We start from the raw sequence: 56,234 nt of genomic DNA, 5'->3' as shown, positions 1-56,234 counted from the left end.
CGGTGGGAAAAGGGGGCCAGCACCGCCCCTTGCTTGTGCGGGGGATCAAAGGCGGGAATGAACACCACCTGGGAAAAGCCAAAGGTTTCAGCAGCCCCCACGGTGGGGACCAAATGGCCCAAGTGCACCGGATCGAAGGTGCCGCCAAAAACCGCGACCCGCCTCACGCTTGCCCCACCCGGCTGAAGACCTCCCGCAAAAGCTCCTCCAGCCCGCTGCCGGTAACAGCGGAAATCACCACATAGCTTAAAGCCAGTTTCTCGGCAAGCAAAGCCAGCTCCTCCCTTCGCTCCGGGGAGGTCATGGCGTCCGCCTTGGTGCCCACCAGAATCGTGGTGCGGGAAGGCAAAGAGGGGTCAAAAAGCGAAAGCTCTTGGCGGATCACCTCCACCTGTTCCCGAAGCGGCGTGGGCGAGGCGAGATCCACCAGGTGCAGCAGCATACGGCAGCGCTCAATGTGCTTCAAAAAACGGTGGCCCAACCCTGCGCCCATGGAAGCACCGGCGATGAGCCCAGGGATGTCGGCAAAAACCAGCGAGCGCTCCCCCCAGGTGACCACCCCCAAATGGGGCTCAAGGGTGGTAAAGGGGTAGTCGGCAATCTTCGGCCGGGCCGCGGAAACCCGGGAAAGGAGCGTGGATTTGCCCACGTTCGGCAGGCCCACCAACCCCACATCGGCAATGAGCTTGAGCTCCAGCTGCAGGTGCCGCTCTTCCCCCTTTTCCCCTTCTTCGGCGTAGCGGGGGGCCTGGTTTGTGGGGGTGGCAAAGTGCTGGTTGCCCCGCCCTCCCCGTCCCCCGCGAGCAACGATCACCTGCTGCCCAGGGGTCACGAGGTCGGCCAGGACCTCGCCGGTTTGCAAATCCCGAACCAGCGTGCCGCAGGGCACAAGCACCACCACGTCTTCCCCGGCGGCCCCGCTTTGGTTAGAACCTCGCCCGTGCTCCCCGCGCCTGGCCTTCACCACGTGCTTGTGGTAAAGGTGAGCAAGGGTGTTGTACTCGGGGGTGGCGCGCAAGATCACGTGCCCACCCCTTCCTCCGTCCCCGCCGTCGGGTCCGCCGCGAGGCACGAACTTCTCCCGGCGAAAGGACACGCAGCCCCGTCCGCCGTCCCCGGCCTTCACCAGAAGCCTTACTTCATCGAGAAACATGGGAATGCGTGACCAGCTTGACAAAAGGCCAAGACACAAAGCGCCTTTGGAGCGTTGGCTCCTGAGGCGCTAGGTTGATTGCAAGCTTGAGGCAAGACCTCGTGTTACGCGGCAGGTTCGATGGAAACGAACTTCCCCAGCCGACCCCGGTCGCGGAAGCGCACCCGCCCGGTAATGGCAGCATAAAGCGTGTCGTCGCCACCGCGGCGCACGCCTGCCCCCGGCTTCCAACGGGTTCCCCGTTGGCGAACGATAATGGTGCCGGGCAGCACCAGCTCACCGTCCCCCCGTTTGATACCCAACCTTTGGGCGTGGGAGTCACGACCGTTGCGGCTGGAACCCTGACCTTTCTTGTGCGCCATATCCCCTCCTCACGCCTCAATGGCGTCAATCCGCACCTCAAAGAGGTTCTGGCGGTGACCCTTGGTGCGACGGTACTGCTTCCGACGCTTTTTCTTGAAGACAATGACCTTTTCGCCCCGCAGCGGGCGGAGCACCGTAGCTTTCACCGTGGCACCAGCCACCGTAGGGTTGCCCAAGCGCACAGCCTGATCGGTGCGCACCAGCAAAACGCGGTCGAAGGTCACCTGGGTGCCGGCTTCCGCCTCGGGCCAAATCCGCTCCACAAGCACCCGCTGGCCCACCTCCACCTTATGCTGCTTGCCTCCTGCTTCCACAATAGCGTACATACGCTCCTCACCAAGCCCCTTAACGCAGGGGGAGGTTTTTTACCACACCGCCGCTTTTATGTCAAACGCCTGGGGCGGCGCTTTCCGTTTTACCCGCGGCTTAAGAGTCGTTTGGTGCCCGTCGAAGATCAAAAGCGTAAATGGCCACCGGGCCCGCCGTGAGCACGGGCGGCTCCAAGGCTTGGATCAGCTTGATGAAATTAGCGCGACCCGCGGGGCTCCGCCAAGGGGCGCAGGGGTATCCGGGAACAAGGCGGTGAAGCTCGCCCCAGTTAACCAGCAAATGGCTGAAACCCGAATTCCGAAACGAAAGCACCGCCTCCTCCGGTGTCTTGGCTGTCTCCATGAGTGCGGCCAACGGATGCTCATCAAATACCGAAGGAGCAACAAATCGTCGCGGAAACAAGAAACCGCGAGGCTCCCCCACGAACAGCACCCGCGCATTGTCCGGAAGAGCCCCCGCTTTCCTGAAGGCCGGAAACGGGTTGTTGACCACCAGGCGTTCCTCGATGGAAACCGCAGGCCCCATCAACGAGAACCCTCCCCACCGCCAGAGCTCCTGTCCACTCACAATGAAGCCAAGAAGGGCAGTCAGGCCCAACGCCAAACCCGAGGCAAGCTTGCTCCAGGCGGTTCGAGCGGCCGTAGGGAGAGCCAACAGGAATGGAGCAGCCCCGGCTAGGTACCGGGAAACCAAACCTACAAAGGGTGAGCCCAACAAACCAAGAGCACCTAAAAAGGCTACCATTAGCACCCGAGGGCTGCACACCAAACACACCGCCCCCACTCCGCTCAGGAAAAGCGGCAGCAAATAGGAAGCGTGGGGTAAAAAAGCCCGCACAAACGCCTTAAGAATTTCCGTTAACGGCAAGCCCTGGGCCACAACCCGCATCGCCTCACGATCTACAAAGGAAGCCCCGATTCCACGCCAGCCCAACGGGAGGAAAGGGTGTCCCAGGAGGATTAGGTTCTTGCTCCACCACAGCGACGTGCCCAGGACAAAACCCAAGGCTAGAAGTGCCCGATCCCGCCAGCGCCTTTGCACCACCAACCCCAACGCTGTAACCCCGGCCGCTACCGGAAATACCTGCAGCCGCGCTGCCACAGCAAAACCAGCAAAAAGGCCAGCCAAAGGGGAAGTGTGCGCTCGAAACAAGAGAACTGCACCGGTGGTCACGCCTAAAACGCCCCAACCTTCCGCAGCCGGCAGTGCCGGAACTAGAACGTAAAGCGGAAGAACAGGCAAGCAAAATCCAGCTAAGAACGCCAGCCGGCGCCCTCCCAAAAGGCGACAAAGAGTGTAAAGAGCCGCTCCGGCTAAAGTAAAAGCTAGAAGGTGAAGAAAAGCATAAGCGCGGGGCAAATTCACCACTAAAAACGGCAGGGCCGTAAGTTGCGCAAGAGGGGGACCCGCCGCGTAAATGCTTTCCGGATGGGCATGCCACCCACCTTCAAGCAGCGCTTGCCAGGGAAGCGCCAGGTGGTACACCAGCGCGTCGTAAAAAAAGGGCTGCGCCAGAGCCAGCGGGACCAACAGGAGGCTCGAAATCGCTGCCGGAAAAAGATTCCCCCATTGCCAACCGTTTTTACGCCAACTTCCAAAAGCCAGCAAAAGGAGACCCAAAAGCGCAAAAACCCATGGACGATAGAGATCACACAAGCCCAAAAGCAGGAGAAGAAAACCAACCGCTCCCGCGCCAAGCATGAAATCGAAAGGAAGCTTAAGGCCGGGAAATAGCGGCATCCGCATGGTGCGCCGCAGTCTGGCGCCAATTGCCGCCAGCAACCAGGCAAAAGCTACAGCTGCTAATGCGGACGGGCCAACTTCAAACCAAATTGCCACAAAGGGAGTTTAGCCCGTTTAGATCGGCTCGTATAACGTGCGGCGGCGCTTGGGGGTGAAGCCGGCGTCGCGGATTAAAAACTCCATGGTTTGCTGATCCAGGCGGTTGTAAACCCCCGCCGCGGCCACCACGTTTTCCTCCAGCATGATGGAACCCAGGTCATCGGCACCAAAGAAAAGCGAAAGCTGGCCAATCTTGGTGCCCTGGGTGAGCCACGAGCCTTGCACGTGCTGGAAGTTGTCCAACGCCAGCCGGCTGATGGCCAGGGTGCGCAAGTAGTCGTAGCCGCCGGAGGTGTCCACCTGCCCCTCCAGGGCGGTGTTTTCCTCTTGAAACGTCCACGGGATAAAGGCGGTGAAGCCCCCAGTTTGGTCCTGCAGCTCCCGCACCCGCAGGAGGTGTTCCACCCGCGCCTGGTAGTCCTCCCCCACGCCAAACATCATGGTGGCGGTGGTGCGCAAGCCCAAAGCGTGGGCTTCCCGGTGGACCTCCAGCCATTCGGCCGTAGAGGCTTTGGCGTGGGACCAAATGCGCTTGCGGGTTTCGTCTTCCAGGATCTCGGCGCCACCTCCTGGAATGGAGGCTAGCCCCGCGTCTTTGAGCCGGGCGATGACCTCGCGCACCGGCAGCTTGTGAACCCGGGATAAGAAGGCCACTTCGGGAGCGGAAAAGGCGTGAAGGTGGACCTGCGGGAAACGGTCCCGCAAGAAGCGCAGCATCCCTTCGTAAAAGTCCAAGCGCAAGGAGGGGTGAACCCCACCCTGGAGGAGGATGCCGGTGCCACCCGCCGCGACGGTTTCCTCCACCTTTTTGGCCAGCTCGGAAAACGGCAGGACGTAAGCATCGGGATCCGCAGGCTTGCGGTAAAAAGCGCAGAACTTGCAACGGTACACGCAAACGTTGGTGTAGTTGATGTTGCGGTCAATGATGTAGGTGACCACCGGCTCGGGGTTGTGCCGGAAGCGCACCGCCGAGGCTGCCTGCCCCAAATCGTGGAGCGGGGCCTCGTGAAAGAGGACCAGAAGCTCCTCGCCGCTTAACCGCGCCCCGCTTTCGGCCCGCTCCAGGATGGAAGCCACCCTACCCATGCCAAATACCCCCTTCTCGCTGGGGAACGAGGCCGCTTTCGGCCGCCAGCTTTAGGAACTCCTCCACCGCTTGCCGCTCCTCCTCCCCAAGCTGAAAATGCAAACGCCGCTCCAAATAGTCCCGGGTACGGGCGAGGCTGGCCCCGTGGGCGGCAGCCCACTGGGGCAGGAGCTCTTCCCAGTGCTGGCGCGCAAAGCGGTAGGAGGCCTCCAACAGCGGGAGCACCGCGTCACCCGCCGGGGGCCTTAAACCCCACACCGCAAAGACAAAGGGCTTCCCCCGCCACGCCATCCATTCCGCCGCCAAATCGCAGCGGTATAGCCCCGCGGCTCCGTCCACCGCCATGGCCGGGTCGCCAATTACCACCGCGGCTTCCGCTCGAGCCAGCATGGCCTCCACCGGTGGGTTGGCAGGAACCACCTGCGGTGCCACGCCGTATTTGGCTTTGAGCAACAGGCGAGCTAAAACCACCGAGGTGCGGGAAGCGGTATGCGCCGCCAGCACCCGCACCTTGGCAAGCGGCACCCGGGAAACCAGGAGCACTGAGGTGGTTTCGCAACGAGCGGCAATGCCCAGGTTGGGGTAGGCCACGATCCCCGGTAGCTGGGGGAGGGCCCCCACCGGCACCAACCCCACCTGGGCCTGCCCTTCCCGCAGCAGGTCGGCGCAGCGGGCTGGCTCAGCCACCGAAAAGGTGTAGGGAACGGGGGCAGGTAGCCCAGCCTCCAGCCCCGCCAACAGCGGTCGGGCGTTTAAGAACTTGACGCCAACGATGGCTACCGGCGGCAAAGGGCTTAGCCCCCCTGGGACATGGACTCCAAAAACTCACGGTTGGTGCGGGTGCGCTCCAACCGCTCCAGGAGCAGCTCCATGGCCTCCACAGTGGACAGGGGGGTGAGAACCTTGCGCAGGACCCACACGCGCTTCAGCTCCCAAGGATCCAAAAGCAGCTCTTCCTTGCGGGTTCCCGATTTGTTGATATCAATGGCGGGGAAGATGCGCTTTTCCACCAGCTTGCGGTCGAGGTGCACCTCCATGTTGCCGGTGCCCTTGAACTCCTCGAAGATCACGTCATCCATGCGCGAGCCGGTGTCAATAAGGGCGGTGCCGATGATGGTGAGGGAGCCGCCCTCTTCGATATTGCGGGCCGCACCGAAAAAGCGCTTGGGCTTTTGCAGGGCGTTGGAGTCCACACCACCGGAAAGCACCTTGCCCGAAGGGGGAACCACGGTGTTGTAGGCCCGGGCGAGGCGGGTGATGGAGTCCAGGAGGATCACCACGTCCCGCTTGTGCTCCACCAGCCTCTTGGCTTTCTCCAGCACCATTTCCGCCACCTGCACATGACGGTAAGCAGGTTCGTCAAAGGTGGAGGAGATGACCTCACCCTTCACCGAGCGCTGCATGTCCGTCACCTCTTCCGGGCGCTCGTCAATCAACAGCACGATAAGCACGATTTCCGGGTGGTTGGTGGTGATGGCGTTGGCAATGGCCTGGAGCATCATGGTCTTACCGGTGCGGGGTGGGGCCACGATGAGGCCGCGCTGGCCCTTGCCGATGGGGGTAAGGAGGTTCATGACCCGGCAGGTCATGTTCCCCTCCAGCTCCAGGTTGATGCGCTCCATGGGGTAGAGGGGCGTGAGGTTGTCAAAGAGGATCTTCTCCTGCGCCACCTCCGGCGGCTCAAAGTTCACCGCCTCCACCTTGATGAGCGCAAAGTACCGCTCCCCTTCCCGCGGGGGCCTAATTTGCCCCGAGACCGTATCGCCGGTACGCAGGTTGAACCGGCGGATTTGCGAAGGGGACACGTAAATGTCGTCGGGACCGGGGAGGTAGTTGTAGTCGGGGGCGCGGAGGAAACCGTAGCCATCGGGCAGGATTTCCAAAACGCCTTCCCCAAAGATCAGCCCCTCCCGCTCGGTCTGCGCTTGCAGGATTTTGAAGATGAGCTCCTGCTTGCGCATCCCCGCCGGGTTTTCCACCCCCAGCTCGCGGGCAATGTCGGTGAGCTGGCCGATGGACATGTCCTGCAAGGTGCGGATGTTGAGCCTTTCCCCGCCCTCGGAGGCAGCCTCGGCCTCTAAGGCCTCGTCCTCCACCACCACCGGAAGCCCTTCAGGGTTGGACTCTTCCCGCCGACGGCGGCCCCGCCGGGAGGTGTTGACTTTGTCGTCTTGAGCCATGTTCGTTACTCCTTTTTGCGTGTTTTATCCAAAAAGCGGCGTTGGAAGCCGCTCAGCAATGGCTTTGAGAAGCTCTCGCTTGCCTTCCCCGCTTTTCGCCGAGAACACCAACGGCAAATCTTCCAACTGGAGATCCCTCTGCACCCTCAGCCTTTCGGCCGCCAGGGCCCCCCGGCTTAAGGCATCGGCCTTGGTCAGCACCACCAGCACCGGCCTGGCGGCCTCCCGGCACAGGGCCAACAGAGCTTGATCTAAAGGCGAGGTGGGCACCCGGGGATCCACCAGGGCTACCACCAGCTTCAAGCGCTCTTCGTGCACGATGTAGTCGGTCACGTTGCGACCCCAGCTTTCCCGTTCGCTTTTGGCCACCGCGGCAAAGCCGTAACCCGGGAGGTCAACGAAAAAGCAGCGGTTGTTGACCAGGTAGTAGTTGAGGGTGCGGGTTTTGCCTGGGGTCTTGCTGACCTGCGCCAGCTTCTGCCCGAAAAGCGCGTTGAGGAGGCTAGACTTTCCCACATTGGAGCGCCCCGCAAACGCCACCTGCGGCCAGGGCTCGCGAGGTCCCTGGCGAAAATCCGCAACGCAGGCGCGAAGGCTCGCAAGCACAAGGCATCCCCCTAATGCGCGGGTACCGCCGAAGCATCACCCCTGGCTTGCTCGCTGGTCCCACCGGTAGCGGCAGGGAGCGGACCGTCCAACACCAGGGGCAAGAGATCGTCCATATGCGACACCAGGTGAAACTGCATCACCGACTTCACCTCCTCCGGGATTTCCTCCAGGTCCTTTTCGTTTTCCTGGGGGAGGATCACCTCGGTAATGCCAGCCCGGTAGGCGGCCAGCACCTTGTCCTTAATGCCACCCACCGGCAAAACCTTGCCCCGCAGGGTGATTTCCCCGGTCATGGCGATGTCCTGCCGCACCTTAACGCCGGCCACAGCCGAAAGAAGAGCTGTAGCCATGGTGATCCCCGCGGAGGGTCCGTCCTTTGGGATGGCCCCTTCAGGCACGTGAATGTGAATGTCGTGCTGCTCGAAGAAATCGGCAGGAATGGGCAAAGCCACCGCCCGCGAGCGCACGTAGGAAAGCGCCGCCCGGGCCGACTCCTGCATGACGTCGCCCAACTGGCCGGTGAGGGTAAGGTTGCCCTTCCCCTTCATGAGCGTTACCTCGGTGGCCAGGATTTCACCGCCCACTTCCGTCCACGCCAGGCCGGTGGCTACACCAATTTGGCTTTGCTTTTCCGCCCGGCTTACCCGGAAGCGCGGTTTGCCCAAAAGCTCGCCCACGCGCTCCTCGGTAACCACCAGCTCCGTGCCCGCTGGCAGCTTCTTGGCCAGCACCTCCCGGGCCAGCTTGCGGCAAATGGAGCCAATTTCCCGCTCCAGGTTGCGCACCCCGGCCTCCCGGGTGTAGCGCTCGATGAGCAGCTTGATGGCCTCGTCGGTGAAGCGCACCTTGTACTTGGACAAACCCTGCGCTTCGATTTGCTTTTTGATCAGAAACTCTTGGGCAATGTGGAGCTTTTCCTGATGGGTGTAGCCGGAAAGGTGGATCACCTCCATGCGGTCCAGAAGTGCCGGCGGGATGGTGTGGGTGACGTTGGCCGTGCAGATGAAAAACACCTTGGACAAATCGTACTCCACGTCCAGGTAGTGATCCAAAAACGCATGGTTTTGCTCGGGGTCCAAGGCTTCCAGAAGGGCAGCGGCCGGGTCCCCGCGGAAATCCGAAGCCAGCTTGTCCACCTCGTCCAGGAGGAACACCGGGTTGACGGTGCCGGCTTTCTTCATCATTTGGATGATTTGGCCGGGGAAGGCACCAATGTAGGTACGCCGGTGCCCCCGGATTTCCGCCTCATCCCGCACGCCACCCAGGGAAAGCCGCACGAACTTACGCCCCGTGGCCCGGGCAATGGATTTAGCCAGGGAGGTCTTGCCCACCCCCGGCGGGCCCACAAAGCACAGGATCGTGCCCTTGGGCTTCTTCACCAGCTGGCGCACCGCCAAAAACTCCAGGATGCGCTCTTTGACCTTTTCCAGACCGTAGTGGTCCTCGTTGAGGACCTGCTCCGCCCGCTTGATGTCGCGGATTTCCTTGCTGGCCTTCTTCCACGGCACCGCCAAAAGCCAGTCAATGTAGGTGCGGGACACGGTGGCTTCCGCCGACATGGGGGCCATGCCCTCCAGGCGCTTGAGCTCGGCCATGGCCTTTTCCTTGACCTCCGGCGGCATGCCCGCTTGCTCAATCTTCTTGGCCAGCTCCTCCAGCTCCTCTTTGGTGTCAGTGCGCCCCAGCTCCTCGTTGATGGCCTTGATCTTTTCCGAGAGGTAGTACTCCCGCTGGGCCTTTTCCATTTGCTTTTTGACCTTGGCGTTGAGCCGGCGGTCAATGTTGAGCTTTTCGATTTCCAAATCCAGGATGTCGTTGAGCTTTTCCAGGCGCTCCAGGGGGTTGATGGTGGCCAAAAGGTCCTGCTTTTCCTGAGTGGAAATGGCCAACACCGAGGCCATGGCGTCAGCAAAGCGCTCGGGGTCTTCGGTTTGCAGATCGGCCAGCACCCCTTCCGTGCCAATTTGCTGGGAAAGCCGGGCGTAGTTTTGGAAAAGCCCGGTGAGCTGGGCCATGTAGCGGGAAACCCGGGGGTCCTGCACGCGCTTGGGGGGGATGGGGATTACCTCGGCCTCAAAGCCCACGCCCTCCCGCTCCCGCAGCTCCTGCCACTTGCCGCGCATGAGCCCTTCCACGCCCACCTTGATGGTGCCGTTGGGGAACGTCACGTGCTGGAGGATGGTGGCGATGACCCCTACCTCGAAAACGTCGTTGGGACCAGGCTCATCTTGCTGGGGATCCTTTTGCGTGACCAAAAACAGCCGCTTGTCCTTTTCCTCGATGGCGCGCTTGAGGGCGGCTACCGACCCCGGGCGCCCCACCACAAACGCCGCCTTCATCCCGGGGAACACCACCATGTCCCTCAACGGGACTACAGGAAGCCACTCTCTTTTGATGTCCTGCATAACGTCTCCTTGTTAGATCAGAGAGCCGAAGCCGGCTAACCGGCTTTGCGGATGGAAGCCAGCGGGGCTACCCGCCGCTCCACGACCTCGCGCGTGATCACCAACTCCGTGATATCGGTGCGCGAGGGCACCTGATACATCACATCTAACATCAGCTCTTCCAGGATTATTTTCAAGCCCCGGGCCCCCACGTTGCGGGCCAAAGCTTCGGCCGCAATGGCCTCCAGGGCATCCTGGGTAAAGCGCAAGCTCACGCCCTCCAAACCCAGCATGGTCTCGTACTGCTTCACCAGGGAGTTCTTGGGCTCGGTGAGGATGCGGACCAAAGCCTTGTGGTCCAGCTCGTGGAGGGCGGCCACCACCGGAACCCGGCCCACGAACTCGGGGATCATCCCAAACTTGATGAGGTCGTCGGGGTGGACCTGCTGCAACAGCTCGGAAGCCGACTTTTCTTCGCGGGTGAGGATCTTGGCCTCAAAGCCCATGGATTTCTGGTTCAACCGCTTGGCCACGATGTCTTCCAGCCCCACGAAGGCTCCACCGCAAATGAACAGGATGTTGGTGGTGTCAATTTGGATGAACTCCTGGTGGGGGTGCTTCCGGCCACCTTGCGGTGGCACGTTGGCCACCGTGCCCTCCAGGATCTTCAAAAGCGCTTGCTGCACCCCCTCGCCGGAGACATCGCGGGTAATGGAGGGGGAATCCTGCTTGCGGGCGATCTTGTCAATTTCGTCAATGTAAACGATGCCCCGCTCGCAGCGCTCACGGTCCCCATCGGCCGCCTGGTACAAGCGCAGCAAGATGTTCTCCACGTCCTCACCCACGTAGCCCGCTTCGGTGAGGGTGGTGGCGTCCACAATGGTGAACGGCACGTCCAAAAGCCGGGCCAGGGTTTGCGCCAGCAGGGTCTTGCCGGTGCCCGTGGGCCCAATGAGCAAGATGTTGGACTTGGAAAGCTCCACCTCCGGCCGGGGCGTGGAGCTGAAGTAATCAATGCGCCGGTAGTGGTTGTAAACCGCAACCGCCAGCTTCTTCTTGGCCTGCTCCTGGCCAATCACGTACTGATCCAAAAAGGCCTTGATTTCCTCCGGCTTAGGAAGCCCCCGCTGGGACTCCCGGGCTTCCCTCGCCCGGTCCTCGGCAATGATGTCCAGGCAAACATCCACGCACTCGTCGCAAATGTAGACGTTGGGGCCAGCAATGAGCTTGCGCACCTCCCGTTGCGACTTGTTGCAGAAGCTGCAACGCAGCAAGTGTTCCCGACCTTCTCGAGTTACCATTGGGGCATCTCCAAGCCCATTCTACACCTTTTTCCCAGAAGCCGGCGCGGGCACCTCCCGGTGCGTGATCACCCGATCAATGATGCCGTACTCTAAAGCGTCCTTGGCTTCCAAGATGAAGTCCCGCTCGGTGTCGGCGTTGATCTTTTCCAGCGGTTGCCCGGTGTGTGCCGCCAGGATCTCGTTCAGGCGCTGGCGCAACCGCAGGATGTCCTTGGCGTGGATGTCAATGTCCGTGGCCTGCCCGCCCAGGCCAAAGGCCAGCGGCTGATGAAGCAAGACCCGGGAGTGGGGCAGCGCCATGCGCTTGCCCTTGGCACCCCCCGCCAACAGCACCGCCGCCATGGAAGAGGCCTGGCCCACGCAAATGGTGGCCACATCCGGCTTCACGTACTGCATGGTGTCGTAAATCGCCAAACCCGCGGAAATGGAGCCGCCGGGGGAGTTGATGTAAAGGGAAATGTCGCGGTTGGGGTTTTCCGCCTCTAAAAAGAGCATCTGCGCAATCACCAACGAAGCCACGTGATCGTCAATGGGCTCCCCCAAAAAGATCACGTGGTCCTTCAAAAGGCGGGAAAAGATGTCGTAAGCCCTTTCCCCGCGGGGTGTTTGCTCTACAACGATGGGTACCAGCATCGTTAGCCTTCCCCGAGCAGGGGCTCCAGCACCTGGGCCACCGCCCGCTCCCTACGAAGGATACCGCGAATCCGCTCCAACCCCCCGCTCTTGGCCAGGTTGCCCTTGAGCTCGGCAAAGGGGACGCCGCTTTCCTGGGCTTCCCGCCGCACCACGGCATCCACCTCCTCTTCGCCAACGTTCACGCCCAGCTCGTTGGCCAGCTGGTCCAAAAGCAGCTCCTCCCGCAACCGCTCCACCACCGAGGCTTGCAGTTTGGGGGCCAGTTCCTGCCAGTTCAGCTCCTCCACGTTGATCCCCTGCCGGTGCAACGACTCGGCGTAGCGAATGGCGGCCTTGCGGGTTTCCTCCTCCACCAGGCGGTCAGGCAGGGGCAGCGGTTGCTCGCCCCCCAAGTATTTGACCAAAGCCTCCCGGAAAACCTTGAAGCGCTCGCGCTTTTTGGCCTGCCGGAGGACCTCCCGCGCCTTTTCCCGGAGGCCGTCCAGCCCACCTTCTACCCCCATTTGGGTGGCCAGGGCGTCGTCCACCGGCGGCACCACCTTCCGCCGCAGCCCCTTGATTTTGAGCTTGTACTGCACGGGAACGGTGCCTTCCTCCCCTTCTCGAGCGACCTCCCGACGTGCCACCGTTTCCCCGCCAATCCCCAAGCCGCGCACCGCTTCCTCGATTTCCGGGTAAACCTCGCCGCTGCCCAGCCGGAAAACCGCCAGCTCTTCGCGGAAGGGATCCCCTCCCCCCTGGGGAAACTCGCCCTCCACTTCCGCTTCCACCAGCATCCCGTCCTCGGCTTGCCCCTCCTCAACGCCCTGCCAGCTGGCCTGACGCTCGGCCAAACCGTTGAGGAAGGCTTCCACCTCTTCTTCACTGGGTTCCACGGCAAACTCGGGGGGTTGAAACCCAGAAACCGGCGGCAGGGTCACCTCCGGGTAAACCTCAAACTCGCCGGTGAAGGCAAAACCACCGCCGTCTTCCCAGCGGGCCTCCACCACCCCCAGGGGCCCGGCCACCCGCAGCCTCTCGGTGGTGACAGCTTCATCCCACACCCGGCGCAGGAGGCGTTCTTCGGTTTCCTGGCGAATTTCCTGGGCAAAGCGCTTTACCACCAGGGCCAGCGGAGCCTTGCCCCGGCGAAAGCCAGGCAGCGCGGCGCTTGCGGCAAACTCCCGGGTTACCTGGGTGCGCACGCTTTCCGCTTCAGCCGCAGGAACGCTGGCCTTAAGCCTTACCAGGCAGGGGGACGGTCGTTCGATGTCGTAGGTCATGGGGATCCTCATGGTGCGAAAGGGGGGACTCGAACCCCCACGGGTGGCTCCCACGAGATCCTAAGTCTCGCGCGTCTACCAGTTCCGCCACTTTCGCGGGCGCATAGTTGGTGAGCCGCGTAGGAGTCGAACCTACAACCTAGGGATTAAGAGTCCCTTGCTCTGCCAGTTGAGCTAGCGGCCCACCGCCACTGGTAATAGTACTCACCAAACGGGCATCCTGCAAGTCCCCCGTAAGCAAAGCGTCGCAAGCCCGAAGTACCAACCCCGGGGGCAGCCGCTCCCAGCCGCAGCGGGCAAAGTCGGGAGCCTGGAGCACCAACCCCTGGGATGGGGCCGTGCGGGCGGGGGAGGTGGGGCCAAAAAGAGCAACCGTGGCGCAACCCAACGCCGCGGCCAAGTGGGTAAGCCCCGAATCGTTGCCAATGACCAGCCTGGCCCTGGCCAAAACCTGCGCCACCTCCCAGAGCCCCGCTTCGGGAGGGAACAACCGGGCCTTGGTTTCCCGGGCCAGCCAATGCCCCAGGGGGGCATCGCTGGGTCCTACCACCACCAGCACCTCAAAGCCCGCCGCCCGGAGCTGCCGGCCCACTTCCCGGTAGCCCGAGGGCGGGTAGCGCTTGGCTTCCGGCCCCAGGGAGCCGGGAAGCAATACCACCAGGTGCTGGGCTTTTTCCGCTACAGGTGGAAAAGGCAAGCGCACCGGCTGCCCGTCCACCGGCGCCAGCCCCAGAGCCACCAGGGCGTGATCAAAATCGTGCCGCTGGTGGCGAGCTCGGTCCACGGGAAAGGTGCGCAAGCCCAAAAAACCGGCCCCCCTCCCGGCGCTGGCCCAGCCCTCGGCCTTCGGCACCGCAGCCAAAAGCAGCTTGGCCCGGGTGGAGTGGCGGAAGGTTAAGGCCACATCGAAGCCGCCGAGACTTCGCCCAAAGCCGGAGCTGGCCTTGGGTGGACGGATCAGCGTCTTAGCCGGGAAAAGCCGGGCCAGCGGGGCGTGCCCGGCCGGAAGCAAGAAAGTTGTTTCACCCTCGCGGTTGGCAGCAAGCAGGATTTCTATGGCCGGCAGGGCGTGAACCCAATCCCCCAGCCAGTTGGGGAGGTCCAAAAGCAGCCTGCAGGGAAACCGGCTCACACCTTACTTTACGAACCTGCCGGAAGACCCGTCCATACCCGAAGCCACCGCCGCCCATTTCAGGAAGGTTCCGTAAGCGGCAAGGACTGCAAGCATAAGCCCCACCCTTCCATCCAGGAACCCCAAACGCAAAAGGTACGAGCGCACAAACCGCCACTCCGCTCGCGCCACGGCCGTCACCAAGCCACAGCGCTTGCCATCCGCCAGCGCCTGCCGGGCCCCGCGCAGGGCGTAATCCACCACCTTGGGCAGGTACTGGGGGAAGGAGCGAAAGGTGAGGTGCTCCAAATGGCCGGGGAGTTTGCCCACCCGCCTCACTTCCGGAACTCCGTGCACGGCCCTTTCCGCAAACCTTGCCTCCCTGCGCACCACCCGCACCACCCAGTCCCACCCCCAATCCCCAAAGCGCACCGGCTTACCCAGGGCCCAGTTCACCCGGCGAACGGCGTAAGCTTCGGCTCGCGGCTGCGCCAGCTCCCGGGAAAGGGCCGCCGCCAGCTGCGGGCTTACCCGTTCGTCGGCGTCCAGCACCAAAACCCAAGGCTTACAGCAGAGCTCAAGGCCAACGTTGATTTGCTGGGCCGAGGACACAAACCCGTGGCGAAAAACCCGGGCCCCCGCCTGTCGGGCCAGCTCTTCGGTGCGATCGCTCGAGGCCGCATCCACGACCACCACCACCTCTCCAGCCCAGCCGGCCACCGAAGCCAAAGCGCCGGGGAGCATTTCCTCTTCGTTTTTGGCGGTAACAAGCACCGAAAGCTCAGGCATAGCCCTCCTTCCCTTGCCTTAGCTCTCCTTTTCCCGGCGGAACACCCGGGCAATGCTTTCCGCGTGACCGGTCTCAGGGTTGACCTCCACCAACACCCCCGACAGCGCTCCCCCCTGGGTGGCCGGCTCCAAAGCCCGCGGGGTAGCGTAAAGGAAGCGTTCCAGCACTTCCTTGGGCTTGAAACCAATGATGCTTTCGTAGGGGCCGGTCATGCCCACATCGGTAAGGAAGGCGGTCTTTTGCGGCAAGATCCGCTCATCGGCGGTGGGTACGTGGGTATGGGTGCCCACCACCAGGCTCACCCGGCCGTCCAGGTACCAACCCATGGCCTGCTTTTCGGACGTGGCCTCGGCGTGCATGTCCACGATGATGACCTTCACCTCGGGCCCCAGGGTCGCCAGCAGCCGGTCGGCGGTGCGGAAGGGTGACTCCATGGGGGTCATAAAGGTGAGGCCCTGGAGGTTGAGCACCGCCACAGGCACGCCGTTTTTTCTGGAGGACAGCACACAAAGGCCGCGTCCGGGGTTGCCCTCGGGGTAGTTGGCGGGGCGCAACAGCCGCGGCTCATGATCCAAAAGGCTGGCGGTTTCCTTCTTATCCCAAATGTGGTTGCCGGAAGTAAACACATCCACCGGCAGCGAGGCCAGCTCCTGCCAAACCTCGGCGGTTAAGCCAAAGCCGCCGGCGGCGTTTTCCACGTTGACTACCACGAAGTCAGGGCCCAGCTCGGATATGACCCTGGGCAAAAGCTGCTTCAGCACCCGACGTCCAACCTTTCCTACCACGTCCCCAACAAACAGGATCTTCATGACACCTCCACCCGTAGGGTACCCCACCGGCGGCCCTAAGGTGCTCCGGTCACTACTTGACAAACCCAGCACATTCTCAAAAAATCCCGGAGGTTGTCGCGTAGGGGGGAGACATGGACGAGGGTCGCAAAATCTCTCGCAAGGGCTTTATTAACTGGCTTTTGGGAACCTCCCTGGGGGCCACGGTGTTGGCTGCCCTCTACCCGGTATTCCGCTACGTGTTGCCGCCGGAAGTGGCCGAAGCGCCCACCAACCGCGTGCTGGCCGGCAAGCTGTCGGAGCTGCCGCCCAACAGCGGCAAGATCTTCCGCTTTGGAGCCAAGCCGGGGATCCTGGTGCGAACCCCGGGGGGTGAGGTAAGGGCTTTTTCCGGGATTTGCACCCATTTGAACTGCACCGTTCAGTACCGGGCCGATTTTCAGCACATCTGGTGCGCCTGTCACAACGGCCATTACGATTTACAAGGCAAGAACATTCAGGGCCCGCCTCCAAGGCCCTTAGAAGCCTTCAAGGTGGACATCGTCGGCGACGATATTTACGTCACCCGTGGAGCCTAAGGCCATGAAACTCACTGAAAAGCTGTGGCAAGCTCTGGACGAGCGTTACGACCTAAAGCCGCTGTTGGACTTCGCCAGGGAAAAAGCGGTCCCCCGGCATCGGCACGACTGGATGTACTACTTTGGCGGGCTCACGCTGTTTTTCTTCTGCGTGCAGGTCGCTACCGGCATCCTCCTGCTGCTGTACTACCGCCCCACCGCCGAAGCCGCCTTTGAAAGCGTGCAGTTCATCATGACCCGGGTGCCCTTTGGTTGGCTCATCCGCTCCATTCACTCCTGGTCGGCCAACCTCATGATTGCTTCCGCGTTCATCCACATGTTCACCGTGTACTTCGCCGGGGCTTACGTGAAACCCCGGGAGCTCACCTGGTGGACCGGCGCGGCGCTCTTGCTTCTGGCGTTAGGTTTCGGCTTTTCCGGCTACCTCTTGCCGTGGAACGAGCTGGCGTTCTTTGCCACCCGTGTGGGTACCGACATGGTGTCCAAAGTACCCTTCATCGGCCACTGGCTGCTCCGGGTGTTGCGGGGTGGAGAGGACGTCACCGGTGCCACCTTAACCCGGTTTTTTGGCATTCACGTGGCGGTGCTGCCGATGATCAGCACGTTCCTGATTTTGCTGCACCTGGCCTTCATTCAGCGGCAGGGTATGCATGAGCCAGCGGAAGAGCCCAAGCTGCCACCACGCCCCTTTTTCCCCAACTTCGTGCTCCGGGAGTTCATGGTTTGGCTAGTGGGCTTGGCTCTTCTGGCGGCGCTGGCGGCGTTTTTCCCGTGGGAGCTGGGCAAGAAGGCCGATCCCTTTGCTCCCGCCCCCGCCGGCATCAAGCCCGAGTGGTACTTCCTGTTCATGTTTGAAACCCTCAAGCTTTTGCCCGCCAAGGTGCTCGGGATTGAGGGCGAGATCCTGGGGTTGGCGGCTTTTTCCGCCGGCGGGCTTTTCTGGTTTTTGGCTCCGGTCTGGGACAAGAAGCGCGCCCGCGGTGAGAAGAGCGTGTTTGCCCTGCTCGTGGGTTGGGGAGTGGTGCTCTACATTGCGTCCTTCACGGCGCTTTCCTACTTGGGGGTGTTCCAATGAGGTTACTGGCGCTTTCCGGTGTGACACTGTTAGCAAGCCTCGCCTTCGCGGGCCCCTTGCCCCAGGCGGTGGGCATTCCTGGGAAACCCGCCCAGGATCAGTGCACTGCATGCCATCAAGCCCTGGATGAGCCCCGCCTGCAACAGCCGGCCCTGCAAGCTGCCGAGGACATTCACCACCGCCAGGGGATCACCTGCGCCGGCTGCCACGGGGGCGACCCCACCTCCGAGGACCCCGAAGTGGCCATGGACCCCAAGAAGGGGTTTGTGGGGAAGATCCCCCCGCAAAAGGTTCCAGAAGTTTGCGGCAGCTGCCACAGCGACGCCGCCTTCATGCTCCGCTACGCCCCCAACATCCCCACCGACCAGCTGGCCCAGTACAAGACCTCTAAGCACGGTTTGGCTTTGGCCAAGGGTGATGGGCGGGTGGCCACCTGTGCCTCCTGTCACGGCGCCCACGGTGTGCTCCCACCCAGCGACGCCCGCTCTCCCGTCTACCCCAGCCGCATCGTGGAAACCTGCGCCCGCTGCCACGGCGATGCCGCTCTAATGAAGCAGTACGGCATTGCCGGCACGGAAATCGAGGAGTACAAGCAGTCGGTGCACTACCAGGCCCTGACCGTGAAAAACGACCTTTCAGCCCCCACCTGCAACGACTGCCACGGCTCCCACGGGGCCACCCCACCGGGTGTTTCCTCGGTTTCCAACGTGTGCGGTACCTGCCACCTCACCCAGCGGGAGGCCTTTGACCTCTCACCCCACAAGGACGCCTTTGCCGCCATGGAGCAGCCCGCCTGCGAAGCGTGCCACTCCAACCACAAGGTGCTGCCACCCCAGGACCAGTGGATCGGCGTTGGGGAGGGACAGGTGTGCGGCTCCTGTCACGCCGCCGGCGATAAGGGTGCGGAGGTGGCCCAGGCGCTCTTCCAGGCCCTCACCGGCACCGTGGAGCGCATGGAGCGCGTTCGCCAAAGGGTGGAACAGGCGGAAAGGCGCGGCATGCTCATGGATGAAGCGGCGGTGAAGCTGGAGGAGGCCCACCAAGCGCTGGTTTTAGCCCGCAACGAGGTGCACACCGTCAACCCCCAGCGGGTAGGCGCCAAGACGGACGAGGCCCAGGCGGTGCTGGCCAAGGCCGAAAAGGACGCTGAAGCCGCGGAGGCCGAGCTGCGCTTCCGCCATAACGGCCTCAAGGTTTCGCTGGTGGTCATCCTGCTGGCGGTGGTGGCTTTGGGGTTGAAGATCAGGGAAATCGAACGCCGCTCCTAGTGGGCCGCTTCCAGCCGCGGGGCCGGTTCGGCTTCCCCAGGAGCCATACCACCCACGTGCGTGTACAGCGGCGAGTGGATCTCGGGGATCCGCTTGGCGAACTCAGCTTCCGAAACCACCCCCCGCCAATGCCCGGCCAGGCGGAAGCCCAAGGTCACGGCAAAGTACACAGCCATGGCCAGAAGCACCCCATGGGCGGGACGCAAGGGGAAACGCCGGGAAGCCGCAAGGCTTAAGCAATCGGCCACTGGACACACCGCCACGCAGTCCTGGCAGCCGGTGCACTCCACCGAGCGCACCCGGGAAACCTTATGCACCGGCAAACGGGCCGGGCAGACCTTAGTACAGAGTTGGCAGTTGGTGCAGGTTTCCGGGTTGCGGGTGATCTTAAAAGGGGCCAAAAGCCCAAAAAGCCCCACGAGAGCCCCGTAAGGGCAAAAGTAGCGGCACCAGAAGTCCCGAACCAGCACCGAACCCACCACCAACACGCCCAAAACCGCAACGGTCAGGCGGGAGGGTTCGGCAAAGAACAGCAGCATCTTCACGTCCGCCACGCGGTTGTAGGGGCTGTCCAGGAAACGGCGGAGCTGCCCGAGGTCCATAGCCACCCACGTGGCCCAAACGAAAAACGCCAGCAAAAGCCACTTCACCGAACGCAGGAGGACGTCCAGGACCCGCGGCAGCTCCCAGGTCCTGCCCATGAGCCTGCGACCTAACCGGCCCAACCACTCGGAAAGGGCTCCCACCGGGCACAGGTGGGAGCAAAAGGAGCGGGCCACCGTAGCGCTCATCAAGAGCGCCCCCAGAAGGATCGCCAAACCCGCCGGATGGACCGGGTGCACCCCGCCCCCGGAAAGCCAAAACCGCAGCGACATTAAAGCCGAAATGGGGAGAAAGCCCTCCACCCCAGGGGGACGGCTCACCGCAGGCTCGGCCCCCCGCATGTGGGCAAAAACCCACAGCGTAAACAGCGTGCCGATGAAGACGGTCCAAAAGAAGAACGCCGCCTGCCAGTACCGCCGCGTGCGCACCACCGGGTAGCGTCGCGCCATGCTCCCTCCCATGGCTATCATCGGCCCAACGCCAAGGGCGTGACTTGCGCTAGCGCAAAAAGCTAGCTTTCAAAGCGTGACCAGGAGAGGCGCTCAACGATGGCCGCGGTAACCAAATCTCCGGTGACGTTGAGCGTGGTGCGGCACATGTCCAGAAGCCTGTCCACCCCTAAAACCACGGCAATCCCTTCGGGGGGCACCCCAACTGTGGCCAGCACCATCATCAGCAGGGGAATAGAACCCCCGGGGACACCGGCGGTGCCAATGGCCGTGACCACCGCCAACAGCACCACCAGCACCTGCGCTTTCAGAGGCAAAGGCACCCCAAACACCTGCGCCAAAAAGAGCACCGTGGCCCCTTCGAAGAGCGCGGTGCCGTTCATGTTGAGGGTGGCCCCCAACGGCAACACGAAGCCCGCCACCTCCCGGGAAATGCCCAGCTCGTCCTGAGCCACCCGCATGGTGGTGGGCAAGGTGGCGTTGGAGGAGGAAGTGGAAAAGGCGGTGATCATCACCAGGCGAATGCGGCGGAAAAAGTCCAGGGGGCTGCGGCGCGCGAAGAGCTTCACCACCAGGGGGTAAACCACAAACTGAAAGGCCGCCAAAGCCAGCACCACCGTCACCACAAACGAGGAAAGGGAAAGCAAAAGCCGCCAACCAAAGCGAGCGGAAACCGAAAAGATCAACGAGAAAACGCCAAAAGGCGCCGCCCGCATGACCAGGCCAATGATGGCCACGGTGGTTTGCGCCAGGGCCTCGAGAAAAGCCGCCAGGGCTTGGGCTTTCTCGCCGGCCACCGCCATGCCCACCCCTAAAAACAGCGAAAACACGATCACCGCCAGCATGTCCCCCGAGGCCGCGGCCTGAACCGGGTTCTTGGGGATCAACTTCACCACCATCTCCGGCCACAAGCTGCGGCTGCCCAGCTCCCCGGCTTGCCGGAGCTCGCTGCCGTAGGTGGCCATCAGCTCTTCCTTCACCGACGCGGAAAGCGAACCCCCCGGTTGGACCACGTTCATCGCGGTGATACCCAAGGTGGAGGAAGCCGCGGTGAGGCAAACGAAGCACAAAAGGGACAAAGCCCCGAGACGACCCACCTCCCGCAGGTTCCCCAAGGCCGCCACCCCGGTGGAAAGGGTGGACAGGATCAGCGGGATCACCACCATGATCAAGGCGGCAAGCCACATGCGCCCAAAAGGCTCGGTGACGTTGGCGACGATCCAGTTCAGAGCCGGGTGGCTGCCGGCCAGCCCTTGGGAAAGCATGCCAAAGGCCGCCCCTACCACCAGGGCCAGGAGAATGCGGTTGGGAAGGCTCAAGGTGCCTCCTAGGAACGGTACACGCCCGCGGCCAGCTCGGAGCGCAGCTTGAGGAAGGAGGTGTAGCGGCGGGAGGAAAGCTTGNNCTTGCCGTCCTCCACCGCCCGCCGCACCTGGCAGCCCGGCTCACGGTCGTGGCTGCAGTTGGAAAAGGCGCAGGATTCCGCCCAAGAGGCGATATCCGGGAAGCACTCGGTGAGCTTTTCTGGCTTCAAGTCCCAAAGCCCAAACTCGCGGATTCCCGGGGTGTCCACCACAAACCCCCCTCCGGGGAGGGGCAAAAGCTGGGCGGTGGTGGTGGTGTGCCGGCCCTTGCCGGTGGCATCGGAAATGGAGCCTTCCTGCAGGCGGTAGCCGGGGTGGATGGCGTTCAAAAGCGCCGACTTGCCCACCCCAGAGGGGCCACAAAAAAGCGTGGTTTTCCCCGAAAGGGCCCGCTTGAGGTTGCCCATGCCCCGGGCCGTGCGGGCGGAGGTGAGGTACACCTCGTAGCCGGCGTCTTGGTAGTCGGAAAGCCAGGGCTCCACCAGCTCGGTACCCTGGTCCACCTTGTTGATGCACACGATGGGGCGGATGCCCGCGTGGTGACAGGCCACCAGAAGACGGTCCAAAAGCCGGGGGTTGGGTTCCGGCAGCTTGGCGGCCAGCACCACCACCGCCTGGTCCACGTTGGCGGCAATGACCCGCGGCCGCTCCTCCCCCGGGGACTTGCGGGTGAGCGTGGTCTTACGCGGCAAAACCTCAGCCACCACGGCGCCGCCCTTGTCCCGGTGGACGATCACCCGATCCCCCACCACCAAACGGCGGTCTTCGCTGTCCTGGTGCCAGATGAGCTTGCGGCGAAAGGGCACCACCAGGTTCTCTTCGCCAAGCTGGACCCTCACCAGGGGGCCAAAAACTGCAGTAACAACGGCTTCTTGCGCCTCCGCCACGGGGCTAAGTATACACGCCTTAGGGCGCAAGCCTGAAGGTAAAGTGGTACTGGAAACCGCCGTGCCCAATGGCCAAAAGCACCGAGGAACGCAGGTAATCGCGGGTCAGGATGTCGTTCACGTCGTCCAGCGTCCGCACCCGCTGCCCGTTAATGCCCAAAAGCACGTCACCAGCGCTAAAGCCGGCCTCATCAGCAGGGGTGTTGGGCAGCACCTTTTGCACCACCACCCAACCCCGGCGGGAGGCCAGCCGCAACCCCACGTACCGCGCCAGCAGCTGCTCGCCTAAGTTTCCCGGCGGGGTGCTGGCCCGCAGGGTCACCTTACGGCTCCCCGAACCCTGCCGCACCTCCAGCTCCACCCTCTCCCCCGGGGCCACCTGCGCCAGCAGGGTGGCAAAGTCATCGCGGGAAGCAAAGGCGCGGCCGTTACCGGAGAGCAGCACGTCCCCGGCGGCAAGCTTGCCCTCCCCCGGGGAACCGGGGAACACGTCCACCACCCGGATGCCCACGCCCTCGCGGCCCTTTCGGGAGGCGGGGAGGTCCTGCACGAACACCCCCAGCCACGCCGGCTGCACCCGGCCGTAGCGCAAAAGGTCGTTCACCACCCGCCGTACCCGCTTGGCGGGGATGGCAAAGCCAATGCCCTGGGCTTCTCCCACGATGGCGGTGTTGATGCCAATGAGGCGGCCGTCCAAATCCACCAGCGCCCCACCGGAGTTTCCCGGGTTAATGGAGGCATCGGTTTGCAAAAAGTCGGTGTACACGCGGTTGGTGCGCGGGGAAGAAACGGTGCGATCCCGGGCGGAAAGCACCCCCACGGTAACGGTGTTTTCCAGGCCCAGGGGGTTGCCAATGGCAATGACCGTTTCGCCAATCAAGAGGTCGTCCTGCTCCGCCACCGGCAGGTAGGGCAAGCCCTTGGCGCTCACCCGCAGCAGGGCCAAATCGGAATCGGCATCGGAACCCACCACCTCCGCCTGTTCCTGCCGACCGGAGAGAAAGCGCACGGAAATTTCCGCGGCGCCGGCAATCACGTGCTCGTTGGTGACGATGAGGCCGTCAGGGCTGATGACCACCCCGGAGCCCAGGGACTGGGTTTCGTACTCCCGGGGCACCGCAAACTCCGGAAAGAGCTCGTCAAACAGCGTGCGCCCCCGCAGCCGCACCACTTGCTTGGCAGTAAGGTTCACCACCGCCGGCCGTACCTTCTCCACCACCTGCACCACCGGCGTGCGGCGGTTGCTCTGCCCCGCCGCCAGCTCCGGAAGCAACAACAAAAGCCCCCAACACCAGGCCTTGCGCATAGCACCTCCCACCGCAAAAGCTTAAACCCGCCGCTTCCACCGGCGTACACTTGACAGCAAGTGAGGTGCCTATGAGCCAGCAAAAACCGTCCAGCTTGAACCGGCGTGAGGCGGCCAAGCTCCTGGGGTTGGCAGCGGCCGCCGCCGCTGTTCCTCTCCCCTCCCAGGCTGAACCCGGGACCTGGCCGAGACCACCGGCGGAAGACCCCTTCCCCTTCCTGGAAGCCACCGTCCCGCAATTGCAGGAAGCCATGGCCCGGGGGGAGCTCACCGCCGAAGGGTTGTGCCAGGCGTACCTGGAGCGCATCGGAAAGCTCGATCCCTTCCTGCGTTCGGTGGTGGAAACCAACCCTGAGGCGCTGGCCATAGCCCGGGAGCTGGACCGGGAACGCAAAGAAAAAGGACCTCGTGGTCCCCTCCACGGCATCCCGGTGCTTCTCAAGGACAACATCGCCACCGGCTCCGCCATGGAAACCACCGCCGGGTCGCTGGCTTTGGTGGGGCACAAACCACCCCGGGATGCTTTTGCTGTGGTCGAGCTGCGCCAAGCGGGTGCCATCATCCTGGGCAAAACCAACCTCTCGGAGTGGGCCAACTTCCGCTCCACGCGATCCAGCTCTGGCTGGAGCGGCCGGGGAGGGCAGTGCGCCAACCCTTACGTTTTGGACCGCAACCCCTGCGGGTCTTCCTCCGGCACCGGCGCCGCTATTTCCGCCAACCTCGCGGCGGTGGGGGTGGGCACCGAAACCGATGGCTCCATCGTTTGTCCCTCCAACGCCTGCGGTCTGGTGGGAGTGAAACCCACCCTGGGGCTGGTGAGCCGCTCGGGCATCGTCCCCATTGCCGCTTCCCAGGACACCGCCGGCCCCATGGCCCGCACCGTGACCGACGCCGCCATTTTGCTGGCCGCCATGGCCGGACCCGACCCCGAGGATGCGGCCACCTCTTCCGCCCCAAAACAGGTGGATTTTCTCCCCTTCCTGCGCCCTGACGCCCTAAAAGGCGCCCGCCTGGGTGTGGTTCGCGCCAAGGTCACCGGCTACCACCCCCAGGTGGACAAAGCCTACGAGCGGGCCCTTTCGGTCCTCAAGCACGCCGGGGCGGTGCTGGTGGATCCCGCGGATATCCCGCATTTAGGCGAGTACGACGAGGCGGAGTTCGAGGTGCTGCTTTACGAGTTCAAATGGCAGCTGGCGGCTTACCTGCAAAAATGGGCGCCTACCTGCCCGTACCGGGATCTGCAGGCGCTCATCGCCTTCAACGAAGAGCACCGGGAGCAGGAGATGCCCTACTTTGGGCAGGAGATCTTCGAAATGGCAGCCAAAAAGGGCCCGCTTTCCGAAAAGGCCTACCGCAAGGCCAAAGCCACCTGCCTCAAGCTGGCCCGCCGCCGGGGCCTGGATGCGGTGTTTGCCAAGTTCCACCTAGACGCTTTACTGGCCCCCACCGGCGCTCCGGCGTGGGTCACCGACCTGGTCAACGGCGACCACTATCTGGGGGGAAGCTCCACGCCGGCGGCGGTTTCCGGTTACCCCAGCGTGACCGTGCCCATGGCCTTCATCCACGGTTTGCCGGTGGGGCTTTCGTTCATCGGCAAGCCCTGGCAGGAGGGGAAGCTCCTGGGTTTGGCTTACGCCTTTGAGCAGGCCACCAGGGTACGCAAGCCCCCACGCTTTTTGCCCACCCTGCCACCGGCAACCAGCTAACCGTGGTGGGCTAGCGAGTTGGCGTAAAAGCGCAAAAGCGGGAGGGCTTCCGGCACCGGGATGAGCCGCCCTTCCTCTTCCCGAACCCAGCCCCGGGCCAGCACCACCCTGCGGGCAAAGTGAAAAAGCTCGCCGGTTTCCAGCTCCGGCACCAGCACCCCCAGTTCCCGAAAGCGGTGCACCTGAGCATCTAGGGTTTGGTACAAGCCGGAAACCGAAACCCCTTGCTGGGAAGGCTCCCCCAGCAAAGCGCCACAAAAAACCGGGATGGGAGTTGCCGGAACCGTGGCCGCCACCGCCTGCCAGAGCCTTTCCCCCACCCGGCTCACCAGCTCCCGAAAGGCCTCTTGCGAGAGCGAGCGAACGTCCCCCACCCCTGAAAGAAGCTCGCGGGTGGATATGGGCCTGCCGAAGTTTACAGCGGCGTAGCCCAAACGATGGCCCTTACCCCGCACGCCGTTCCACAGCCACCGCAGCCCCCAGGCCGCCATTTGCCGAGCTCCGGCCACTGAAACCGGCAAGCCCAGGGCATGGGTGCGGTCCTCCAAGACCCGGTCGTAGTTGATCCCCACCGGCACAAAAACCAGATCCCTTTCCCCCTGCGGGTTAAAGCCCTTGAGGAGGTAGGAAAGCAGCCCCAGCTTTGGGGGCTGCAGCGCGCCGTCCCGGGTGAGCTTGCCTTCGGGAAAGACGCCCTGAGTCAGCCCGGCATCGGTGGCCAGCTGCACGAACCGCTCCAGAACCTTGCGATAAAGCGGATCGGAGGTGTCCCGGCGCACAAAGTAGCCCCCAAGCCGGCGGATGAGGGTGTCCAAGGGCCAAACCTTTGCCCACTCCCCCACCGCATAGGAAACCGCAGCGTGGCGGGAAACCAGGTACGCCACCAGCAGGTAGTCCAAGTTGGAGCGGTGGTTCATGAGGAACACCACGCTGTCCTCGGGGTCAATGCGAGCCAGGGCCTGGCGATCCAAAAACCCCACCCGCACCTTGTACAGGCCCCGCACCAACCTCTTGGTGACGGCGTGCCCCAGGCGGTAGTACAGGTAAACGCTAAACGTTGGCACGATTTCCCGGGCGTACACGGCCAGCAGGTCTTCCACTTCCCGCCAGCTCAGGTTTCTTTCCTTCCGGTATTTTTCGGCCAAACGCAGCACCTCGGGATCGTGCACCAAGAGCTGCTCTAAGGCTTTTTTCTTGGCCAGCTTGAAGGGTTTCAGCTTCAGGGCAAGCTTTTCGTTGATCCTCTCCACCACCGCCCGAAAGCGCTTGCGCAGCACCACCCGGACACCCGGGAGGATGAGGCGTTCCAGCACCGCCAGGCTTGCCAGAAACAGCATAAGCACAAACAACCACAGCGGCACCGAAACCGGGGTCACAAAGCCATTGTACGCTCCACTACAATGCCGCCATGGGCAAGCTTTCCCCCCAGGCCGCTTTTGAGCTGGTGCTGGTCGTGATCTTGGCCTGCGCCAACGTGGTGAGCGAGGTTTTAGGTTCCGGTAAGGCGCTGGTGGTGGCCGCCGGCGTTGTGCTCTGGGGGAGCTACCTTGCCTGGCGCACCCGCCGGGAGCCCGGCCTGTGGCGGCAGCTCCTCTGGCCTTCCCAACCTGAGACCCAGGGGCTTAGGAGCTTGGCGGCGTTCACCGGTGTTGGCGCTTTGCTTTCGGTTCTGGTGGGTATGCTGCGGGGAACCTGGCCACCGCCGGCAAGCTTTTGGCTGATCCTGGCGCTTTACCCGGTTTGGGGCACCGTCCAGCAGTTCCTGCTCAACGCGGTGCTGGCCCGGCACCTGCGGGCGCTTTTGCCTGCCGGCTGGGCTCACCTGGTGGCGGCCCTGGGCTTTGCCGTCGCCCACGCCCCCGATTGGCCGGTGGTGGCCGCTACGTTCCCGGCGGCGCTCTTTTGGGTTTGGGTTTACCCCCGGGTTTCCCACCTGCCGCTGCTCGGCACCGCCCACGCCCTTTTGGGCACCTGCTTTTTTTACCTGGTCCTGGGCCGGGATGTGGCGCAAGTCTTCTAACCCCTCAGGACGCGGGGCGTACCCAAGCTTCTTCGGGTAGGAGCGCTTTATGGCCGGCGGGGACGATCTTGCGGTAAACCTGTTCCGGGGGCCTTTTGCGTCCGTCCACAGTGAGGAGATCGGCCACGGCAATACCAAAGAGGCGCTGGTTTTCCTCCAGGTAAGGGAGGATGAGCTGCCAATCTTCGGCCGTAAGGGGGGCAAAGGCCCCGCCGTTGAGCTGCTGGTCTTCCAAAACGCCGTGGGGATCCCGCACAAAAATGGCGCCACCGGAGGCCAGGGAGAAGAGGTTGCCCCCGGGGTAAGGGGTGTCCATCTCCCGGAGCCGCCCTTCCTGATCGTAAAAAACCCCGTTGAGGATGACGAAGCCACCGCCCTGATGGGGATCCCCGGCCATGAACGACTCGGCAAGGTAATCAAGACAGGTGCCGTTGATCACCACCCGGGGCTTGCCCACGGCGTTGATCATGGGGCGGCCGGCGGCGTTGCCCAGGATGAAGGCCTCTCCGCCCTTGGCTGCATAGCCAAAGGTTTGCCCCACGTCACCGTAAACCACCAGCTTCCCGCTCTTCATGATTTGCGCCAGCTGGTCCTGGGCGGAAGCGTGCACCACGATGCAGGCACCGTCAATGCCGGAGGCCAGGTAATCGCCGGGGGAACCGTAAACGTCCACCCTGGGGGTAAGACCGTGGGCCCCCAACCCGCAGCCAATAAACCGGTGGCCGGCGCAGCCGGTGACGATCACCCGTTGCCAGCCCCGCTGGCAGTGGGCCACCAGGGCCCGGGCTAAGGAGCGGGGGCCTTCGGGGGGAAAGCCGCGGGCCTCCAGGACCAGCACCTGCTGGGGGTGAGACGGTTCCACTGCGGGTTTTTCCCAACCTGCCCAGAAAAAGCCCGGGGAGGGATGGCGGGCAATGCCGGCAACGAGCGTGGCCAGCGCTTGCTGGGTGAGGGCTACCACCCCGGAGCGCTTCATGGTTCCGGTGGGCACCCGCCGGTCCAAAAGCGCGGTGAGCACCGCTAAGGCCCGGTGGCGGTCCTCATCGCTTTGTGCCTGCACCAGGCGAGCCAAAAGGCCCTCAAGCTGGGCGTAGGAAAAACCGGCAAGCTTTTGCAGGAGCTCTGACACCAGCTCTCCGGTGGGCAGGTCCAGGGGGAGGCGCGTGGAGGCCGGGGGCTGGGGGGCAAGGGAGCCCTTGAGCCAGCCCCCAACCACCCTGGGGGGCTTTTGGTTGGGGTGGGGGGCAATAACCCGGCCAAACTTGTCGGTGCACCGCAACCGGCCACTGCCGTTGCGTTCCACCGTGAAGATAAAGGCACCTCCGTCGGTGTGGGAGCCACCCCGGGCGTTCCAGTACTGGTCCGCCACCGGCCAAAAGCGGTCATCTTCCGCGGCCAGGCTTTCCAGAGCGGCATCAATGCCCTGCTTTTCCGAAGCCGCAAAGCCCACGGCTTGCTCCCCCACCTGCAAGGCAAAGACCTGGGGGCGCAACATGGAGGTGTCGGTAATGCCCAACAGGCGGCAGGCCCGGGTTTGGGGGTCGCTGCCAGCAATGAGGAAAAACCACGGACCATCGGGGGAGCCGTGCATGTGCACGGTTTGCAGGGCCCGGTAGGTTTGCCTCTTTTCCGGGGGGAGCATGGTGAAATCCCGTTCGGTGGTGGGGGCTAAGGCCTCAATGACGTACTCCAAAGGGTAGCCGTAAACCCGGTAAAGCAGGTCAAAAACCAGAACCGCCACTTCCGTGTCGGTGAGGAACAAGGGGTAAATGGAGCGCTGGGCCAGGTAAGAAACGATGGAGGCGTAGTTGGCAAAGTCGCCGTTGTGCACCAGGGCTTCGTGCATGCCAATAAAGGGGTGGGCACCCCCGGGGTGCCATACCCGCCCTTTGGTGGGGTAGCGGTGGTGGCCAATCCAGACGTGGGCGGGGAACTCCTCCAAGCCGTAAACCCGCACCACGTCATCGCCGTAGCCCACCATCTTGAGCACCAGAAGGTCCTTGCCGTGGGACAGCACAAAGGCCCGCTTTTCACCGGTGGAAGCGTAAAAGCTGGTGTTGATGCGGTAGGTGGTCTGGTAAACGATCTCGTCATCCACGGCGCTGGCATCGGCGCCGGTAAGACTGTGCTCGGCCACAAACGCCGCCCGCACCTCCGGGAGCACGCGCACAAAGGCACCGCGCACCAGGGGAGGGGGGATTTCCAAGCCCAGGCGGTGGGCACCCTGCGGCGTAAAGGAAAAGGTGGCATCCACCGCAAAGGTCTTGCCAATGAAATCCCGGTAAAGCTCATCCCACGAGCTTTCGTCTAAAAGCGCCACCGCCAAAAGGTAGTCGTTGGCCAGGGTTTCCCGGGAAACCCCAAAAGAACCAGGATCCAGGCCTACGGCAGCAATGCCTCCCCCCTTGCCGTTGCCGCGGTTGCGCATTTGCGCTAACGCTTGCAGAAGGTGCTTGCCGGCCACCGGCACGCTGGCGGCCAGGCCAATGACCCCGCAACCTCCCTCCGCCTCGGCCTTGGCCCGGGGCAGCCTGGCCGGTGGCACCAGCCGCCGACGGGAGCTCAAGAGCAACGCAGCTAAGGCCTCACGCCTCACGACGATGCCCTCCTTTATAGACCAACAGGTCGGTTCGCCCCCGCAGTTCCCGCACGCTTTTCAAACCCAGCCGCCGGAGGATCTGCACCAGCTGCTTCCGGTAGGACTCGTACAGGTTGGAAAGGCGCTGGGCCCCCCACTCAGGGTCCACCAGCAGGGAAAGCTCGGGATCGGTGGTGGTGAGGCCAAAGGGGCAACCCCGCCCCCGCTCGCAGTTGGAACAGCGGGTGCAGCCCAGGGCAATGAGCTCGGCGGTACCCAAAATGCAGCCGTCGGCCCCCAGGGCAATGGCCTTGGCGATGTCGTAGGCGGTGCGGATGCCCCCGGAGGCCATGATCACCAGCTGGTCGCGGATGCCCTCCGCCAAGAGGAAGCGGTGCACCTTGGGGATGGCCAGCTCAATGGGGAGGGCAATGTTCTTTTTGGCAATTTCGGGGGCGGCACCGGTGCCACCGTAAGAGCCGTCCAGGTGCACGATATGGGCCCCGGCGTAGTAGCTCCCCACCGCCACCATGTCCACGTCGGTGGGGGTGGAAACCTTTACCGAAATCAAAGCTTCGGGGTTGATGGCCTTGATCCAATCCACGTGCTTCTTGTGGTCCTCCACCGAGTACACCGAGTGGAAGGGGAACGGCGAAAAGAGCGAAACCCAGGGCACGCTTTCCCGCATTTTTGCCACCGCCACCGTGGCCTTGTCACCCAAAAGGTGGCCCCCCAACCCGGGTTTGGCGCCCTGAGCGTACTTGAACTCCACAATGGGAGCCCGGGCAATGGTTTCCTCCCGCACCCCAAACATGCCGGTGGCCACCTGGGTATTCACGTGGCGGGCGTAGGGGATGAGGGCATCGGGGTAGCCCCCTTCGCCAGTGGAAGTAAAGGTGTTCCAAGCCTTGGCCACCATGGCTCGGGCCAGCATCACTTGCTCGGAAACCGAGCCGAAGGACATCCCCGCCCCGTACCAGGGGATGGGAATCACAATTTGGGGGTCGTAAGGCCTGCGGTTTAGGGGGATGGAGGTGTCAATGGGAACATCCTCGGGGAGCCACTGGTCCGGGGGCAGAAAGGCAAAATCCAAAAGGTCAAAACCGCCACCCGAGCGCCCCACCCGGTACTCCAGGTGCTCCTCCGGCGGGCACCCGTGTTGGGCCTGGTACCACCCCGAGAGGATGAGGTCCGCAGTCCAGCGGGCATCCCCCAGCGCTGGCGGGCGGAACGGCAGCTGCGGCCAAAGGGCAAAGCCCCGGTGGAGGGCGTGCCGATGTTTGGCCACGATGCGCTCCTCCAGGGTACCACCGGTGAGCGAGGGATGGCCGGCCCTCCGCACCCACACCACCGGGGCCCACTGCACCGGTTGGGGCAGCTGCTTGCGGGCTTCCCCGTCTCTGGCGGGGGCGGGGGGTTCCACCACCGGGATACCGGCAAACGCTTCCCGTTCCGCTTCCGCTTGGAACATGCAGCGGCCCACCTCCCCCCGCAAGCGGCGCACCTCCCGCAAGCCCATGGCCCCCAACACCTCCAGCAGCTGATCCCGCCAGGCGGCGGCCAGGTTGGTCAAGCGCTGCACCCCCCAGGGAACGGGAAAGCGGGGAAAGCGCACCTGGGCTTGGGAGCGCTCCCGGCACTGGCCGTAAAACCGCGCCTGCAGGGCCACCCACAGGGCGGTGTCCAGGCCCACCGCATCCAAACCGCAAATAATGGCCTTGGGCACGTGTTCCGCTTGCACAATGCCGCCGGAGCCCAAAAGCGTGACCTCCTCCCGCACCCCTTTTCTCACCAAAGCATCGTGGACGGCCCGCAGGCGCTCCCCCAGGAAGCTCTCCCCGGCTTGTCCGTGGTAGTTGGCCTCCAGGTGGAAAACCCGCACCCCCTGGGTGAACAAAGGCCAAAGGTCCTGGGCGGCGGGAAGGCGCACTGGCACCACAGCCTGGGGGAAGAGCTTCTGGACATGGGCAAATAGGCCGGCATCCCAGCTTGAAAGCTCCACCAGCCGCGGGGTAAAGGTGAGCCTTTGCAAGCTGGTCTCCTGGCCGGGGGAAACCACCGGCACCACCTGGGGCCCGGCCAGACCGTAGCGAAGCACCTGGGAAAGTGGGACAAACGCCAGGGAGTCAACGCGCGCCGCTGCTTCCACCAGCGTTTGCAACACCCGCCGCGGGGCATTGGCGGGCGGAAGGTCGTAAAAGAACGGCACCTCCATGCTGAAGGTTTTGGGCTTCGGCCCGGTGATTTGGCCGCCGGCGTCCAGGTTTAAGAAGGCCGGTTTTTCGCCTATATCCACCAGGGTGGAAATGTACTCGCGACCGTGGATCCCATCCCGGGTGGGGCGCACGATTTCCGACATGTCGGTCCACATTCCGTCCCACCCTTGACCCCCAAAGGGTCCACGGTAACCGGCTCCCCGCACCGGAACCCGGCCGGTGCGGGCTTCGAGCATGATGGTGTCCACCCAATCGGGGTTGAGGTAGGCGTCACCGAGGTTTTGCCGCTGGGGGTTGGGAACGATTTGCACCACGTGGGGGTATTGGGTGGTGCAGCGCAGGCAACCCACGCACTTCTCGTGGATCGGGGCCAGCCCCCCCACCGGCCTGCCAAACACCCCGTAAACGCAAGGTCGGGAAAGGGCCACCTGGACCCGGCCCGGACCCCGCAGGTGCAGCAGCTCCTCGGCCACCATGAAAAGCAACCGCAGCTTTTTCACCCGCACCCGAAAGCGGGAAGGGTGGGGGTACCTCTCCGGGGCCTCCTGAGTGTCAATGTGGAAGCGGTGGAAGACCACCCGTTGGGCTGGGGCGCTACCTCCGCCGGCTTGCGGTTTTGCCTCCTGACCGCCCTGCCATCCCTGCTCAAAGTGCACGGGTCCGCGTTTCATTTTGCAAAGTATCGCCAATTTTTGGGGGTGGCGTCAACCCTGTTCTTGCAGAATGACCACCCGAGAACGTTCAAATTGCAAAAATGCTTGAGCGCCATTCGTTCCCAGCCCGGAAGAGCGGCGCCGGAGCTCGCAAAAGCGGTCCCATACGTTTGCGGTGGTTAAGAAAGAGACAGGCCGGAAAAAACGTTGGCGAACGCTCACCCTTAAGCCAACGGCGCCTGATCAGAGGTGGGTGGCCTTCAGAAAGCTCGTCACGGGCTACTGGCCTGCACGGGGTTTTGCTGCCCGCCGCTCATTCCTTTCGCCTGACCGCGTCGGCGAGCTCAATGAGCACGTTGGGCTCGTCGCCCACAACCCAAGCGTCATGGCCGGGGTACATGATTGCCACATCCCCCGGACCGAACTCCATCTCGGTGCCGTCACCCATTCGAATCCGTTGCCGCCCCGCAAGAAAAATCTTCACGTGGAACCTCTGGCAGCTTTCCCCGCCAACCACAGGCTTTACGTGCTTCGACCACTGCCAGCCAGGCTCCAGGGTCTCCCGGTAAAAGGTAAGCCCACCCAGGTTCACCACATCAATCCGGCCCTTCTCGAACGGGCGGCGGGTTTCGTCGGGTGAGTCGAAGTTCTTTCCGGAAATGGCCTTAGGGTTTTCAGGCATCTCGTCCCTCCTTTCCGTCCTTCTAAACCAGTCAGGCTTGCGTCTGAGTCTAGATATGGGTCCGGAAGAGGGGGTTGTCAACGTCAGGGTGCAGCTGCAAAGGGCCATAGGGATTACCTTCCGCCAGCCGCAGGGCCCGGAAACCCGCGCGTCACGGGTTCCCGGGCGGCACAGCGAAAACCCCGCTTGGCGCCAGCAAAAGCTCCCCTGTCCCGTGGCGTATCGAGCTTGCAGTGGGCTTGTCCTGCTCGCAGGTCCGTGGGCGCACGGGCAGCGCCCCGGAGAGTGCCGCGCGATTTAAAGCATGCGGTCGGGAGGAAGCCCAGAGGGAAAGCGCCTGGGGTTGCAACCTTAACGAGAGGTTAGACGACACCCACCGGCACCGCCTCGCTTCGGAGCACCAGCTGCCCGTCTTCCACCGTGAGCGCCACGGTGTCGCCGTCTTGCACTTCGCCGGCCAGGATCATGCGGGCCAGGGGGTCCTGCACCAGCCGCTGGATGGTGCGCTTCAAGGGCCGCGCGCCAAACTCCGGGTCGTAGCCTTCGCGGGCTAAGAACTCCAGGGCAGCATCGTCGGCTTCAATGTGAATGCGGCGATCGGCCAGCAGTTGGTTCAGGCGCGAGAGCTGAATGCGCACGATTTGCCGCAGGTGCTCCATGGAGAGCTTGTGGAACACCAGAACCTCGTCAATGCGGTTTAAAAACTCCGGGCGGAAGGTGCGCTTGAGCTCGGCTTCCACCGCCGCCATCATGCGCTCGCGGTCGGCTTCGCTGAAGCTGCCGATGATGTGCGAGGCAATGTTGGAGGTCATGATGATCACGGTGTTGCGGAAGTCCACGGTGCGGCCCTTGCCGTCGGTGAGCCGGCCATCATCGAGGATCTGCAGGAGCACGTTGAAGACATCGGGGTGCGCCTTTTCCACCTCGTCCAATAGCACCACGCTGTAAGGCCTCCGCCGCACCGCTTCGGTGAGCTGGCCCCCTTCTTCGTGGCCCACGTAGCCGGGAGGGGCCCCAATCATGCGGGCCACCGAGTGCTTTTCCATGTACTCGGACATGTCCAGGCGCACCATGGCCCGCTCGTCGTCGAACAGGAACTCGGCTAAAGCCCGGGCCAGCTCGGTTTTGCCAACTCCGGTGGGACCCAGGAACAGGAAGGAACCCACCGGCCGGTTGGGATCCTTGAGCCCCGCCCGCGCCCGCCGCACCGCTTCGGAAACGGCGCGGATGGCCTCGTCTTGGCCCACCACCCGCTGGCGCAGCCGGGTTTCCATGGCCAGGAGCTTGCTTTTTTCGCTTTCCAGGAGCTTGGCCACGGGAATGCCGGTCCAGCGGGCCACCACTTGGGCCACCGCTTCTTCGGTGACCTCCTCGGCCAGGAAGGTGCCGTGGGTTTGCTGGTGGGCCTTGAGCTCGTCGCTGGCCTGGGCCAGCTCCTTTTGGGTGGCCGGGATTTCCCCGTAACGGAGCTGCGCGGCACGCTCCAAATCGCCTTCCCGCTCGGCCCTTTCCGCTGCTTCCCGGAGGGTCTCCAGGCGCTCCTTGAGCTCGCGAATGCGGGCAATGAGCTGCTTTTCCCGCTGCCAGGAAGCCTTCATGCCGGCGATTTCCTCGGAAAGCTCGGCAATGGCCTTTTCCACTTGGGCACGTCGCTCCTGGGCTTGGGGATCGCTTTCCTTGGCCAGCGCTCGCTTTTCGATTTCCAGCTTAACCAGCGCCCGCTCCTTTTGGTCAATTTCCGTGGGCAAGGAGTCAATTTCAATGCGCAAGCGGGAGGCCGCCTCGTCAATGAGGTCAATGGCCTTGTCCGGCAGGTAGCGGTCGGTGATGTACCGGTGGGAAAGCTGCGCCGCGGCCACCAGCGCCCCATCGGTGATGCGCACCCCGTGGTGCACCTCGTAGCGTTCCTTCAAGCCGCGGAGGATGGCAATGGTTTCCTCCACCGTGGGCTCGGACACCATCACCGGCTGGAAACGCCGCTCCAGGGCCGCGTCTTTTTCGATGTACTTGCGGTATTCAGAGAGGGTGGTGGCGCCAATGCACCGCAGCTCACCCCGCGCTAACGCCGGCTTCAGCAGGTTAGCCGCATCCATGGCCCCTTCCGCGGCGCCCGCCCCCACCAGCGTGTGGATTTCGTCAATGAAGAGGATGACCTCCCCCTGGGAGTCCACCACTTCCTTGATGACCGCCTTCAAGCGGTCCTCAAACTCCCCCCGGTACTTGGTGCCGGCAATTAAAGCCCCCATGTCCAAGGCCACGATGCGCCGGTTCTTCAGCACCTCGGGCACATCGCCGGTGGCGATGCGCTGGGCCAAGCCTTCGGCAATGGCGGTTTTGCCTACCCCCGGCTCACCCAAAAGCACCGGGTTGTTCTTGGTGCGGCGGGTGAGCACCTGCATCACCCGGCGGATTTCCTCGTCCCGGCCAATGACCGGGTCCAGCTTGCCGGCCCGGGCGAGCTCCGTGAGGTCCCGGGAGTACTGCTTGAGGGCCTCGTACTTGGCCTCGGGGTTGTCATCGGTGACCCGGTGGGAGCCCCGCACCTCCTGCAGGGCAGCCAGCAGCGTGTCCTTGGTGATGCCGTAGCGGGAAAGGATTTCCTGGGCGGAGGAACCCCGCACCAAGGTCAGCGCCATGAAAAGGTGCTCCACCGAGACGAACTGGTCCTGGAACTGGGGGGCAAGCTTGGCGGCGGTTTCCATCACCTGCCGGAAGTCCCGGGAAAGCTGGGGCTCTGCCCCACCCTCCACCTGCGGGAGACGATCGAGATCCCGCTTGGCTTCCGCCAACAGGGCCGGAAGCGGTGCCCCCACCTTCGCCACCAACCGCGGGGCCAGACCCTCGGGTTGCTCCAGCAGGCTCACCAAAAGGTGGCTGGGGAGCACCTCGGGGTTACCCCGGGAGCGGGCCAGGTTGAAGGTTTCTTGCAAGGCCTCCTGGGCCTTGATGGTGTAGTTCGTGGTTGCCATAGCTCCTCTCCTCGAAGCCGTGAACGGCTTCAGCTACAATTTAGGACCTGCGCGTGGAATTGTCAAGGTTCTACGTCTCCGATATCATAGGATATGAGCGTAATAGACGCAGGAGTTTTCTCGCCCCCCACCGACGCCTCGTTCGAACCCCTCGCTTGACGGTTGCCTTTTCGCTTCCTGTAGAATGCGCCGACGACACAACCGCCACGGACACCTGCGGGGAAGCTGTGGCGAGAAAGGGAGGCGTGACATGAGTGAGAAGCGCTTCACCCCGTTCGTGCCCGCCCACGTGACCATGAGTGAGTTCACGGGGCGGGCATTGTTTTTGGGCCTGGTCATGAGCGTGGTGCTGGGGGCGGCCAACGCGTACCTGGGGCTCAAGGCCGGCATGACCATTGCCGCCACGTACCCGGCGGCGGTGATTTCCATGGCCGTGCTGCGCCTCATGCGGGGGTCCCTGCTTGAGGAAAACTTCGCCCGGACCGTGGGCTCCATTGGTGAATCGGTGGCAGCCGGGGCGATCTTTACCCTGCCAGCCTTCGTGATCCTTGGCATCTGGCAGTTCAACACGGTCAAGGATTACGTGCTGGCCAGCGCCCTCATGATCGTCGGCGGCATTTTGGGGATCATGTTCGTCACCATGCTGCGGCGGGTCATGGTGGAAGACCCGGAGCTTCCCTTCCCCGAGTCGGTGGCGGCCGCGGAAATCCACAAGGCAGGCCAGCGGGGAGCCGAAGCCGCGGTGCAGCTCTTCAAGGCCATGGGGGTGGGCGCCCTCATCAAATTTTTGGGCGATTTCGGGATTTTCCGTGCGTCCAACGAGTTTTTCCTTAAAGTGGGGGAAGCGGGCAAGAGCCTGGTGCGGTTGGGTTTCCAAAAGGACGCCTACGCGGTGCAGGGCCTGGGTGGGGTTTCGACCATCTCGGCCCCGGCGGTGAGCCCCGCGTACATGGGCGTGGGCTACATCATTGGCCCTACCCTGGCCGCCCTGAACTTTGCCGGCGGCCTTTTGGCCTGGGGTCTTTTCGTGCCGCTCCTGGTGTTCTTTCTCGGTCCCTCGATGATGGACGGCTTTGCGGCATCGCTGGGTGTGGAGCCGGGCAGCCAGCACGCTTGGGCACTGCTTGCGGACCGCCTGTGGAAGTTCATCGTGCGCCCCATTGCTGTAGGGGGCATGCTGGTAGGGGCTGGCTACACCCTTTACCGCATGCGCGCCAACCTCAAGGCCGGCCTCGCCCGCTCGGTTTCCGACCTCAAGAAGTCCGCAGCGGCCACCGATTCCACCGAAAGGACCGATAAGGACCTGAGCTTCAAGGTGGTGCTTTTCGGCGTGGCGGTGGTTTTCGTGCTTATGGTGATCCTCTACAACTATTTTGCGGGCAAAATCGGTGGAGCCATTGCTGCTGCGGCCGTAATGCTGGTGACCGGCTTTTTCTTTGCCGCGGTTTCCGGCAATTTGGTGGGGATGATCGGCTCCTCCAACAACCCCATCTCGGGTTTGACCTTGGCCACGCTCATTGTAGCCGCCCTCACCATGGTTATTGTGGGGGTTTCCGGCATGCAAGGGGTGGCCGCGGTTTTGGGCGTGGCCAGCGTGGTGTGCGTAGCGGCAGCGGTGGCCGGTGAGATGCTCCAGGACCTCAAAGTGGGGCACATCCTGGGCGGTACCCCCTGGAAAATGCAGGTGGGTGACCTCATCGGCGTGGTGGTGGCTGGTTTGTTGCTGTTCTTCCCGCTTTACGTTTTGCACTTCTCCAACATCAAACAAGGTGGTACCGGCTTCGGCGACAAGGCACTGGCTGCTCCGCAAGCGGGGCTGATGGCTACCCTCTCCCAGGGCATCGTGGGCGGGGAAATGGCCTGGCCTTTGGTGATCGTGGGCATCGTCATGGGCTTTGCCCTCATCCTTGTCAAGGTGAAGAGCCCCATGCTTTTTGCGGTGGGCATGTACCTCCCGCTGGAAACCACCTTTGCCATTTTTGTGGGCGGAGTCATCCGCGCCATTGTGGACAAGATGGTTGCCAAGCGGGGTTACAACGACGCGCAAAAGGCGCGGGTGGAAAACGCCGGGGTGCTGGCCGCCTCTGGCTTAATTGCCGGCGAGGCGCTCATGGGCTTGGTGGTGGCCGCCGTGGTGTTCTTCCGGGACAAGGCTTTTTACAGCCTTGCTGAGTGGATCCCCGGTTGGCATGCCCCCGGCATCCTTGCTTTGCTCTTTGCCTTGGCCATTGCCGCTTACCTCATTGTCGTACCCCTGGGCAAAGCCGGCGCTGCTGATGAGCCGGCGCCGCCCACGGCGGTAATGTAGGCGTTCCATGCGGGGGCGGCGGGCGCCGCCCCCGCTTTTCCCTATGAGCTTGCGCATTGCTCAGGTTTTGGAGAAAACCTCCCTGGCCACCGGCTCGGTGCGGCAAATGCTGGAGGCGGCCCGGGAGCTTTCCCGCCGGGGCCACCAGGTGGTGGTGGTCACCCGTCCCGATCCCCGCCTGGCCGCCGAGCTCACCAACACCGCCGTGCACTACCACCCTCTGCCGCTGCGCCACGAGCTGGACTGGCTTTCCGCCCGGGCCTTTGCCCACCTGGCCCAGGAAATGCACCTGCAGGTGGTGCACGTGCACAAGGGCATTGCCCATGCGGTGGCTTTGGCCGCCACCTTCATGGGGGCGCGCTACGCGCTGTTCGTGAACCGTGGGGTGTCTTTCCCGGTGGGCTTTTTTTCCCGTTGGAAGTACCGCTCCCCAAGGGTGACCAAGGTGGTGGCGGTGTGCGACGCCATCCGTCAGGTAGTCCTAAGCTCCACCGGCCTTCCCGCCCACAAGGTGGTCACGGTTTACGCCGGTGTGGACACCGACCGGTTTGACCCCCAGCGGGTAGACCCGTTCCGTTTTCGCCAGGAGCTGGGGCTAAGCCCCGAAGTGCCGTTGGTGGGCCACGTGGGCATTCGCGACTGGAAGGGGTGGCGGGAGCTTCTGGCGGCGTTCGTGGAGGTGCGCCGTAAAGTGCCCACTGCCGAGCTGGTGCTGGTGGGCTGCTCTTCGGAAACCCAGAAAGAGGCCGTGCTGCAGTACGCCCGAAGCCTGGGCTTGACCCGCGGGGTGCATGCCACCCTGGCTCGCACCGACATGCCCGAGGTGCTGGCGGCTTGCCAGGTGGTTGTGGACCCCTCCTGGGCCGGCACCGGCATCACCGGCACCATCCGTGAGGCCATGGCGTTGGAAAAAGCCGTAGTGGCCACCGCCGTGGGCGGCAACGGCGAGCTGGTGAAAGACGGGGAGTGCGGCCTCCTCATCCCGCCGCGGGACGTGGCCTCCCTGGCCGCCGCCATTGTGCGCCTGCTTGCCGATAGGGAGCTGGCGTTGCGTCTTGGCCAGGCTGCCAGAAGCCGTGTGGTGGCGGGCTTTTCCACCACCGTCCGCGGCCAGCGCTTGGAAAGCCTTTACACCGAGGCCGTGACTCAGCTCGGTCTGTAAGACGGCCACAATTTCTTGCCCTGGGAAAAAGTCGGTGACCTGCAGGCGGAACCTTAAAGCCGCAACGAGGTCACCCACACCTCCCGCCGGCGGGGGCCGTCCAGCTCCAGGAAAAAGATGGCCTGCCAGGTGCCCAGCTTGAGCTCGCCTTCGCTGATGGGCACCGTCACCGAAGACCCCACCAGGCTTGCCAGCACGTGGGCGTCGGCGTTGCCCTCCACATGCTTAAACGGAATCTTGGGCAGCATGGCGGCCAGCGAGCTTAAAATGTCCTCCCCCACCGCCGGGTCAGCCCCTTCGTTGATGAGCACAGCGGCGGTGGTGTGGGGCACAAAAATGTGGCAAACCCCTTCTTCCACGGATGAGGCGGCCACCGCTTGGGCCACAAAGGCGGTGATGTCCAAAAGCTCCCGTCGCCTTCTGGTTTGCAGGTGGATCTTGTCCATAAGCCACCTCAAGGCCCTTCCGCGGCAGCTTCGGGCCAGTACAGGGCGCGATAGCCCTGGGCCAAAAGCATCACCCGGTGCACGTAGTCCCAGGTTTCGGGAAGCTCCAAGCTTTCCACAAAAAAGGGCCCGCCCTGGCGTCCCGCCCGCTCCCAGGCCGGCCAAACCCGGCTTTCTCCGGCGTTGTAGGCCGCCAGCGCCGCCTCCCAGGAGCCAAAGCGCTGCCGAAGCTTAGCTAAAAACGCAGCGCCGGCGTTCAGGTTGGTTTGCGGATCCTCCAGAGCTCTTGCCGGAAGCCCGGCGGTTTCCGGCAAAAGCTGCGCCAACCCCACCGCGCCTTTCGCCGAGCGAGCCCGGGGGTTAAACGCCGATTCCTGCCGTACGAGGCCCGCCAGTATCCACGGCGGCACGCCGTGGGCTTGCGCGGCGGCCTCCAGCTCGGGACGGAACGGCAGCGGCAGGTACTGGACCAAAAGCTCCCGGGAAAGCCCCGACCACGGCCCGGTAAAAAGCCGGGGCTCCGCCCGCACCAAAAGGGGGATGGCGTCCTGCGGCGGGAATTCCCCCAACCGCACCAGCCCCAGCCAAGCCGGGCCGGTCACCCGGGCTTCTTCCAGCTCGGCCCGCCAACCCAAAACCACATCGGCCACCCGCCCGGCCCGCAGCCACCAGGTGGCCCAGGGTGGGGGTTGGAGCGCGGACGGGGGATCTTGCGCCGCCTTCCAGCTCACGGTGGCGCGGGAAAGCCGAGCTGCCCACTGGGCGGGAAGGTCAGGGTGGCCGGAAGCTGCCAGCTGGCGCAGGGGTTCCGGGTTTTTCCGCCGGAGCTCCAGCCACCCGCTCCAGAACGCCGAAAGCCGCGAAAGCCGCGGGCCCACCGCCTCCGGGGGCAGCGGAAGCACGGTTCCCCGCTGGGCAAAGGCCATAAGTGCCCGCCGGGCCACCCACTCCCAACGGGCGGGCTTGAAGGCCGCACTGGCCTTCAGCAACCCGGGCACCTCCCCCCACCGCCCTTGCTCCAAAAGCGCCTCGGCCAGCAGCAGCTGGGCCTCGGCCCGCTCCCCGCCGGTGGCGCGCTTTTCCGCCTCCCGGGCCGCGCCCGCCACCCGGGAAAACCACGCTAACCGCTCCTGCCCCTCCGCCCGCCAGGCCTGCTGCCGCAAGGCCTGCGCCAAAAGCAGGTAGCGCTCGGCCGAACTGGCCGGCAGTCTCTCCGCCCACCGCTGGGCTTCCCCGGAGCGCCGCAGGACCAGCGCCGCCTTGGCCGCCACCGCCGCAGCCCCCACCCGGGAAGCTGCCTTTAACGCGGAAGGGGCATCCCCGGCCGCCAAAAACCCCTCGGCCACCCTCGCCCACTGGCTGGCAGCAAACCCTTTTGCCAGCTTTTCCCAATCCGCCTGGGGGAAAGCCTGCGGGAAGTCCCGGGGGGCTTCCAGGAGCAGCTCCTTTTGCTGACGGTCGCTTTCTTCAGGCCAAAGCTGGGCGTAAAGGGCCCGGGCCCGGGAGCGGTTGGCCGGGGAAAACGCTTCGGGCGGCGGCAATAGGCGCCTGGCTTCTCCGATTTGCCCCCGCCGCCCCAGGGCCTCTCCGGCAGCCAGCAGCACCCGCTCCCGGCCTTCGATGGGAAGCCAGGAGGCGTTTTGCAGCTGCGCCACCAGCGCCGCCGAGGGAGCACGCCTGGCGGCTTCCTCCAGCCGCCGGGCGGCCACTGCCCCAGGCCCACCGGTGGGCTGGGCCAGCGAAAAGGCCCGCAGCGCCGAGGCAGGTGAGCCCGCATCGCAGGCGTACAGGCCCCACAGCAGCGCCGCCTCCCGCCGTTCCTCCGGCGGCCCCGAAACCGCCACCTTCAGGCACGCCTTAGCCTTTTCTGCCGCTCCTCCTGGCGTCGTGAGGGCGGCGGTGAGGGTCGGAACCGGGGGCTTTTTGGCGCAGGCGAAGAGGCCAAGCAGGGCCCAGAGCCCGAGCCTACAGGCCCAGCGCGTCCGGATCGCCATCAGCTAAGGTGCGCACCAGCTCCTCGTAAAAGTAGTCGGAAACCGCCCGCACCTCCGGCGGGATTCGCTGCTCGTACATTTCCCGGGAGCGGTCAATGTCCTCCTTCAAGCGGGCGTAAATGTCGCGGTTGGCCTTTCCCTCCTGCACCGCCTGCTCGTTGTAAAGCCGGATTTCGGAAACCAAAAGCCGGGCAAAGCGACGGGCCTCCTCGTGCTTGCGTTCCTCTTCCGGCGAGCGGGGAGGGGTCACCGGCGCCACCTCCAGCCGCTGGGTGGCCGAAAGGTCCGTCTCCGTCGCCACCGATGGAGCCGGCTCGGGTGTGGGCACCGGGGGTGGAGGTGCTTCCGGCTGGGGTTCGGGGGCTTCCTCTGCCCACTCCGGGGCCGAAGTCGGTTCTTCAAAGCCAAAGCTTGGCTCCGCCGCCGGTACCTGAGTGGGCCGCAGGTCCTCCACCGGCGCCAACGCCGGGGTAGGCGCCGTGGGCCGTACGGCGAGGGTCTCCAGCTGCAAGCCCACCAGGTAGGTGTACAGCTGCACCCACTCCACGGCCAGGCCCCGCTCCCCCTCTTCCGCCAGCAGGGCCCCTACCACCTTGCCCCGCAGCGACATGGGCAGGAGCAGCACGGAAGCGCCGGGGTTGCGCAAGAACTCCCGCAAGAGGGGATCATCCTCGGCCCGCACCAGAACCGGCTGGCCCGCCGCCGCCTTGGCAAAGGCCGGGGACGTTTCTACAGCTCCCTGCCAGCGGCGAACGGCCTCCGGATCAAAGCCGGCCCCGCTCCAGCCCATGACCTTGCCATCGCGGAACACCAGGATGGCCCGACCACCGGCGTAAGGCTCCAGGGCCCGCAAGAGGCCCTGCAGCACCTCCGATTGGGCCCGCCCCGCGTCCAGCTCCCGCACCGCCGAAAGCTCGAGGGTGGCTTGGGGCTCGGGCTCCCGTACAAAATCCTGCACCGAGGAAAGCGGAAACAGGACCTCGGGATCGCTGGGCAACACCAAATCCACATCGGCCACAATTCGGCTGGCCGCCTCTTGCACTTCCCGGGCCACCGTGTCCAACTTGGCCCGCAAAAGCTCCAGCGCCGCTTCGCGCACCTGCTGTAGGTGAGCTAAAAGTGCCTCTTTATCGGTCATGGGAACCTCCTGGCCATGTGCCTCTCGCATTATTGGCTGCAGGGGCGTAAGTGTCAAGAAAGCGCTTGCGTTGGGTGGCGTAGTTTGCTACTTTTTTCACGAGAGGAAGGAGGAGATCCCATGCGGGTCCCAACCGTTCTGGTGGCTTTAACCGTCATAGCTTTGGGGGCATGCGGGGGCAAGAAGGAAGAGCAAACCGCCAAGGTTAACCTCGGGGAGCAACTTGCCAAGGTTAAGGCGCTGCATGCGCAACACCTGGAAAAGGCGCAAAAGCTCAGGGAGCTCCGCAACGAGCTGGCGAGCCTCAAGGCCAAGCCCAAACTGGACGCCGTGGAAAGCCAGCGGAAACAGGCCCTGGAGGAGGAAATCAAGCAAGCCTCCAAGGAGCTGGATAAGGTTTTCACCGACGACCAAAACGAGCTGGCCAGCTTCCTCAACACTGCTCTCAACGACGCTCCCCAGGCTCCAGAGACCCTGGAAGGGCTCAAGATTTACGCCGAAGACACCATCCTCAACGCCAAGGACTTCATGAACGAAGCGGGCGACTACCGCAAGGCGGTGGAGCTTTTGGAAACCGCGCAGAGCTACTTCGAAGGGGTTTCCGCGCCGGTTCCTGCCGAGCTGAAGAGCCTCTTGGAAGAAGCCCGCAAGTTCCGCTTCATCACCAAGGAGCGCTTTGACCAAGTGCAAAAGGGCATGACTGCCGAACAGGTCAAAGCCATCACCGGCACGCCTTTGGCCCTCAACATCCGCGAGCAGGAGGTTAAGGGCAAGAAGGTGACGATCTGGTTGTTCCGCAGCGAAAGCGGGGACATCGCTTCGTTCTTCTTCGACGACAAGGGCAAGCTCTACAGCAAGGACTGGAAAGCCGGCAAGTAACCCTCTCGTTGACGGCGGTCGGCAGATCCGGTAGACTTAACGTTCGCGCGGCTGCTCCGGCAGCACTCAGGCGCGGAGAGGGGGTGACGGTTTTTATGCCTACGGTCGTTCACGTGCGCGAGAACGAGTCGTTTGAGCAGGCTCTGCGCCGTTTCAAGCGCAAGTGTGAAAAAGCCGGCATCCTCTCGGAAATCAAAAAGCGCCAACACTACGAAAAACCCTCGGAGCGGCGTAAGCGCAAGCTCATCCAGGCGCGCAAGAAGCTTTTGCGCAAGCTTGCCCAACAGAGGAAAGCCGGCCTCCTGTAAGCCCTATGCACCAAGCTCTGGCAGCGCTGGAGTGGCAGCAGGTGCTGCAGCTGGTGGCATCCTTCGCCCGCACCGGCGCCGGCCGTGATCTTGTACTCAACACAGCCCCCGCCTTTGGGCCGGGGGCTTTTCGTGCCTACGGCCTGGCCCGGGACATGGCTCAGCTTCTGGCACGCTCTGGGACGCTGCCGCTTTCCTCCCTTGAGGGGCTTTCGCTCTTGCAAGCCCCGGAAGGGGGCTGGAGCCCTCAGGAGCTTTTAGAGCTGGTGGCGCTGGTGCGCACGGTGGAAGAGGTGCGGCAAGCGGTTCTCGCCAGCTCCCCCGGGCCTTTTTTGGGCGAGCTGGTGGCTGAGCTTCCCAACCTTTCGGGGTTTTTGGCCTGGTGCCAGGCGCGTTTGGATGAGGAAGGGCACATCCTGGATGCCGCCTCCCCAGCCTTGGCCCAAGCCCGCCGCAACCGCGAGCGCCTTCGGCAAACCCTGCAGCAGGAGCTGGACAGCCTCGCCCGGCAGATGCCGTTTGCTTCAGGTCCTTTCACGCTCCGGCGGGACCGCTACTGCTTCCCCATCCCCGCAACGGAAAGGGGAAAGGTTCAGGGCTTGGTTCTGGACGCCTCAGGGAGCGGCGCCACCCTATTTGTGGAGCCCTTTTCCCTGGTGGAGCTCAACAACGCTTTGGCCCAGGCGCAAGCGCAAATTCGTGAGGAAGAGGAGCGGATTTTGGGGGAACTGCGGGCGGCCTTCCTTTCCCGCCGTCAGCAGCTTCTGGCGGCCGGCCAGGTGCTGGCCACCCTGGACGCCTTTCAAGCCCGGGTGCTGTTCGGCCAGCATGCCCAAGCTCGCCTCCTGCCCCCAGGGGAAGGGGAGGTTTTCCGGGTGGTGGAAGCCCGCCACCCGCTCTTGGACCACGAGCTTGCCCCCCTGCGCGAAAAGGTGCTGGGGGAAGCCGGCAACCGCCAGCCGGTGGTGCCCACCACCCTGGAGTTTCCGCCGGAGGTGCGGGTGGTGCTCATTTCCGGCCCCAACGCCGGGGGCAAAACCGTGGCTTTGAAGACCATCGGCCTTCTGGTGCTGATGGTGGCGGCGGGCATCCCGGTGCTGGCGGAAGAGGGCACAAAGCTTCCCGAGGTTTCCGGGGTCTTTTGCCACATCGGCGACGAGCAAAACGTGCTGGCCGAGCTCTCCACCTTCCAGGCAGCCATGACCGCCACCGCCTCGCTGCTCGCCCGCACCGACCCTTCCCCGCTGGTGCTCTACGACGAGCTGGGCTCCGGCACCGACCCGGAAGAGGGGCAAGCGCTGGGGGCGGCGCTCCTGGAGGAGCTGGCCTCCCGCCGGTGGTGGACGCTGGCCACCTCCCACCTTCTGGGCTTGGCGGTGCACGTGGACAACCTCCCCGGCGCAGCCAACGCCGCCATGGGCTTCGACGAGCAAAGCCGGCGCCCCACCTACCGCCTCACCTTGGGAAACCCCGGGCGCTCCCGGGGGTTGGCCCTGGCCCGGGCGTGTGGGCTGCCGGAAACCTTGCTGCAGCGGGCCGAAGCGCTGCTTTCCGGGGCTTACGTTTCCCTGGACCGCTACCTGGCGAAGCTGCAAGCGGAAATCGAAAACCTCCAGGAAGCCCAACGCCGCCTGGCTGTGCAGGAGCTTGAGCTACAACAAGCCCAGAAGGAGCTGCAAGCGCAAGCACAAGCTCTGGCCGAGGAAAGACAGCGGCTCCGTCAGTCCCTGCAAGGGGAGCTCAGCAAGCTGCGACAGCACGCCCAGGAGCAATGGCAGAAGGTCATGGCGGAGCTGGAAGCGGCAAAACGGGAAGGCCAGCTCCCCGGCCGCCGCAAGCTCGCCGCCCTGCGCTCCCAAGCTCTGGCCCTTTCGCTTCCCGAACCTACCGAAAGCCCCCAGGAAGAAGCTTGGGAGCCGGGAACGGCGGTGGAGGTCCAGGGATTTCCGGGGGAAGGGAGGGTGTTGCGGGTTTTGGGGCCGAGGCTGGAGGTGGCCATTGCCGGCAAAAGGGTTTGGGTGGAAAGCTCGTCTTGCCGACCGGTTTCCCCCTCAAAGGCCCAAACCCAGCTCACCGTCGAGGCCGCTCCCGGCGGTCAGGAGCTTTCGCTTTTGGGTTTGGATCGGGAGGAGGCCCGGGCGCGGTTGGAAAAGTTCCTGGATGCCGCTTTTTTGGCGGGAGCGCGGCAGGTGCGCATCGTCCACGGCCACGGCAGCGGCACCTTGCGGCGGATGGTGTGGGAGGTGCTGAAAGGGCACCCCGCCGTGGTTTCCTACGCCCATCCCCCCCAGTACCGGGGGGGAACCGGGGTGACGGAAGTGGAGCTGGGGTCCTAGGCCATGGCGCTTTACGACCTCTCTCGCGAGGTTTTGGAGCAGGTACGGCAAGCTGCCGACATCGTGGCGGTGGTGGGCGAGCAGGTGAGCCTGCGCAAGGCCGGAAAGGACTTCGTGGGGCTTTGTCCGTTCCACGGCGAGCGCACGCCTTCCTTTTACGTTTCCCCGGAAAAGGGCACCTTTTACTGCTTTGGCTGTCGCAAGGGCGGCAGCGTCTTTGACTTCGTGATGGAAACCCAGCACCTGTCGTTTCCCGAAGCGGTGGAGCTTTTGGCCAAGCGGTTTGGGGTGCCGCTGCCGGCAGCCACCGCCGAGCGGAGACGGCGGGACGATCTGGCCCAGCAAATCAACCGAGCTTTAGAAGCCGCGCAGGCGTTTTTCCTCTCCCGGGTTTCCCACGATCGGCCGCGGGCTTTTTTGGAAAGCCGGGGCATCCCGTTGGTGCAAGCCCAGGAGCTGGGCTTGGGCTTTGCCCCTCCCGGCTGGCGGGAGCTTTTGGAGCACCTCCAGCGCCAGGGCTTTTCCGAGCAGGTGCTGAAGGCCGCCGGGTTGGTGGTGCAAGGGGAGCAGGGCCGCCTGTGGGACCGCTTCCGCGACCGGGTCACGATTCCCATCCGCAACTTCCGGGGTGAGCTTTTGGCTTTTGGTGGCAGGGCTCTGGGGGAGGCCCAGCCCAAGTACCTCAACTCCCCAGAAACCCCGGTGTTTTCCAAGTCCACCGTGCTCTTTGGGGGACCCAAAGCCGCCCAGGCCATGGCCCAAGCAGGCGAGGTCATCCTGGTGGAAGGTTACTTCGACTGCCTTTCCCTCCAGCTCGCCGGCTTTCCCCACACCGTAGCCACCCTGGGCACCGCCCTTTCCGACCACCACGTGCGGGATTTGAGCCGGCGGGTACAGCGGGTGTTTCTTTGCTACGACGGGGATGCCGCCGGCCGCCGCGCTACCCAAGCGGCCTTGGGGGTGCTGCTGGCCGCCGACCTGGAGGTGCGGGTGGTGGTGCTGCCCGAGGCCAGTGACCCCGACCTCTTCATCCGCCAACAAGGCCCAAAGGCCTTTTCTCAGCTTTTGGCTCAAGCTTTAGGTCCCGCTGAGTTCCTCTTGCAGCAGGCCGGTGACTCCCTGGCCGCCCGTCGAAAGCTTCTGCCCAAGGCCTTGGAGATCATCGAGAGCTGCCCCAACCCGGTGCGGCGCTACGTCCTCATGGAGGAGCTGGCCCGCGGGGCGGGGGTTCCGGTGGACCAGGTGGCACCCTTCACCGTCCCCAAAACCACCCAGGCCGGAGAGGAGCCCCGCATCCCCCCGGGGGAGCTGGCGCTCCTGCGGGGGCTTTTGCTGGACACCCCACTGGAGCGACGCCCCCAGCTTTTGAACCGTATCCCCGTGGAGGAGCTGCAGCATCCGCTATGCCGGCAGGTGATGGAGTTTTTGCAAAGTTTGGAGGTTTCCGGGACACCCCTTGAAATTTCTGCCCTCAGCACCCACATTAATGAACGTGAGGCGCGGCGTCTGGTAGCCGCGCTTGAGTATGAGGCTCCTCCCACCAGTGAGGAGGGGCTCGAGAGAATTCTGAGGGAACTTTGGGAACGACAGAGGAAAAGACAGCTCGCCGCCTTAAGCCAGGAAATCCGGCGGGCCCAGGCAGAACAAAACAGGGAAGCGCTGGCTCGAGCTTTGGCCGAGATGCAGGCCCTTATGCGCCAAGCCGGCGACCCTCATTGAGGAGGGAAAGGTGGATTTTGACCGCGACGTCACCACTTTGAGCTTGGAGGAGAAGTACCCTGAGCTGCCCCGCCTTCTCCAGCTGGGGAAGGAGCGGGGGTACGTTTTGGTGGACGAGATCCTGGAGATCTTGCCCGAGGAAGTGGCAGCAAGCCCTGAAGAGCTGGACGAAATTTACCTGCGTTTTTCCGAAAACGACATTGAGGTCATCGAAAGCCAGGAGAAAGCTGCCACCTTTGAAGAGGAAGCCGAGCGCGCCAGCAACCCAGAAGCGGCCGCCGCGCCCCTGCTGGAGGAGGAGCTGGAGCGTACCAACGACCCGGTGCGCATGTACCTCCGGGAAATGGGCACGGTGAAGCTTTTGGATAAGGAAGGCGAGGTGGCCATTGCCAAGCGCATCGAGGCCGGTGAAGCCAAGGTGTTCTGCGCCCTGGCTTCCTCCCCCAAGATCCTGGAGCTCTTCCTCCGGGCCAACGAGGCCGCCCGTCGCGATCGCCGCCTGAACCGGGACCTTTTGGCCGGGCTTTCGGTGAAGCTCGACGAACGCTCCTTGGGCCGGGTTTCCGAAACCATGGAGATCTTTGCCAAGATCCACGAGCTGGACACGGCCTCCAAGGAGGTTAAGGAGCAGCTGCGGAAGGCCAAGAAGGGCAGCAAGAAGGCGCAGGAGCTGGAGGCCAAGCTGGACCAGCTGGCCGGGGACATTTCGGTGCTGGTACGCTCCACCGACTTCACAACCCAAACCCGCAACCGGCTTTTGGCGTTTTTGGGCGAGGTGGAGCGGCAGTTCTCCATCCCCATTCAAACCATCCGCAAGGACGAAGCCAAGCTCAAGACCGAACGCAACGCCGAGCGCCGTGCCTTTTACGAGGAACGCATCGAACGCTACCGCCAGGAGCTGGCCCGGCTGGAAGCGGAGTACGGCGTGCCTTACGAGGAGTTCAAGCGGGTGGTGGCACAGGTGAGGGAGGGCGAGCGGGAAACCGATGAAGCTAAGCAGGAGCTCATCGTTGCCAACCTCCGCTTGGTGGTTTCCATTGCCAAGAAGTACACCAACCGCGGGTTGCAGTTCTTGGACCTCATCCAGGAGGGGAACATCGGCCTCATGAAGGCCGTGGACAAGTTCGAGTACCGCCGGGGTTACAAGTTCTCCACCTACGCCACCTGGTGGATCCGCCAGGCCATTACCCGCGCCATTGCCGACCAGGCCCGCACCATCCGCATCCCCGTGCACATGATTGAAACCATCAACAAGCTCACCCGCTGCCAGCGGCAGCTGGTGCAGGAGCTGGGGCGCGAACCCACCTCCGAGGAAATTGCCGAGCGCATGGAAATCCCCGTCTCCAAGGTGCGCAAGATCATGAAGATTGCCCAGGAGCCCATTTCCCTGGAAACCCCCATTGGCGAGGAGGAGGATTCCCACCTGGGCGATTTTGTGGAGGACAGCTCGGTGGTTTCCCCCATCGACGCGGTGATTGCCGCTTCCCTGCGCAAGCAAGCGGAAGCCGTGCTGCGCACCCTTACCCCCCGAGAAGCGGAGGTGCTGCGCCGGCGTTTTGGCATTGGCGATGGGACCGAGCACACCCTGGAAGAAGTGGGCAAAGCGTTCAACGTCACCCGCGAGCGCATCCGGCAAATCGAGTCCAAGGCGCTGCGCAAGCTGCGGCACCCGTCGCGAGCCAAGCACCTCAAGCCGTACCTGGACGTCATCGGCTAGCGTCAGCGCCCCGTACCTTGTGGGGTTTCGGCTGCCGGCGTACAATTCGCCCTGGGGACGCCCGGCCCCAGTCGGTCTGTGCTCTCTACAGGGAAGCGGCAGCAGTGGTGGCACCGGCTGCGGGCAGAGGACATGGGCGAGAGGGGTCCATAGCTCAGCGGTCAGAGCTGCCGGCTCATAACCGGTAGGTCCCAGGTTCGAATCCTGGTGGACCCACCACATGGGAGGAAACGCTTTGGATACGCGCCTGAAGCTGCAGTACTTTGTGACCCTGCAAACCCTTCTCGAGCAACGGCGCCAAGCCCGCTTTCTTTTGGAAAACCCACCGGAGGAGCTCGCCAGCCACCAGGCCCGTTTTGCCGAAAGGCGCAGGCTCCTGGAAGCTAAAAAGGAAGAGTTGGCCAGAGTAAAAGCCGAACAGGTCGCCCTGCAGCAAGAGGTGGACTCCCTGCACAAAGAGCGGGAGCACTTCCGCAAGCAAAAGAGCATGGTCACCAACATGCGTCAGCTGCAAGCGGTGGTTTCCGAGCTGGACCACGTGGAGGCTGAGCTCAAAACCCGGGAGGAAAAGCTCCTGGCCCTCTGGCAACAGCTGGAAGCCCTGGAAAAGGACGTGGCCAGCTTGTCCCAAGAATCGGACGAGGAGCGCCAGGCCCGGGAACAGCTGGAAGCCGCCTTTGCCGTGCAAAAACAAAAAGCCGAGCAGGACCTGGCGCGCATTGAAGCGCGTTTGCGGGAAACCCAAAAGCTCATGGGCAACGCCAGCTGGGAGGAGTTCAAGAAGCTGTGGAACAGCCGCAAACCCACGGCCGTGGTGCCCATGGACGGCGACTCCTGCTCCGCCTGCCACGCCCAGCTGCGCCCGCACCTGGTGCAGGTGGTGAAGTCGGCGGCCGAGCTGGCCTACTGCGACTCCTGCCGGCGGCTCCTGTACGATCCGGAAACCGTTCAGCCCTTGGTCTTTGAACCATGAGCTTTTTCCGCGTGGAAATTGACGGTGGCGCCTGGGGCAACCCCGGCGAGGCGGGGGCCGGTGTGGTCATCATCCACCCCGACGGCCAGCGGGAAGAGCACACCGTGTACTTGGGGCACGCCACCAACAACGTGGCCGAGTACGCAGCGCTGTTGGCAGCCCTTCGAAGGCTTTTGGAGCTTCAAGCCCAGGAGGTGGCCATCCAAACCGACTCCGAGCTTTTGGCCCGCCAGCTCACCGGAAGCTACAAAGTGCGGGCGCCTCACCTCAAGCCCCTGTGGGAGCAAGCGCAAAAGGCTCTGGCCCGGTTTTCCCGGGTGGACATCCGCGCCGTGCCGCGGGAGCAAAACACCCGCGCCGACCGCCTGGTGGCCGAAGCCATTGCCCACAAGCGCTCCACCTTGCCTTCGCCGCTAGTCCCATGAGCACGGTGGCTGCCAACCTGGCCGCGGTGCGGGAGAGGATCGCCCAGGCCTGCCAGAAAGCTGGTCGAAACCCCCAAGAGGTAAAGATCCTGGCGGTCACCAAGACCCACCCCGCCCAGGTGGTGGAGGAAGCCATTGCCGCCGGCGTGGACGCCATTGGCGAAAACCGCGTGCAGGAAGCAGCCGAAAAAAGGCCGGCGGTGCGCCTCCCCGCTTTCTGGCACCTGGTGGGCCCGCTGCAACGAAACAAGGCCAAAAAAGCCATCGAGCTCTTTGACCTCATCGCCACCGTGGACCGCGTGCCTTTGGCCGAAACCCTGGAAAAGCTCTTAGCAAACCGGGCCAAGGTCATGCCGGTGATGGTGGAGGTCAACGTGGGGCGGGAGCCGCAAAAGAGCGGCGTGTTGGAAGAAGAGCTCCCGCCCCTTGTGAGCTTCCTGCTTTCCCATTGCCCGCACCTGCAGCTTCTGGGGCTTTTGACGGTGCCACCTTACCACCCCGACCCCGAACGCTCCCGCCCCCACTTCCGGCGCTTGCGGGAGGTGGCCCGGCAGCTGGAGGCGGCTTTTCAGCTGCCGCCCCTGCAGCTTTCCATGGGCATGTCCGAAGACTTCTGGGTGGCGGTGGAAGAGGGGGCCACCTGGGTGCGGCTGGGGCGAGCGCTCTTTGGGGAACGCCGGTAAGCGGCGTCACTTTTTTGCGGCCGTGGTAAGCTCAAGATGATTAGGGAGGTTAACCACATGCACCGGCTCACACCGTTGGAGATTCAAGGGGCCTCCTTCCCCAGCAAGCTGCGGGGCTACGACCCGGACGCCGTGCGGGAGTTCCTGCGCGGGCTTGCCGAGCAGGTGGAGGAAGAGGCCAAGCTGCGGGGGGAGCTGCGGGCCCAGGTGGAGATGCTCTCCCGGCAGCTGGAGGAGTACCGGTCGCAAAGCGAGGCGCTCAACGAGGCACTCATTGCCGCGCAAAAAACCGCGGAAGCCACCGTGGCCAAGGCGGAAGCGGAAGCCCAAAGGATCATCACCGAAGCGCAAGCCCTGGCCGATCGGCTGGTGGAGGAAGCCCGCCAGCGCGCGGAAGCGGTGGAAACCGTCATTGCCCAGCTGAAAAGCCAGAGGCGTTCGGCCCGGGCCGATCTCAAGCGGCTGGCCGAGCTCCTGCTGGGGCTTGCCAAGGACGACGAAGCCGCGGAAAAGCGGGAAAACGAGGCTTCCAGCCTGGCGGTGCTGCGGCCCCGGGTCCGCGAGCCCAAACCCCAGCCGTGAGCCTTTTGGTCGTCAACGCCTCCCAGGTGGCCACACCCCTGGGCCAGGGGCCGGCCTGCGGTGCCGCCCAAAGCCGGGTGGCTGTTTTCCCCCAAGCGGTGGTGCGCTGCCAAGGGGAAACCATCGCCTTCGTGGGATCTCTCGAGGAGCACGACCGCCTTTTCCCCCCTCCCCAGGAGGTGCTGGACGCGCAAGGCGGCTGCGTGGTCCCCGGCTTTGTGGACCCCCACACCCACTTGCCCTTTGCCGGCTACCGGGAAGACGAGTTTGACCGGAGGCTGGCCGGTGAAACCTACGCCCAAATTGCCGCCTCCGGCGGCGGCATCGTGAAGACCGTGGCTGCCACAAGGCAAGCCAGCGAAGAGGAACTCTTACGCCTCACGCTGCGGAGGCTCTCGCGGCAGTTGCTCCATGGCACCACCACCACCGAGGCCAAATCCGGGTACGGGCTTAACACCGAGGGCGAGCTCAAGCAGCTGCGGGTCTTGCAAAGGGCAGCGCAGCTGCAGCCGGTGGAGATTATCCCCACCGCCATGCCCGCCCACGAGGTGCCACCAGAGTGGCGCCACAACCCCGAGGGCTACGTGGAGCTCATCCTGCAGGAGATTTACCCGGCCATTGCCGCCGAGGGCCTGGCCCAAGGGGTGGATGTCTTTTGCGAAAACGGGGTCTTTTCCCCCGAGCAAACCCGCAGGCTTCTGGCTCCGGCAAAAGCCTACGGGTGGCGCATCCACCTGCACGCTGACGAGCTCTTCCCGCTGGGGGGAGCGGAGCTGGCCGCCGAGCTGGGCGCCCTGTCCGCGTCTCACCTGCTCCACGTTTCGCCACAGGGCATTCGCGCCCTGGCCCAGGCAGGGGTGGTGGCGGTGGTGTTGCCGGGGGTTTCGTTTTTCCTGCGCGACCGCTACGCTCCCGTGCGGGACCTCATGGCCGCTGGCGTGCCGGTCGCTTTAGCCACCGACTGCAACCCCGGCTCTTCCCACACCGAGTCCATGGCCACCATCATGCAGCTGGCCTGTCTCGGCGCCGGCATGTCCTCGGAAGAAGCCCTGGTGGCCGCCACCCTCAACGCCGCCGCCGCCCTAGGCCTGGCCCACCGGCTAGGCAGCCTGGAGGTGGGCAAGCAAGCGGATCTCGTGGTTTTGGACGCCCCAAACCCCAAGCACCTCGTGTACCACTTTGGCGTCAACCTGGTGCGCCATGTGGTGAAAAAGGGCCGGGTGGTGGTGCGAGACGGGGCGCTGGCGGCTTAACCGCACTGCCACTTCAGTGGGTCCCGCCACCGGCCAGGACCACAGTTCTGGTGGGGAAGGCAAAGGCCGAGCCCTCCCGTTCCACGATTTCGGCCAGGGCAAAGTTGAGCTCTTCCGCTAAAGCCAGGTATTCCTCCCATTCCTGGGTGTCCAAGTGGCAGTACACCTCCACCAAAAGCGCCGACTCCCCAAAACCACGGAAGCGGCAGCGGGCGCCCTCCTGCACCACCCGGGGGTGAGTTGCCAGAAGCTCCCGGATGGCCTTCAGGATGCGCCGCAGCTTTTCCGGCCTGGTGTCGTACACCAGGCTCAGGGTGGGGTTGTAAAGCATGCGGTCCCGGGCCGAGAGGTTCACCACCTCGCTGCCCACCACGGTGCTGTTGGGCACCGTCACCACCGTGCGCTCAAAGGTGCGGATGCGGGTGGAGCGCAATCCCAGGTCCTCCACCGTACCCACCAGGGAGCCAATACGCACCGTGTCCCCCAGGGAAAAGGGGCGGTCGGCCGCAATGGCCACCGCGGCAAAGATGTTCTCCAGGGTCTTCTGGGCGGCAAAGGCCACGGCCACGCCGCCAATGCCCAAACCGGCCAGGGCGGTGGTGACCGGCACCCCGGTAACGTGAAGGCCGGCCAAGAGGCCAAAGGTCACCAGCAAGATGCGGCCGATGCGTTTGAAAATGGGGATAAAGCCAAAGACCAGGCTGTGCTTTTCTTGGGCCTGGGAGGACCACTGGGAAGAAAGGCGGTCCAAAAGCCTTAAGAAAAACCAGGTGGTGGCTAAAATCGCCAAAAGCTTCACCAGCGCTTTGGCCACGTCGGTGGTCATGAGGCCCAACCAGCTCCCACCCGCCCACAGCAGCAAGCTCCAAAGCCAGAGCCCGGCGGGACCATCCAGCGCCTCGGCCAGAGCGTCATCCCAGCTCACCCCGGTGCGGGCGGCCAGGCGGCGGGAGAAAAGCGCCAAGAGGTGCCCCAGGCGCCGGGACACCCAAAAGCCCAGGAAAAGCAGGAGCAGCAGGGAAAGCCACTGCCACAGGGCCAGGCCGGCAAAGGAAACGGCAAAAAAGATCGGGGGTAAATGGTCCCCCACCCAACCGAAGCCGTGTCGGCGGTAGAGGCTGGGGATTTCCGCCACGGTTTCCTGGGCAAAAACCCAGCGGTGACCCACCCCCGGGTCGTAGCGGTCGGCCAAAAGCAAATCCACCTGGCGGCCGCGCACCTCCAGCGTGCCCACCCGCTCCCGGTCCTCGGGCAAGCCCACCTCCGGAACACCCGCCGGATCGTTGCTCACTTTTTCCGGCTGGAAGGGGTGGCGGCGCACGCTCACCAGGTACAAACGGCGGGCCAAAAGCGGTCCCTGCACCGCTTGTTCGCTTTCGGAAAAGGCCGAAAGGTCCAGGTAGTGAGCAGCCTGCTGGAAGTTGCCCTGGGCTGCCGCTTCCAGAAAGCCCTCCAGCGTTTCCCGGGGGCTTGTCTGGGAAAGGTCAGAAGCTGGCGGCAGGCCGGGGTTGAGCTGGGCCTGCGCGGTGGGTTTTTTCCCCTCCACCAGCACCCGGTACCAAAAGGGTGCCGAAGATACCGTTCTCCGCGTCAAAAGCCACGCGACCTCGCCGGTGCTGGCGTCGCGGGTGCGGCGCAACCAAACCTCCCCGGAAATCCCCGAGCGGGAAAAACGCAAGGCCACCACGGTGTTGGCCGGAACTCCGCCTTCCAAGGGTCCTTCCGGGCTTTCCGAGCTGACCGCCTGTGCCCGGGCGGAAAGCCTTGAAAGAACGCGGCACAGCTTCTCGGCCACCTCCGGACCGAGAATTGCTTGCTGCTCTTTGGGGATCTCCGAAAGGTCCAAAAAGTGCGCGGCCCGCCGGAAGTCCTCGGCAGCGCAAGCGGAAAGCAGACCCCTGAAGGAGGCGGCCGGTGTGGAGCGCACCACCTCCGCGGGGGGGCGGCCCAGCCCGGGGTTGATGGCCTCCCGCACCGCCACCTCCAGCCCCCAGAGCGGCGATGCCAGTCCGAAAAGCAGGAAAAGCCTGACCCTCATGCTTGGCAAGTTTACCCCCGGGGCGCTGAAAGCACCTTGAGCGGGGCGACGCTGGGCAAAAGGGTCTTCTTGCCAGCCCG

The 56,234-nt window shown here is 64.0% G+C and carries 48 protein-coding genes, 3 tRNA genes and 1 pseudogene (2 of these 52 cut by a window edge); 19 read left to right on the top strand and 33 right to left on the bottom strand.

Translation table 11 applies throughout. From position 1 onward, the window contains the following. From nadD to EG19_RS13315, 5 genes are all read right to left on the bottom strand, one after another. Positions 1-167, bottom strand: the beginning of a protein-coding gene (gene nadD, locus EG19_RS01245) for a nicotinate-nucleotide adenylyltransferase (RefSeq protein WP_038046435.1). It extends 502 nt beyond the left edge of the window; only the first 167 of its 669 coding nucleotides appear in the window; its start codon is at positions 165-167; its stop codon lies beyond the left edge, outside the window. Then, positions 164-1,153 (bottom strand): GTPase ObgE, encoded by a 990-nt coding sequence (obgE, locus tag EG19_RS01240; RefSeq protein ID WP_038046433.1) that lies wholly within the window; start codon positions 1,151-1,153, stop codon positions 164-166. Before obgE ends, nadD begins: the two co-directional genes overlap by 4 nt. A gap of 104 nt (positions 1,154-1,257) precedes the next feature. Then, positions 1,258-1,515 carry a 50S ribosomal protein L27 gene (gene rpmA, locus EG19_RS01235; protein ID WP_038046432.1) on the bottom strand — a complete coding sequence of 86 codons (258 nt, stop codon included), beginning with the start codon at positions 1,513-1,515 and terminating at the stop codon, positions 1,258-1,260. Between the two features lie 9 nt (positions 1,516-1,524). Continuing rightward, positions 1,525-1,842 (bottom strand): 50S ribosomal protein L21, encoded by a 318-nt coding sequence (gene rplU / locus EG19_RS01230; protein WP_038046431.1) that lies wholly within the window; start codon positions 1,840-1,842, stop codon positions 1,525-1,527. Positions 1,843-1,942: 100 nt separating this feature from the next. Further along, positions 1,943-2,371: a hypothetical protein gene (locus EG19_RS13315; protein WP_152543837.1), complete on the bottom strand. Its 429-nt coding sequence runs from the start codon at positions 2,369-2,371 to the stop codon at positions 1,943-1,945. Between the two features lie 903 nt (positions 2,372-3,274). Between EG19_RS13315 and EG19_RS13310 the strand changes: the two genes are divergently transcribed. Continuing rightward, positions 3,275-3,580 (top strand): hypothetical protein, encoded by a 306-nt coding sequence (locus EG19_RS13310; protein WP_152543836.1) that lies wholly within the window; start codon positions 3,275-3,277, stop codon positions 3,578-3,580. Positions 3,581-3,703: 123 nt separating this feature from the next. Here EG19_RS13310 and mqnC read toward each other — a convergent pair whose 3' ends face one another. The 13 genes from mqnC to EG19_RS01160 all read right to left on the bottom strand — a co-directional run bounded on the left by mqnC (position 3,704) and on the right by EG19_RS01160 (position 15,860). Beyond that, positions 3,704-4,774, bottom strand: coding sequence for a cyclic dehypoxanthinyl futalosine synthase (mqnC, locus tag EG19_RS01220; RefSeq protein WP_038046427.1), 1,071 nt, complete (start codon positions 4,772-4,774; stop codon positions 3,704-3,706). Next, complete coding sequence (locus EG19_RS01215; RefSeq protein ID WP_038046425.1) at positions 4,767-5,564, bottom strand: menaquinone biosynthetic enzyme MqnA/MqnD family protein; 798 nt, start codon at positions 5,562-5,564, stop codon at positions 4,767-4,769. The genes mqnC and EG19_RS01215 overlap by 8 nt, the downstream gene beginning before the upstream one ends. Before the next feature lie 5 nt (positions 5,565-5,569). Further along, positions 5,570-6,955 (bottom strand): transcription termination factor Rho, encoded by a 1,386-nt coding sequence (gene rho / locus EG19_RS01210; protein WP_081799810.1) that lies wholly within the window; start codon positions 6,953-6,955, stop codon positions 5,570-5,572. Positions 6,956-6,979: 24 nt separating this feature from the next. Beyond that, positions 6,980-7,561 carry a ribosome biogenesis GTP-binding protein YihA/YsxC gene (gene yihA, locus EG19_RS01205; RefSeq protein ID WP_053334729.1) on the bottom strand — a complete coding sequence of 194 codons (582 nt, stop codon included), beginning with the start codon at positions 7,559-7,561 and terminating at the stop codon, positions 6,980-6,982. Between the two features lie 11 nt (positions 7,562-7,572). Next, positions 7,573-9,969 (bottom strand): endopeptidase La, encoded by a 2,397-nt coding sequence (gene lon / locus EG19_RS01200; protein WP_053334728.1) that lies wholly within the window; start codon positions 9,967-9,969, stop codon positions 7,573-7,575. A 35-nt stretch (positions 9,970-10,004) separates the two neighbouring features. Further along, positions 10,005-11,249 (bottom strand): ATP-dependent Clp protease ATP-binding subunit ClpX, encoded by a 1,245-nt coding sequence (gene clpX / locus EG19_RS01195; RefSeq protein WP_038046423.1) that lies wholly within the window; start codon positions 11,247-11,249, stop codon positions 10,005-10,007. A gap of 21 nt (positions 11,250-11,270) precedes the next feature. Next, entirely contained in the window at positions 11,271-11,885 is a 615-nt protein-coding gene (gene clpP / locus EG19_RS01190) for an ATP-dependent Clp endopeptidase proteolytic subunit ClpP (protein WP_038046421.1), read from the bottom strand. Positions 11,886-11,887: 2 nt separating this feature from the next. Beyond that, positions 11,888-13,150: a trigger factor gene (tig, locus tag EG19_RS01185; protein WP_038046419.1), complete on the bottom strand. Its 1,263-nt coding sequence runs from the start codon at positions 13,148-13,150 to the stop codon at positions 11,888-11,890. Positions 13,151-13,161: 11 nt separating this feature from the next. Further along, positions 13,162-13,247: transfer RNA gene (locus EG19_RS01180), tRNA-Leu, on the bottom strand. An 11-nt stretch (positions 13,248-13,258) separates the two neighbouring features. After that, positions 13,259-13,334: transfer RNA gene (locus EG19_RS01175), tRNA-Lys, on the bottom strand. After that, the gene (locus tag EG19_RS14375; RefSeq protein WP_407702144.1) at positions 13,290-13,808 is read right to left on the bottom strand and encodes a glycosyltransferase family 9 protein; all 519 of its coding nucleotides are present in this window, start codon (positions 13,806-13,808) and stop codon (positions 13,290-13,292) included. The genes EG19_RS01175 and EG19_RS14375 overlap by 45 nt, the downstream gene beginning before the upstream one ends. 477 nt (positions 13,809-14,285) lie before the next feature. Continuing rightward, on the bottom strand, positions 14,286-15,050 hold the full coding sequence (locus tag EG19_RS01165; protein ID WP_038046414.1) for a glycosyltransferase family 2 protein: 765 nt from the start codon (positions 15,048-15,050) through the stop codon (positions 14,286-14,288). Positions 15,051-15,068: 18 nt separating this feature from the next. Continuing rightward, positions 15,069-15,860, bottom strand: a complete 792-nt coding sequence (locus EG19_RS01160) for a TIGR00282 family metallophosphoesterase (protein ID WP_038046412.1) — start codon at positions 15,858-15,860, stop codon at positions 15,069-15,071. Between the two features lie 113 nt (positions 15,861-15,973). Between EG19_RS01160 and EG19_RS01155 the strand changes: the two genes are divergently transcribed. The 3 genes from EG19_RS01155 to EG19_RS01145 are packed head-to-tail and all read left to right on the top strand — an operon-like array spanning position 15,974 to position 18,760. After that, entirely contained in the window at positions 15,974-16,417 is a 444-nt protein-coding gene (locus EG19_RS01155) for a QcrA and Rieske domain-containing protein (RefSeq protein WP_038046409.1), read from the top strand. 4 nt (positions 16,418-16,421) lie between these two features. Beyond that, a complete protein-coding gene (locus EG19_RS01150) occupies positions 16,422-17,492 on the top strand; it encodes a cytochrome b (RefSeq protein ID WP_038046553.1) in 1,071 nt (356 codons plus the stop codon). Beyond that, a complete protein-coding gene (locus EG19_RS01145; RefSeq protein ID WP_081799808.1) occupies positions 17,489-18,760 on the top strand; it encodes a cytochrome c3 family protein in 1,272 nt (423 codons plus the stop codon). The genes EG19_RS01150 and EG19_RS01145 overlap by 4 nt, the downstream gene beginning before the upstream one ends. Here the strand turns inward: EG19_RS01145 and EG19_RS01140 are convergent. The 5 genes and pseudogenes from EG19_RS01140 to EG19_RS01125 form a co-directional block, all read right to left on the bottom strand. Further along, positions 18,757-19,812, bottom strand: a complete 1,056-nt coding sequence (locus tag EG19_RS01140) for a 4Fe-4S binding protein (RefSeq protein ID WP_053334726.1) — start codon at positions 19,810-19,812, stop codon at positions 18,757-18,759. The genes EG19_RS01145 and EG19_RS01140 overlap by 4 nt on opposite strands. Before the next feature lie 62 nt (positions 19,813-19,874). Then, the gene (locus tag EG19_RS01135) at positions 19,875-21,131 is read right to left on the bottom strand and encodes a dicarboxylate/amino acid:cation symporter (RefSeq protein WP_038046407.1); all 1,257 of its coding nucleotides are present in this window, start codon (positions 21,129-21,131) and stop codon (positions 19,875-19,877) included. Positions 21,132-21,139: 8 nt separating this feature from the next. After that, positions 21,140-21,215: pseudogene (locus tag EG19_RS14370) on the bottom strand (hypothetical protein); the annotation flags it as partial. 2 nt (positions 21,216-21,217) lie between these two features. Further along, on the bottom strand, positions 21,218-22,063 hold an 846-nt coding region (rsgA, locus tag EG19_RS01130; protein ID WP_235208679.1), incomplete at its 3' end, for a ribosome small subunit-dependent GTPase A. 19 nt (positions 22,064-22,082) lie between these two features. Then, on the bottom strand, positions 22,083-23,369 hold the full coding sequence (locus EG19_RS01125) for a trypsin-like peptidase domain-containing protein (RefSeq protein ID WP_038046405.1): 1,287 nt from the start codon (positions 23,367-23,369) through the stop codon (positions 22,083-22,085). A gap of 71 nt (positions 23,370-23,440) precedes the next feature. Between EG19_RS01125 and EG19_RS01120 the strand changes: the two genes are divergently transcribed. Further along, positions 23,441-25,075 (top strand): amidase, encoded by a 1,635-nt coding sequence (locus tag EG19_RS01120; protein ID WP_038046404.1) that lies wholly within the window; start codon positions 23,441-23,443, stop codon positions 25,073-25,075. On the opposite strand, the gene EG19_RS01115 is transcribed toward EG19_RS01120, so the two are convergent. Beyond that, positions 25,072-26,451 carry a 1-acyl-sn-glycerol-3-phosphate acyltransferase gene (locus EG19_RS01115; protein WP_038046403.1) on the bottom strand — a complete coding sequence of 460 codons (1,380 nt, stop codon included), beginning with the start codon at positions 26,449-26,451 and terminating at the stop codon, positions 25,072-25,074. The genes EG19_RS01120 and EG19_RS01115 overlap by 4 nt on opposite strands. A 32-nt stretch (positions 26,452-26,483) precedes the next feature. Between EG19_RS01115 and EG19_RS12150 the strand changes: the two genes are divergently transcribed. Continuing rightward, positions 26,484-27,095 carry a hypothetical protein gene (locus EG19_RS12150; protein ID WP_053334724.1) on the top strand — a complete coding sequence of 204 codons (612 nt, stop codon included), beginning with the start codon at positions 26,484-26,486 and terminating at the stop codon, positions 27,093-27,095. A 4-nt stretch (positions 27,096-27,099) separates the two neighbouring features. Here EG19_RS12150 and EG19_RS01105 read toward each other — a convergent pair whose 3' ends face one another. The 4 genes from EG19_RS01105 to clpB all read right to left on the bottom strand — a co-directional run bounded on the left by EG19_RS01105 (position 27,100) and on the right by clpB (position 36,193). Then, complete coding sequence (locus tag EG19_RS01105; protein ID WP_200867093.1) at positions 27,100-29,691, bottom strand: GltB/FmdC/FwdC-like GXGXG domain-containing protein; 2,592 nt, start codon at positions 29,689-29,691, stop codon at positions 27,100-27,102. Then, a complete protein-coding gene (locus EG19_RS13305; RefSeq protein WP_152543834.1) occupies positions 29,681-32,560 on the bottom strand; it encodes a glutamate synthase-related protein in 2,880 nt (959 codons plus the stop codon). The genes EG19_RS01105 and EG19_RS13305 overlap by 11 nt, the downstream gene beginning before the upstream one ends. Before the next feature lie 295 nt (positions 32,561-32,855). After that, a complete protein-coding gene (locus EG19_RS01095; protein WP_053334721.1) occupies positions 32,856-33,224 on the bottom strand; it encodes a cupin domain-containing protein in 369 nt (122 codons plus the stop codon). 362 nt (positions 33,225-33,586) lie between these two features. Then, positions 33,587-36,193 (bottom strand): ATP-dependent chaperone ClpB, encoded by a 2,607-nt coding sequence (gene clpB, locus EG19_RS01090; protein ID WP_038046402.1) that lies wholly within the window; start codon positions 36,191-36,193, stop codon positions 33,587-33,589. 250 nt (positions 36,194-36,443) lie between these two features. Here clpB and EG19_RS01085 point away from each other — a divergent pair, with 250 nt between their 5' ends. Both EG19_RS01085 and EG19_RS01080 read left to right on the top strand, forming a co-directional pair. After that, positions 36,444-38,501 carry an OPT family oligopeptide transporter gene (locus tag EG19_RS01085; RefSeq protein ID WP_038046401.1) on the top strand — a complete coding sequence of 686 codons (2,058 nt, stop codon included), beginning with the start codon at positions 36,444-36,446 and terminating at the stop codon, positions 38,499-38,501. A 7-nt stretch (positions 38,502-38,508) separates the two neighbouring features. After that, positions 38,509-39,663 carry a glycosyltransferase family 4 protein gene (locus EG19_RS01080; RefSeq protein WP_081799806.1) on the top strand — a complete coding sequence of 385 codons (1,155 nt, stop codon included), beginning with the start codon at positions 38,509-38,511 and terminating at the stop codon, positions 39,661-39,663. A gap of 53 nt (positions 39,664-39,716) precedes the next feature. On the opposite strand, the gene EG19_RS01075 is transcribed toward EG19_RS01080, so the two are convergent. Genes EG19_RS01075 through EG19_RS01065 form a run of 3 tightly spaced genes read right to left on the bottom strand, consistent with a single transcriptional unit; the run spans position 39,717 to position 43,241 of the window. After that, positions 39,717-40,109, bottom strand: coding sequence for a secondary thiamine-phosphate synthase enzyme YjbQ (locus EG19_RS01075; protein WP_038046398.1), 393 nt, complete (start codon positions 40,107-40,109; stop codon positions 39,717-39,719). Between the two features lie 8 nt (positions 40,110-40,117). Continuing rightward, entirely contained in the window at positions 40,118-42,103 is a 1,986-nt protein-coding gene (locus tag EG19_RS12140) for a lytic transglycosylase domain-containing protein (protein WP_053334720.1), read from the bottom strand. Then, a complete protein-coding gene (locus EG19_RS01065; RefSeq protein ID WP_038046396.1) occupies positions 42,075-43,241 on the bottom strand; it encodes a GAF domain-containing protein in 1,167 nt (388 codons plus the stop codon). The genes EG19_RS12140 and EG19_RS01065 overlap by 29 nt, the downstream gene beginning before the upstream one ends. A gap of 120 nt (positions 43,242-43,361) precedes the next feature. Here EG19_RS01065 and bamE point away from each other — a divergent pair, with 120 nt between their 5' ends. From bamE to hutI, 11 genes are all read left to right on the top strand, one after another. Further along, positions 43,362-44,120, top strand: coding sequence for an outer membrane protein assembly factor BamE domain-containing protein (bamE, locus tag EG19_RS01060; RefSeq protein ID WP_038046395.1), 759 nt, complete (start codon positions 43,362-43,364; stop codon positions 44,118-44,120). 95 nt (positions 44,121-44,215) lie between these two features. Next, positions 44,216-44,428: a 30S ribosomal protein S21 gene (gene rpsU, locus EG19_RS01055; RefSeq protein ID WP_038046530.1), complete on the top strand. Its 213-nt coding sequence runs from the start codon at positions 44,216-44,218 to the stop codon at positions 44,426-44,428. Between the two features lie 5 nt (positions 44,429-44,433). After that, positions 44,434-46,764: an endonuclease MutS2 gene (locus EG19_RS01050; protein WP_038046393.1), complete on the top strand. Its 2,331-nt coding sequence runs from the start codon at positions 44,434-44,436 to the stop codon at positions 46,762-46,764. 3 nt (positions 46,765-46,767) lie between these two features. Further along, positions 46,768-48,483, top strand: coding sequence for a DNA primase (gene dnaG, locus EG19_RS01045; RefSeq protein WP_053334719.1), 1,716 nt, complete (start codon positions 46,768-46,770; stop codon positions 48,481-48,483). A 10-nt stretch (positions 48,484-48,493) separates the two neighbouring features. Continuing rightward, the gene (rpoD, locus tag EG19_RS01040; RefSeq protein WP_200867092.1) at positions 48,494-50,200 is read left to right on the top strand and encodes an RNA polymerase sigma factor RpoD; all 1,707 of its coding nucleotides are present in this window, start codon (positions 48,494-48,496) and stop codon (positions 50,198-50,200) included. 143 nt (positions 50,201-50,343) lie between these two features. After that, positions 50,344-50,419: transfer RNA gene (locus EG19_RS01035), tRNA-Ile, on the top strand. Between the two features lie 16 nt (positions 50,420-50,435). Further along, a complete protein-coding gene (locus tag EG19_RS01030) occupies positions 50,436-51,173 on the top strand; it encodes a zinc ribbon domain-containing protein (RefSeq protein ID WP_161685246.1) in 738 nt (245 codons plus the stop codon). Next, complete coding sequence (locus EG19_RS01025; RefSeq protein ID WP_053334718.1) at positions 51,170-51,598, top strand: ribonuclease HI family protein; 429 nt, start codon at positions 51,170-51,172, stop codon at positions 51,596-51,598. The genes EG19_RS01030 and EG19_RS01025 overlap by 4 nt, the downstream gene beginning before the upstream one ends. After that, positions 51,595-52,281 carry a YggS family pyridoxal phosphate-dependent enzyme gene (locus tag EG19_RS01020; RefSeq protein ID WP_038046387.1) on the top strand — a complete coding sequence of 229 codons (687 nt, stop codon included), beginning with the start codon at positions 51,595-51,597 and terminating at the stop codon, positions 52,279-52,281. The genes EG19_RS01025 and EG19_RS01020 overlap by 4 nt, the downstream gene beginning before the upstream one ends. A gap of 57 nt (positions 52,282-52,338) precedes the next feature. Beyond that, positions 52,339-52,863, top strand: a complete 525-nt coding sequence (locus EG19_RS01015) for a DivIVA domain-containing protein (RefSeq protein WP_038046386.1) — start codon at positions 52,339-52,341, stop codon at positions 52,861-52,863. Further along, positions 52,860-54,116, top strand: coding sequence for an imidazolonepropionase (hutI, locus tag EG19_RS01010; RefSeq protein ID WP_038046384.1), 1,257 nt, complete (start codon positions 52,860-52,862; stop codon positions 54,114-54,116). The genes EG19_RS01015 and hutI overlap by 4 nt, the downstream gene beginning before the upstream one ends. Before the next feature lie 13 nt (positions 54,117-54,129). Here the strand turns inward: hutI and EG19_RS01005 are convergent, their stop codons facing one another. Both EG19_RS01005 and EG19_RS01000 read right to left on the bottom strand, forming a co-directional pair. Continuing rightward, entirely contained in the window at positions 54,130-56,154 is a 2,025-nt protein-coding gene (locus tag EG19_RS01005; protein WP_038046382.1) for a mechanosensitive ion channel family protein, read from the bottom strand. A gap of 11 nt (positions 56,155-56,165) precedes the next feature. After that, a protein-coding gene (locus EG19_RS01000) for an ATP-dependent helicase (RefSeq protein WP_038046380.1) crosses the window boundary here: on the bottom strand, positions 56,166-56,234 show its 3' portion. The gene runs 2,061 nt beyond the window's last position; the window shows 69 of its 2,130 coding nt (coding positions 2,062-2,130); its start codon lies beyond the right edge, outside the window — the gene reads right to left on this strand; its stop codon occupies positions 56,166-56,168.

It is taken from the genome of Thermoanaerobaculum aquaticum, from assembly GCF_000687145.1.
Classification (GTDB): Bacteria; Acidobacteriota; Thermoanaerobaculia; order Thermoanaerobaculales; family Thermoanaerobaculaceae; genus Thermoanaerobaculum; species Thermoanaerobaculum aquaticum.
Note: the sequence above shows the minus strand (reverse complement) of the source record. Positions and strands in the feature narration are given on the sequence as shown.

Excerpts from the sequence above, each read along its gene's own strand:
- obgE (WP_038046433.1), bottom strand. The coding sequence starts at position 1,153 with ATGTTTCTCGATGAAGTAAGGCTTCTGGTGAAGGCCGGGGACGGCGGA.
- rpmA (WP_038046432.1), bottom strand. The coding sequence starts at position 1,515 with ATGGCGCACAAGAAAGGTCAGGGTTCCAGCCGCAACGGTCGTGACTCC.
- rplU (WP_038046431.1), bottom strand. The coding sequence starts at position 1,842 with ATGTACGCTATTGTGGAAGCAGGAGGCAAGCAGCATAAGGTGGAGGTG.
- EG19_RS13315 (WP_152543837.1), bottom strand. The coding sequence starts at position 2,371 with ATGGGGCCTGCGGTTTCCATCGAGGAACGCCTGGTGGTCAACAACCCG.
- EG19_RS13310 (WP_152543836.1), top strand. The coding sequence starts at position 3,275 with ATGGGCATGCCACCCACCTTCAAGCAGCGCTTGCCAGGGAAGCGCCAG.
- mqnC (WP_038046427.1), bottom strand. The coding sequence starts at position 4,774 with ATGGGTAGGGTGGCTTCCATCCTGGAGCGGGCCGAAAGCGGGGCGCGG.
- rho (WP_081799810.1), bottom strand. The coding sequence starts at position 6,955 with ATGGCTCAAGACGACAAAGTCAACACCTCCCGGCGGGGCCGCCGTCGG.
- lon (WP_053334728.1), bottom strand. The coding sequence starts at position 9,969 with ATGCAGGACATCAAAAGAGAGTGGCTTCCTGTAGTCCCGTTGAGGGAC.
- clpX (WP_038046423.1), bottom strand. The coding sequence starts at position 11,249 with ATGGTAACTCGAGAAGGTCGGGAACACTTGCTGCGTTGCAGCTTCTGC.
- clpP (WP_038046421.1), bottom strand. The coding sequence starts at position 11,885 with ATGCTGGTACCCATCGTTGTAGAGCAAACACCCCGCGGGGAAAGGGCT.
- tig (WP_038046419.1), bottom strand. The coding sequence starts at position 13,150 with ATGACCTACGACATCGAACGACCGTCCCCCTGCCTGGTAAGGCTTAAG.
- EG19_RS01165 (WP_038046414.1), bottom strand. The coding sequence starts at position 15,050 with ATGCCTGAGCTTTCGGTGCTTGTTACCGCCAAAAACGAAGAGGAAATG.
- EG19_RS01160 (WP_038046412.1), bottom strand. The coding sequence starts at position 15,860 with ATGAAGATCCTGTTTGTTGGGGACGTGGTAGGAAAGGTTGGACGTCGG.
- EG19_RS01155 (WP_038046409.1), top strand. The coding sequence starts at position 15,974 with ATGGACGAGGGTCGCAAAATCTCTCGCAAGGGCTTTATTAACTGGCTT.
- EG19_RS01150 (WP_038046553.1), top strand. The coding sequence starts at position 16,422 with ATGAAACTCACTGAAAAGCTGTGGCAAGCTCTGGACGAGCGTTACGAC.
- EG19_RS01145 (WP_081799808.1), top strand. The coding sequence starts at position 17,489 with ATGAGGTTACTGGCGCTTTCCGGTGTGACACTGTTAGCAAGCCTCGCC.
- EG19_RS01140 (WP_053334726.1), bottom strand. The coding sequence starts at position 19,812 with ATGGCGCGACGCTACCCGGTGGTGCGCACGCGGCGGTACTGGCAGGCG.
- EG19_RS01125 (WP_038046405.1), bottom strand. The coding sequence starts at position 23,369 with ATGCGCAAGGCCTGGTGTTGGGGGCTTTTGTTGTTGCTTCCGGAGCTG.
- EG19_RS01120 (WP_038046404.1), top strand. The coding sequence starts at position 23,441 with ATGAGCCAGCAAAAACCGTCCAGCTTGAACCGGCGTGAGGCGGCCAAG.
- EG19_RS12150 (WP_053334724.1), top strand. The coding sequence starts at position 26,484 with ATGGGCAAGCTTTCCCCCCAGGCCGCTTTTGAGCTGGTGCTGGTCGTG.
- EG19_RS13305 (WP_152543834.1), bottom strand. The coding sequence starts at position 32,560 with ATGAAACGCGGACCCGTGCACTTTGAGCAGGGATGGCAGGGCGGTCAG.
- EG19_RS01095 (WP_053334721.1), bottom strand. The coding sequence starts at position 33,224 with ATGCCTGAAAACCCTAAGGCCATTTCCGGAAAGAACTTCGACTCACCC.
- clpB (WP_038046402.1), bottom strand. The coding sequence starts at position 36,193 with ATGGCAACCACGAACTACACCATCAAGGCCCAGGAGGCCTTGCAAGAA.
- EG19_RS01085 (WP_038046401.1), top strand. The coding sequence starts at position 36,444 with ATGAGTGAGAAGCGCTTCACCCCGTTCGTGCCCGCCCACGTGACCATG.
- EG19_RS01080 (WP_081799806.1), top strand. The coding sequence starts at position 38,509 with ATGCGGGGGCGGCGGGCGCCGCCCCCGCTTTTCCCTATGAGCTTGCGC.
- EG19_RS01075 (WP_038046398.1), bottom strand. The coding sequence starts at position 40,109 with ATGGACAAGATCCACCTGCAAACCAGAAGGCGACGGGAGCTTTTGGAC.
- EG19_RS12140 (WP_053334720.1), bottom strand. The coding sequence starts at position 42,103 with ATGGCGATCCGGACGCGCTGGGCCTGTAGGCTCGGGCTCTGGGCCCTG.
- EG19_RS01065 (WP_038046396.1), bottom strand. The coding sequence starts at position 43,241 with ATGACCGATAAAGAGGCACTTTTAGCTCACCTACAGCAGGTGCGCGAA.
- bamE (WP_038046395.1), top strand. The coding sequence starts at position 43,362 with ATGCGGGTCCCAACCGTTCTGGTGGCTTTAACCGTCATAGCTTTGGGG.
- rpsU (WP_038046530.1), top strand. The coding sequence starts at position 44,216 with ATGCCTACGGTCGTTCACGTGCGCGAGAACGAGTCGTTTGAGCAGGCT.
- EG19_RS01050 (WP_038046393.1), top strand. The coding sequence starts at position 44,434 with ATGCACCAAGCTCTGGCAGCGCTGGAGTGGCAGCAGGTGCTGCAGCTG.
- dnaG (WP_053334719.1), top strand. The coding sequence starts at position 46,768 with ATGGCGCTTTACGACCTCTCTCGCGAGGTTTTGGAGCAGGTACGGCAA.
- EG19_RS01025 (WP_053334718.1), top strand. The coding sequence starts at position 51,170 with ATGAGCTTTTTCCGCGTGGAAATTGACGGTGGCGCCTGGGGCAACCCC.
- EG19_RS01020 (WP_038046387.1), top strand. The coding sequence starts at position 51,595 with ATGAGCACGGTGGCTGCCAACCTGGCCGCGGTGCGGGAGAGGATCGCC.
- EG19_RS01015 (WP_038046386.1), top strand. The coding sequence starts at position 52,339 with ATGCACCGGCTCACACCGTTGGAGATTCAAGGGGCCTCCTTCCCCAGC.
- EG19_RS01005 (WP_038046382.1), bottom strand. The coding sequence starts at position 56,154 with ATGAGGGTCAGGCTTTTCCTGCTTTTCGGACTGGCATCGCCGCTCTGG.